Source organism: Aestuariibacter sp. GS-14, from assembly GCF_006494365.1.
GTDB classification, from domain to species: Bacteria; Pseudomonadota; Gammaproteobacteria; order Enterobacterales; family Alteromonadaceae; genus Alteromonas; species Alteromonas mangrovi.
The window spans coordinates 57,672-115,342 of the sequence record NZ_VHIP01000012.1; the positions used below are offsets into that span (position 1 = coordinate 57,672).

A 57,671-nucleotide genomic window follows, 5' to 3' on the forward strand; every position below is an offset into this window, starting at 1 on the left:
ACGAAGCAACCAAACTGGAAACATTATTGGAGCGGAAAATCCCTTGGTACAAATCGTCTTGATAGCATAGCACTGGCTTAATGATTTGCGCCCCAAACCTGCCATAATTCGTCATAGTTTGTTGCTACTAATCCATGTTCAGCGCCTCATGGTGACACTTTTGTTTGATTCAATGACATCATTGTTCATTCACTTGTTGTCATTATGTACCCAAAACGTATCCCCAAGCACCTGATCTTCGACCCGCACCCCAAACGCAAATCCAAAGCCTGGCTGTGGTGGCTGCTAGCCATTGCGCTTGCGGCGGTGGTTTCCTTGTTCAGTATTGACGTACTGGCAGCGCCAAATGACAGCGAACATGCGGGCCAACTAACCTTTTCCGATGAAAGCGGACAGCGGTTGCCTTCATTGCACCTCGAAACAGTGGTAACGGCATCTATTAGTGGTCTGGTGGTAACCACCGACTATATTCAGCGATTTAAAAATAATTCGGATCAGTGGGTAGAAGGCGTGTATGTGTTTCCACTACCTGAAATGGCTGCTGTGCAGCGACTTGAGATGAAGGTTGGTGAGCGGCGCATTATTGGCGAAGTAAAAGAGCGGGCAAGCGCAGAAACCTTGTATAAAAAGGCCCGTTCAGAAGGCAAACGTGCCGCGCTCACGTTGCAACAGCGCGATAACCTGTTTACGCAAAAGGTCGCCAATATTGGCCCGCGTCAAGAAATAGAAATCAAATTAACCTTTATCGATACCGTTAAGTACCAGGCCGGAGTATTTGAATGGCGGCTGCCTACTACCCTCACGCCACGCTACATACCTGGTATATCTCTGCCCGCAGAAGCAACACATAACAACACCAGTAGCACCATAAATACCAGCCCTTTTGGCTGGGCAACCGCTACGGATTTGGTGCCTGATGCTCCCGACATTACGCCAGCCATGATCGCCGCACCTGTCTACGGATTGCAGAACCCCCTGCAGCTCAACCTTTCCCTTCAAGCCGGTATGGAACTAGCCTCAATTGAAGGCCTTTATCACAACATAGAGGTAATAAAGCAGCCTGAACAATATCAAATTAAGTTTACTAACGACCTGGTAGAAATGGATCGGGATGTCGTGTTGCAGTGGACACCGGTAGCCTCATCGCAGCCTCGTGCAGCAGTATTCCAGCAACAAACCGATGGCGACACCTATGCCATGGTAATGATGATCCCGCCTAATGCGCCGGTAAAACAGGCACTGTCCAAAGACATCATTTTTGTTATCGATACGTCTGGCTCCATGCAGGGGAATTCCATGATCCAGGCCAAATCCAGCCTGGCGCTGGCGGTTGATCAACTCTCCCCCAACGACCGCTTTAACATTATTGCGTTTAGTGATCGGGTGCAGCGTTTTAATGATCGCACCGTGCTTGCCAGTGCCGATCTCAAACACATTGCCAAACAATGGATTGCCTCGCTTGAAGCGGATGGCGGTACCGAAATGTACCCAGCCTTGCAGGAAGCTTACGGCCAGCTTGCGCAATCGGAACGCTTGCAACAAATCGTATTTATTACCGATGGCGCAATCGGCAACGAAGAAATGCTGTTTAACTTAATAACCGAACCCGGCCACAACGCACGATTATTCACCGTTGGCATAGGCAGTGCGCCCAATGCGTTTTTTATGACAAAAGCGGCGCAATTAGGCCGTGGCAGTTATGAGTTAATTGGCTACCGTGACGATGTGCACAGCAAAATGTCACGCTTGTTTAATAAGCTCAATCATGTTGCGGCCACCAATATCAACATTAACTGGCCACAGGAAGTAGAGCCCTACCCTTCACAGTCTGCGGATTTATTTCATTCTGAAGCGCTGTTGGCCTTCGCAAAACTATCTCAACCTCTGCAACACATCAATATTAGCGGCAATACCGCGCAGCAGCCCTGGCAAACCACTATTCAGGCCAATAATGCCGTTTCTACAACCGGGATTGGCGCGCTGTGGGCCAGGCACAAAGTGGCTGATATTGAAGATCAGGGCAGACGTGGCCAGCTAACCAACGACTCAGTGCGCGATGCGATATTAGACGTGGCATTACCCCACAGCCTGCTTACCCGTTTTACCGCATTGATAGCCATTGAAGACACGCCTGTAAGGCCGCAGTTGTTGCCGCTATTTGGTGAGCCCGTTGCCAATGTTATGCCCGATGGCGCATTGCAGCAGCGCATGCAATTTGCCAATACCGCTACCTCTGCAACGTTAACCTTCTGGCTGGGTCTTTGGGGTGTGTTGGCCATGTTTATTCTGCATTTCAATCGGGTACGTTCAGCGTGATTAGTTTAACCCGTTTTCAGAAACCGGCAATCCAGGTCAAGCGTCATTCAGCGAAGCTGTTCAGTTTGTTGCTTTGTGCGTTTGTGCTGATGTGTTGGGGGAACACGCTTTGGATAAACGCAAAAGCCAGTGTGGCGCAGTATCTGATTGCCGATGCCTGGCAGCAAACCCTGCACACAGGGCAACATACCAGACCCTGGGCCTGGGCCGACACCTGGCCAGTAGCAAAGCTCGTATTTCCCGGGCAAGCAACATCACTCTATGTCTTATCCGGCAGCCATGGTACCAGCCTGGCTTTTGGCCCTGGCCATGCAGACGGTACAGCCCTGCCCGGAGAGCCGGGCACGGCTGTTATTCATGGTCACAGAGACACGCATTTTGCAGCGCTTGCCAATTTAACGATTGGAGATATTTTGAGGGTCCAGATACGGTCTGGCATCTGGATTCAATACACCATTGCAGATATTTTTGTCGTTGATACCCGCACAAACAACTGGTCAATTAATCCCACAGACGAAGCCCTGTATCTGATTACCTGCTATCCCTTCGATGATCTCAATGTGAATCCACCACTTCGGTATATAGTGCAAGCCAAACAGTTAAACAATTAATAGCCTTCAGCCCTTCGCCAGTCTGTTAGTCTTTCGTTGCTATAAGGGTGACTCTGCAATCATACCGTGCATAGTCAGCCAGCGGCTGAAGGCATTAAACCAACCCGTACTGGTTGTTTCTTTTTGATACATGCCGAAACCGTGACCACCTTGTTCATAAAAGTGGAATTCCACTGGTCTTTTGGCCTTGCTCCAACTTTCAATTAATCCAAAGTCATTGCCAGAAAAAATGGGATCATCCGCAGCAATAGCAACAAATAAAGGCGGCGCATTGGCAGGTGTATTTACCGCGCCCAAAGGACCATAGATATTCGCTATGAAAGCCGGCTGTGATTCATCAACAAGCAAGGTAGTAGACAGTGTCAGCATGGCACCGGCTGAAAATCCAATCATGCCTACCCTGTCCGGATCCACATGCCATTCATCCGCGCGTTTTCTTATGAGCGCAAAAGCGGCTTTTGCATCTTCCAGTTGCGGTGCAATAGCTTGTTTCATCTCGTCAGGATTAAACGTTGGCCGTTTGCGTGCTGCATTCGAAAACATGCTTGTCATCGCGTGCTGAAAATCGCTTAGTTCTTTAGGCGTTTCGTTTAGCCGGTATTTTAAAACAAATGCGGCTATTCCTTGCTCGGCCAACGCGGTGGCCACCTGCCAGCCTTCATTATCCATGGATAAGCTTCGAAAACCGCCCCCAGGCGCAACGATGACCGCAGCACCTGTCGCATTCGCAGGATCAGGAAGTACAGGTGTCAACGTTGCCACTGTCACGTTTCGAACAAACCGACTACCGTATTGGGTGTACCAGGATTCCTCTACTGAGTGGACACTGCTCACAGACGTTCCAAGTTCGATTGCATTTGGCTGAGCGGGCTCTGCAATGATGGTCATTTCATCATTTGTCTGAGCACCTACAGCGTATGACGTTAAGCCCACCAGAAAAAAGACGTTAGTAAGTAAAAACCGGCCTTTTGCTAAGGCTAAAAAATGGAATTTCAACATGATAATTTTTCATTCTCAATTAATGGCACATCCGGTTTCAGACTTGAAAGCCAGGACATGCATGTAAAACGATACTAAATTCAAGTGAGCTATCTGGAAGTACGCACTATAGGTTTAATGGTGCCATCGTCATTAAAGTACACTCTGTCTATGCAAACTGAACGCCGATAACTTCCTCCACCGGGTAATTCGGCATTGTGATAGGCAAGATAGGTACTTCCTTTAAAGTCGAACATAGCAGGATGAATAGTAGTAGTCCCCGCTAATGGTTCCATTATGATGCCTTGGTACTCCCATGGACCGGTAACCGACCGACTTGTTGCATAGGCAAGGCTTTCTGGAAATCCCGCGGCATAAACCAAATAATACAGTCCGTTGTGCTTGGACACATAAGGTGCTTCTTCAAAGTTAGGTAGGGTATCAACGGCGTGAATTTCGACATTTTTTGTGTTGCGGCTCAGCATTGTTCCCTGCTGATCACTTTCATACTGCTCCCCTTTGAGATGAACGAGATCTGCGTCTAATTCAACCCACCACAATTGTTTGTTTCCCCAATATAAGTAAGCACGACCATCATCATCCACAAAGACTGCAGGATCGATGTTTCGCCATGAATGCTCTTTATATTGCGCCGTATCTTCTAATCTGATGAGAGGCATTCCACGGGGATCGGTAAAAGGTCCTTCTGGGCTGTCAGATACCGCGACCCCTATTGCGAAGCCAAATTCCCCGTCTACTTGCCCACCTTCCACTGTAGCGTAAAAGTAATATTGTGATTTTCCATGATTATCCTTTCGGTGAATCACGTGATGAGCATAGGCATTACCTGTTTTCGTGTCACCTCTGGCCCAATCGAAGTCTGAGTACGTAAAAACGGCTCCTCTTTTATTCCAATGCTCAAGATCATCGCTTGACCAAAGGCGATAATCGTACATACGGTAATCTTGCCCTTCCGGTGTCTGTTCATCATGAGTTGAATAGAGGTAAACCGTGCCGTCTTTCACCATAACCGCCGGATCAGCGGTATAAATGAGGTCACCAGGTGTTCTTGTCGGGTCAGGGCTGTCGTATTTTATTATCGGATTATCAAATACAACTGGTGGTGCTGCAGTATTTGCTCGTTGCTGACTACAGGCGCTCAGAGAGACTAAAACGGCTAGTAAGCATAGTGGCGTGACTAATTTAAATTGATTGCAAAAAGGCAAGTACATGGACTCCTCCGTGTTAATAAGTGACACGCCATTAGTTTGTTAAAACTTTTAACAAACTAATACAGCAAAACCATTACGAATCCACACAGTAAACTTACCTTATTTAGCGACATATCAGCCGTTGATACACCGTTTGCCTTATTGCACAGATATTCTGCCATTTCTACAAATCATGAACATTACTCATCATTCAATGAAATAAAACCATTTTTTTTCATGATAGGTTGCGCGTATAACTTACACCGTGGTCTTGCAACCGGCCTGCACAATTGCACTGGGTTTAGCGGCAAGGCACACATCACAGGTTATATCTCACCAGAGAAACGGGCAGAACATCATGAAGACAGATTTTACGTTTACCATTAAAAGCGTGTGCTTTGATGAGCACTATCAACCAGCAGACAACACCCGTATCACCACCAATTTTGCGAACCTGGCGCGCGGCGACAAGCGACAGGACAATCTTCGCAACGCATTGCGCATGGTGAATAACCGCTTTAACGCGCTGGCAAACTGGGACAACCCAAATGGCGACCGTTATGCCGTTGAACTTGAAATTATTTCGGTAGAAATGGATGTTGCGGGCAGCGGCCACGCCTTTCCGTCTATTGAGATCCTGAAAACGAATATTCTGGATCACCAAACCCAGGAGCGGATAGAAGGTATCGTTGGCAACAACTTTTCTTCTTATGTACGCGACTACGATTTCAGCGTGTTATTGCAAAATCACAATAAGAATCAGCCGCAGTTTAGCGTGCCGGGTAACTTTGGCGATCTGCATGGCAAACTGTTTCAACACTTCGTGAGTTCGCAGGCATACAAAGCGCACTTTAAAAAGTTGCCGGTGATCTGTCTTAGCGTGTCAGACAATAAGGTGTATTACCGCACCGAAAACCAGCACCCGGTTTTGGGTGTTGAGTACCTGGCCAATGAGTCGTCGCTTACCGAGCAATACTTTAAAAAGATGGGGCTAAAAGTGCGTTACTTCATGCCACCCAACAGCGTGGCACCGCTGGCGTTTTATTTCTTTGGTGATTTGCTTAACCACTACACCAACCTGGAGTTGATCAGCACCATTAGCACCATGGAAACGTTTCAGAAGATTTACCGCCCTGAGATATACAACGCCAATGCCGTAGCGGGTAAATGCTATCAGCCAACACTGAACAACGCTGATCATTCCATTACGCATATCGTGTACGACCGGGAAGAGCGCAGCCGCTTAGCTATTGCCCAGGGCAAATTTGCCGAGGAGCATTTTATTAAGCCGTACCAGCACATTCTTGAACAGTGGTCTGCAAGCCACGCCTAACACAGAATAACGAGAAGTATCATGAAAACACTGTTACCTACTTCAACGGCCGGCAGCTTGCCTAAGCCATCCTGGTTAGCCGAACCTGAAACACTGTGGTCGCCCTGGAAGTTATCTGATCAGGCCCTAACAGAAGGTAAAAAAGACGCACTGGGATTATCCTTGCAGGCACAACAACAAGCCGGTATTGATATCGTGAGTGACGGCGAACAAACTCGCCAGCACTTTGTCACGACCTTTATTGAACACCTGAATGGCGTGGATTTTGAACATCGCAAAACCGTCACCATTCGCAACCGTTACGAAGCCAGCGTGCCTACCGTAGTTGGCCCGGTATCGCGCTCAAAATCGGTGTTTGCAGACGATGCCAGATTGCTGCGTCAGCAAACCAGCCAGCCCATAAAATGGGCGTTACCTGGCCCAATGACCATGATAGACACATTGTCCGACAACCATTATAAAAGCCGCGAAAAACTGGCCTGGGAATTTGCCAAAATTCTTAACGAAGAAGCCAAGGAGCTCGAAGCAGCAGGCGTGGATATTATTCAGTTTGACGAACCGGCGTTTAACGTATTTTTCGATGACGTGAACGATTGGGGTATCGCTGCGCTGGAGCGAGCGGTAGAAGGCTTAACGTGCCAAACAGCGGTACATATTTGCTACGGGTACGGCATTAAAGCCAATACCGACTGGAAGAAAACGCTGGGTACAGAATGGCGACAATACGAAGCAGTATTTCCTAAATTACAGCAATCCAGCATCGATATTATTTCTCTGGAGTGTCATAACTCTCATGTACCCATTGAGTTGCTGGAATTGATTCGCGGTAAAAAAGTTATGGTGGGTGCAATAGATGTAGCCAATCACGCAATTGAAACCCCGGATGAAGTGGCGGCTACCCTGCGCAAAGCGCTGCAGTTTGTAGATGCTGAGAATTTGTATCCGTGCACAAACTGCGGTATGGCGCCGTTGCCCAGACATATTGCCAATGCGAAGTTGAGCGCCTTGAGTGCGGGAGCAGCCATAGTGCGACAAGAGCTACAATCAAACTGCCTATGATTGCTGTTAATTGAAGAACGGTTGCGCGGTAATGAGGTATACAATGACCGCATTACCGCCAATTATAGGTAACGGCGTCAGAAAACCCGCCAATTAAATTACCGACGCGGGGATCTCGGTTACCAGCCAACCTATTACAGTTAACGCCCCCGCATACATCAGCATTCCGGCAACATTGCCAGTCAATGCCATAGGAATAAACGGCAACGCCAAACTCCACGCCAGCGCTTTACGTGCTGCCAGCGGCAAGCCTGCCCGCGTGGTTTTACCACTCACTTTCTGGTGCAGCTGGCGACGACGTGGATCCGAATAAGCCAACACGCCAATAATCACCAGGCTAAACAGAATATACGGCAACGTGGCAATAAGATGATTCATTTTGCTACTCCCGCGGTATCATTCAGTGATTCGTCATGAACTATCGCATCAGCATCGTTGGTATTACTTTGCTTCGCCTCGCTGCTCACATAAATGCGATGGAAACACCAGCCACTGCAAAGCAGTAAAACCGCATCGATAAACATCAGCGACACATTGCCCTGCTCTATCGCCTGTAACCAGCCAAATTCAGACGTAAGGTAACGAATTACCGGCAACAACAGGCACAACAGGCCGTTTGATGCTAATAGCAAATTCTGTAATCGCACAATGGATTTTACCGTTAAGGCCAAAATAGACACCATTGCCGCAGCCAGCACAAATGCCAGAGGTGTCCACACACTCTGATTGGCCACTAATGCACCACTGACAAAAAAGGCGAGCGCACTGCTCAGCGAACACAAAGGTAAGCCACAGAATCCCCACACGCACAGCCTGCTGAACCAACGCCAGCCTGACGCCTGTTTTTCATTTCGGAACGCATATAACTGCAGGCCGGTAACGGTAACATAGCAAGACGCCACCCCCAGGCTTATCCAAATGATTTTCGACATGAAGCCAGCAAACGTACCAAAATGCACAGGGTAAATAAGCGACATGATCACGCTGCCTGTCGACGGCACCGTGCCCACCTGAGGTTTGAATTCAACAAAGTCGCCATTAGTTGCGTTATATACCAGTTGGGCAAATCCCACTTCCCCGTCGGATGGCATAAAAAACGCCATCATACTGGCCGATTCCGTGCCCCAGTGCGAAATGGCAATAAACGTGGGCACTGCGGATTGGCGGCTAACTGCATCGCTCAGCATGGTATTAACACTGGCAGATGGCTGAGGTGCCTTGCTCTTGTGTTGTTGCTCCCCTACCAGCGTATGCATCATGGCTTCCTGATCACCACCAAAGGCCACTATTGCCATGGCTGGCAAACCAAAGGCCGTGGCAAAGCTGAAAAAGCTGCCGGTAAAGGCAAGCAAAATTGCAAAAGGAATACTCCAGGTACCGGCAACGGTATGCGAGTCTCGCTTGAGTGATTTTCCATCGCGCTGCTTTCTGATGGTAAATAAATCGGTGAATAAATGGCGGTGCATCATGAATCCTGACACTGCCGCGATGAGCATGGCTAAACCAAGCATACCGGTTAAGATCAGGCCCCAGGGAGCAGGTAAATGCAATTCGGTATGAATAGATACCAAAAACCGGCTTAATGCATAACTGTCGTCCTGGGCATAGATATCGCTGCCAAATCCTTCCTGCTGTTGTACGATGTTGCCGTTGGCATTCACCTTATACTGCACGCCGTATTCATCCATTACACCGTCGGGATTTTGTCTGTGCGTATGAAAGAAGAACACCAGATTTTGCCGGTGATCCTCGTAGGCTGAAATTTCTTCCAGGTAGTCGCTGTTCGTTTGCGCAGCAAGCTGAGACAGCACCTCATCTACATTTTGTGTAGCCAGCAATTGTTGATGCTGATTGCTGTTCGACCATTCGCCTACTTCGTCGGATACAACAGCCACCGTGCCGGTAAATATCACCGCGTACAACAGCATGCCCAGTGCAATGCCCGACCAGGAATGCAAATTCAGCAGTGCCTTTGCCTTCGAACGCGGTTGCGATTCAGTTACATTACTCATGGTTACCCCCAGAATTGCCAGGCCAGCACGGCGCTGTTCAGGATCAGTAAGCCACCCAGTATCCACCATGCCTGGTGCATATGGCGGGTGAGATACGTGTAGAAAAACAACACTGCCCAAATGAGTGGAAACATCACCAGCGGCATAATGATGTTGTTAACGTTTCCCGCGCCGGGCGGAAACCACGCGACCATGGCCAGCATCACCACCAGCGACACAATGAGTGTTGCCGGGCCTGATAACCAAAAGCGCGGATAGTTCAGGAATCGAAGTACACGATAGTGTTCTTTCATACCGTTTTCCTTTTGATTAGTATTTACCTACTGCATAAAATGCATCACTGTAAAACGCGAAAACGCCCGGTGTGTTCATCGGGCGTTTTTTTACCTGTTCAGGTGGGTTAACCCAAAACAGATTCGGCTAACTTAGTAGGTCCAGTTCAGCGTCAGGCTGTAGTTTACTGGCGAACCGTAAAACGCTTGCTCTGTACGCACCGCACTCAGGTACTTTTCATTCAGCATGTTGTCTAGGTTCAGGCTCACTGAAATCTGCTCGTTTACGCTGTACTGAACGTAGCCGCCCAACAACGCATAACTGTCTTGCGAAATACGGCCATAACCGGTGTCAAAGTAGGTTTCGCTTTGCCATCTTACCGACACACCGGCTTTCAGCTTTTCTTCCCAGCTGGGCGAGTAATCGGCCAGTAATTTCAGTGTGCGACGAGGAATAAAGGTACGGGCTTCGTTGCCGTCAGCGTCGTCCATGGTAAGAGCGGTAAATCCACCCTGCACAAACCATTCATCAGATACCTTGCCCGAAACTTCCAGCTCTATACCGTTGGAGTCTACCGTTACGCCGCGATACAGTGCGTAGTTAAAGTCGTCTGAGTAATCGTCATCGTCAACGCCATCACCATCGCCGTACTCAATGAACTCATACAGGTTTTCCTGCTCGGTTCTGAATACAGCAAGGCTAACCAACAGGTTGTTTTCAAGGCGTTTCTTCATGCCGATTTCGTAACTGCGGCCTTCGGCTGACCCCAGTGGCTCAAGATCTTCATTCAGGTAGTACTGCGGCTGATAAATGTCGCTGTAACTGCCATAGATGTTGAGGTCTTCTAACACTTCCCAGGTAAAGCCCAGGTAAGGGCTGCTGCCATCTTCAGTGGTAGACGTTGATGCACCCCAGGACTCACCCTCGTTCTCGTAATCGACGAAACTGGCTCCCAGCACTACATCAAAGTCTTCTGTAACCGCCAGTTGAAGCGCACCGTAGTAACGATTCAGGGTAATGTCGGTAAATCCCGCCTGATAGGGGTCTGCCCAGGTGGGACGGGCTACTTCTGTACCCGTCCAGTCTGGCAGTGCAGGCATTACATCGAAGCCGGTTAACGCACCAAAGTCCATATCGCTGGTCTCAGCATCGGCCAGGCTCACACCAAGGTTGAAGGTGTGCTCAAGCCCCCAGGCCTGGAAACTCCCTTGCAGGTTGTTGTCCCAAATCAGGGTTTTATCGTCGGCGGTAAATTTGCCGGGATAGCCCAGCATGCCCAGACCGGTTTCACTGTCTAACCCCGTATTTGAATAGGTGTAGAACAGTTCAGACTTGTCTTCGTAGTTGATGTAATTCACCTTGCTGGTGAAGTTAAGGTTGTCGTTAATAAACCAGTTTACTTCGGCAAACGCGGTTTGATTCAGCGTGTCCCAATAGGTCCAGTTCATCGCGCTGGTAGTAGAGACATCAAACTCTACCTGTGTGCCGTCAGAATAGATTTGCGGCACGGCTCCCCAGGTAACGCCATCACTGTTGTTATCCTGATGGCTATAGCCAAACGTTACCGTTAGCGCATCGCTGATCTGCCCATCCACAACACCGTAAAACACCGTGCGGTTATTTGAGTAATGATCCAGCCAGCTGTCTTTGTCCTGGTGCACTACAACGGCACGGGCAGCCCAGCTGCCTGAATCAGTCAACGGCGTGGATACGTCGGCCATAGCACGGAAATTCGACCAGCGTCCGGCAGTTAATGACACACTGGCCTGCTTGTCGTTACTTGGGCGTTTACGCACGTAATTTACCGTGCCAGACGGGTTACCAAGGCCGGTAATCAAGCCATTTGAACCGCGAATAAACTCCACTTTTTCATACATTGCCGTATCCAGATCGCCAACAAAAATGTCGCCAAACGGAATTCCTGAGCCATCGATGTGCATGCTGGTGATGTCGAAACCGCGGGCATTAAAATAGGTGCGGTCGGTTTCGCTTTGATCAACGTTAATTCCCACAACTTGCTTAAACAAGCTGTTGATATCAAACAGGTTGTATTTGGCAATGGTGTCGTCTTCAATAATCGACAGCGACTGTGGGGTGTCGAAACTGTTAAGACCTAATCCCGTTGCACCTGAACTAAAACGCTGGATCCGGCTTTCAACAATTCTGATCACTTCTACATCGTTATCGGCTTGTTCCGCTTCAGTTTGCTCTTGAGATGTTGCCTGTGCATGCAGGCCAAACGCCAGCATAATGGGCGACAGTGCAAAAATTTGCTTCTTGGTCATAGTGTTCTCTGCTCAGTGTGGCTTATTGAATTGCACGCATTATAATTCCTACACACAATTATGCAAATGATAACTATTATTATTTGCATGCTCGTTTAGATTTTGAGAGGTTCTGTGGTGAGATGAGATTCCGACGAAATGAGAAATGGGAAATGTAAAAAGAAAAACAAACAAAAAAGCGAACCGGTTTAGGGGTTCGCTTTCATCATAGAATGAACGATTGGGTGTTATTTACTTTGGCGGCGCTGTGTTTGTTCTTTGCGCATTTTGTGCTTTTTCACCGAGCGGCGCATGCGACTTAAGCGAGCGTGATCCAGTTTATTCTGGCGGTCATCTACCATGCTTTCGTTTTCTGCAGGTAACTGCACTAAGTCGCGCAACGCGTTCACATCGCTCAATGGCAGTTCAACCCACGCACCTTGTGGCAAACGTTTTTGCAGTTCAATCGGCCCGTAACGAACGCGAATCAGTCGGCTTACCTGACAATCCTGGGTTTCCCACAAACGGCGTACTTCGCGGTTACGCCCTTCTTCCAGTGTTACGTTAAACCATTGGTTAACACTTTCATCGTCGTTGGGACGTTGCTTAATGGTGGTAAATTTGGCAATTCCATCTTCCAGCTCAACCCCTTTGGTAAGGGCCTGAAGCGATTTAGCGGAGACTTCACCAAAAATTCGCGCAGCATATTCGCGCTCAACTTTACAACGCGGGTGCATCAGGCGGTTGGCCAGTTCACCATCGTTGGTGAACAACAGTAAACCACTGGTGTTAATATCCAGGCGACCTACCGCAATCCAGCGCCCTTGGCTTATATTGGGTAAGCGGTCGAATACGGTACTTCGCCCTTCCGGGTCAACACGTGTGCACAATTCACCTTCCGGCTTGTTGTACATCAGTACGCGGCACACCGGCGTTTCCTGGATACGCGCAACAACGTGTCCGTCTACCCGGATCTGCGCGGTTGCATCCACGCGGTCACCTAATTTGGCAATGCCGCCGTTAACCGATACCCGGCCCTGCTCAATCCAGCGTTCCATTTCCCGGCGAGAACCGAGGCCATGATTAGCAAGGACTTTCTGTAATTTCTCTGTCATTAGTGTAATGGCTCTGTTTGGTCGCTATCACTCAATACATTTAATGATGCATCTGCTACGTCTTCCAGTGACTGCATAAAGGCATCGGCATTGGGCAAGTCCGACAAGGACTTCAGCGAAAAGTAATCTAAAAATTGTTTGGTGGTGGCGTACAGGGCTGGTCTGCCCGGCACTTCTTTATGACCCACTACCTTTATCCACTCACGCTCTGTGAGGGTTTTGATGATATTACTGCTTACCGCTACGCCCCTTACCTGTTCAATCTCACCACGGGTAATGGGTTGTCGGTAGGCAATTAATGCCAGGGTTTCTAACATTGCACGAGAATACCGTGGACTGGTTTCCTGCCATAACCGGCTGAGCCAGGGGCTTAAGCTGTCGAGCGACTGAAACCGGAACCCGCTGGCAACTTCAACCAGTTGAATGCCACGCGGACGGTAATCGAGCATTAATTCATCAAGCGCTGATTTTATCGCTTTATCGGCCACGGTAAAATCCGCAAGCACAGTATTTTTCAATTTTTCTATCGAAACCGGCTCATCTGACACAAAAATCGTGGCTTCGATCAGCTGTTTTAGCTGCTGCGCATTAATCTTCTTCATGATGACTTCCCAACTTCACATGAATTCTGGCATAAGGGCCAGCTTGCACCAGGCGAATACTCTGTCCTTTTACCAGTTCCAGAATCGCCAAAAAAGTCACTACTACGCCTGCGCGCCCCTCTTCCCTGGTAAACAACGCTTCCATGGGTGTATAGGTATCGGTACTCAGGGTTTGCAGTATCATGCTCATGCGCTCCCGGGTACTCAGTGCCTCCGGCGCAATATGGTGATGTTCAAAGGCCGCAGCCCGTTGCATGGCCACCGAGAATGCCAGCACCAATTCCTGCAGGCTAACATCGGGCTGAATGATCACAGGCACAATGCTGTCGGCGGGGGTAACTGACACTTTAAAGATGTCGCGCTCCATGCGCGGTTGTAAATCCAAATCTTCTGCTGCTTGTTTTACCAACTCGTATTCTTGCAAGCGGCGAATCAATTCTGCGCGTGGATCGGCCTCGTCATCATCGTCACCTGAGCGCCGGGGCAATAGCAATCTTGATTTGATCTCCGCCAAAATCGCAGCCATTAGCAGGTATTCTGCCGCCAACTCCAGCTTTAACGACAACATTACGTCAACGTATTCCATGTACTGACGGGTGATCTCTGCCACCGGCATACTGGTAATGTCGAATTTCTGTTTGCGGATTAAATACAACAATAAATCCAGCGGGCCCTCAAAAGATTCTAATATGACTTCCAGCGCATCGGGCGGAATGTAGAGATCTTCGGGCTTTTGGATAACCGCTTCGCCATGCACAAAAGCCAGCGGCAGCGGCTGCTGTACTGGCTCCTTGGAAGGGACTGTCAGGTTATCGTTGGTGTCGGTCATTACAGAAACGGCTTAATATCGCCTGCGCCTTCACGCACAATTACCGCGTCGCCTTCACTCAAATCCACTACCGTTGTTGGCTGTTCGCCCAAATAACCACCGTGTAAAATTAACCCAACCTGCTTTTCCAGCTTGTCGCGAATTTCATCCGGATCAGACTCAGCCACCTGTGCGCCGGGCAGAATAAGCGAGGTCGACATCAGCGGTTCGTTCAATTCTTCCAGTAACGCCAGCGCTATAGCGTTATCGGGTACACGGAGCCCAATGGTTTTGCGCTTGGGATTTTGCAACCTGCGTGGCACTTCACGGGTGGCTTTTAACACAAAGGTATACGGCCCAGGCGTATTATTCTTAATTTGACGGAACGCGGTGTTATCTACTTTGGCGTACACCGATAATTCCGACATATCACGGCACATCAGTGAAAAATTGTGATCGGTGTCGATTTGACGGATCCGGCAAATTTGCTCTAAGGCGCGCTTGTCTTCCATCTGACAGCCAATGGCATAGCCTGAATCGGTGGGGTACACAATTACCTCGCCCTGGCGAATCAATTCAACCGCTTGCTTAATTAAACGGGTTTGCGGGTTATCGGGGTGTACATAAAAAAACTGGCTCATATCGTTTATCCCTTTGGAATACTGGCAGGAATAATCCCCCAGTCGTGCCACACTGGTGTCAGTGTATCGCTTTTTAAGCCACAACGCCCGAGTTCTGTCCATCGGCCGGGCAAATGAAAATCGGACCCCGCTGAGGCTAAAAAGCCGTATTCGGCTACCAGTTCACATAACAACTGCTGTTTTGACGGATTAGCAGTGGGAAATACCACTTCAACGGCATCGCCATTGGCTTGTTTAAAGTCGGTAAGTAAGCGTCGTAACCATTTTGTGGTCATATCGTAATGCAACGGGTGCGCCAGTACGGCCTGTCCACCGGCGGCATGAATCGCCTCTACTGCTTCACTGATGCTGGCCCATTCAGCCTTCACCGCCGCGCGTTTGCCCTTGCCCAGGTACTTCTTAAAGGCGGATTCCATGTTGGATACTGAATAGCAATCCACCAGCACCCGAGCAAAGTGCGCCCGGGTTATCTGGCCATCACGGGCATAGCGTTTTGCCCGCTCAAGGGTGCCTTCAAAACCGCATTTAGCCAGCTTGTCGGCAATTTTAGCCGCACGTTCATCACGCTTTTGTTGTTGGGTACTTAGAAATGCCTGCAATACGCTGTTGTGTCTGTCTATATTTAGCCCCACAACATGAATCTCAAAACTGTGCCAGTGCGTAGAGATTTCCACCCCATTTATCAGGCGCAATGCCGGATAATGCGCTGCCACGCCCTCATGAGCGGCGTCGAGACCGGCGGTAGTGTCGTGATCGGTAATCGCCAGCACGTCCACTTGCATGTTTTGCGCCCGCATTACCAGCTCCGCAGGCGTTAATTGTCCGTCGGAAAATGTCGTGTGACTGTGTAAGTCAATTTTCATGTATTTTCAAATTTAAGGTTGACACAGTGTGCGTTTTGTTTTCTTCTATAGGCCAAGTATACGGATTGATAGCGCGAATGCCTATCAAACTTCAACGATAAAGAATTAAGACAGAATACGACAATGCTTACACAACCCCAAAACAGCCACAATGTGGCAACTATCTGGTGGTGGCACTCCCTTCATTAAACGGGCGGTGTGAGCGTTAGTGCGCAGAATAAACAAAAAAAGGCCCGTTACATACGGGCCTTTTTTTTAATTTTTTTAACCGGAGTAAAGCAATGAGTTTGGCCGAATTAGGCGTCGTACCGGGAAAAGTGGAAACCATTGAACGAACGGCAACCTACGTAAACGATCCGCTGGCAGCCTTTGCCGGATTATGTGGCAATCAGCCCCATGCCCTGCTGCTGGAATCCGCTGAAATCGACAGCAAAGACAACCTGCAAAGTTTATTAATGGTAGATGCCGCCCTGCGCTTCGAATGCCGTGGCCAGCAGGTTAGCCTGGAAGCGCTCAGCGCAAACGGCAAAGGCATGCTGCCCCTGTTAGCCAACCTCACCATCGCGGGACTGGAATGTACGGTACACAGTGACACTCAGCTAACGCTAACCTGCCATACCAGCCACGATGAATTAGACGAAGACGCCCGACTCAAATCAGCCAGCGTGTTTGATGTACTTCGCAGTGTTGTTAACCAAATCAAACCTATCCGCGCGCACCACAACGCGGTGTTTCTGGGCGGTGTTTTTGCCTACGACCTGTTAGCCACTTTCGAGCAATTACCCAATGTGCCTGAAGGCGACAACGACTGTGCCGACTATGTGTTTTATCTGGCCGAAACCCTCATTACCTTCGACCACCAGACCCGTCAGGCAACGTTACTTGGCAGTGTATTCAGTGGCGCTGAAGTGGCCACCAGCTACTTTGCCATCGCGCAGCGACTGGAGCATCTGGCTGCTGAACTGCAACGGATACCGGCACTGGATTTAACGCCAGTTGAGGTAGAAAATGCCGACCTCAGCGTAGACAAATCCGACGACACATATTGCCAGGACGTGCTTACGTTAAAAGAACACATACTGGCAGGGGATATTTTCCAGGTTGTTCCATCCCGTACTTTTTCATTACCCTGCCCTGCTCCGCTTACTGCCTACGCTGCACTGAAACAACAAAACCCCAGCCCTTATATGTTTTACATGCAAGACAAGGATTTTACGATTTTTGGCGCCTCGCCAGAGTCGGCATTAAAGTATTCGGCACAGAGCAATGTAGTGGAAATCTATCCTATTGCTGGTACGCGCCCACGTGGCAAGCGCCCCAATGGTGAAATCAATCCGGATCTGGACAGCCGCATCGAGCTTAATTTGCGCGAAGATCAAAAAGAAAAAGCCGAACATTTAATGTTGGTAGACCTGGCCCGTAACGACGTTGCCAAAGTGTCTGAACCCGGCACACGTTACGTGAAAGATCTGCTAAAAGTAGACCGTTACTCGCACGTAATGCATTTGGTTTCACGCGTAGTTGGCCAGTTGCGCAAAGATTTGGATGCGCTGCATGCGTATCAGGCGTGTATGAACATGGGCACCCTGGTTGGCGCCCCCAAAGTGAGTGCAGCCAATCTAATCCGCAAAGTTGAACAAAAACGCCGGGGAAGCTATGGCGGCGCGGTGGGCTATTTAAATAATGCCGGTGATATGGATACCTGTATTGTTATCCGTTCCGCATTTGTGAAAAATGGCACTGCGTATATTCAGGCCGGCGCCGGTGTGGTGTACGATTCTGATCCCCAGGCCGAAGCCGACGAAACCCGCAACAAGGCGCAGGCGGTAATTAATGCAGTGAAAAGCGCCATGGTAGTAAAAGGAGTATCAGCATGAGTCAGCCCGTTACCGTATTCCTGCTCGACAACGTCGACTCCTTTACTTATAACCTGGTAGACGAACTGCGCACCATGGATTTAAACATCGTGGTTTACCGCAATAACGTGTCGGCGCAATTATTGTTCAATAAAATGCAGGCAGCGGCTGAAAGCGGACCGGTTTTACTGTTATTATCACCCGGCCCAGGCGCACCGCATGAGGCTGGATGCATGCCGGAACTGTTATCGCTGGTTCAGGGGCATTTCCCGGTACTGGGAATTTGTTTAGGGCATCAGGCTATAGTGGCACACTACGGTGGTAAAGTAGGTCGGGCTGAAGATGTTATGCACGGTAAATCATCGGCCATTGCCCATACCGGCGAAGCCATGTTTGCCGGATTGCCTCAACCGCTGCACGTTGCGCGTTACCACTCGCTGATGGCCACTGAATTACCCGACGATTTAACGGCACTAGCAACCGTGGGCACCACAGTTATGGCAGTATACCAGGCACAAGACAATATGCTGGGTTTTCAGTTTCACCCTGAGTCTATTTTAACGGCGCAGGGCAGCCAATTGTTGCTGCAAAGTATTCACTATTTGACCAAAGGGGCCTAATCCCATGGCTGACTACACGGATATCATTGAGAAGCTGTTCACTGGCCAGCATTTGGCGCAGGCAGAAGCATTCTCAATATTTAATCAGGTGATGCACGGTGAGTTATCTGATGTAAAACTGGCCACATTGTTAACCGCACTGAAAATGAACGGCGAATCGCCCAATGAAATCGCTGGCGCAGCCAGCGCGATGGTGTCGAATGCGCGCCCTTTTCCAACGCCAGACTACCCGTTTGGTGACATTGTGGGCACCGGTGGTGATGGCCATCACACCATCAATATTTCCAGTGCCGCTGCACTTGTGGCGGCTAGCTGCGGTGTTAAAGTAGCCAAGCATGGCAACCGCAGCGTATCGAGTAAATCAGGCTCTGCCGACTTTTTTCGCGAATGTGGCATTAAACTCGATATTTCGCCCGACGTAGCACGACAGTGTATCGACGATACCAACTTCTGTTTTTTGTTTGCACCGGTTTATCACGCAGGAATGCGCTTTGCAGCACCGGTACGCGCGGAAATGAAAACCCGTACACTGTTTAATATTCTGGGTCCACTGGCAAATCCAGCCGGCCCAACCTTCGGCGTATTTGGTGTATATACCCCATCGTTATTAGAAGTTTACGCGCAAACACTGAATTTATTGGGCCAACAACGCGCTTTAATCGTACACGGTGATGGCCTTGACGAACTAGCGTTGCACGGCCCTACCCAGGTAGTCGAGCTTGAGCATGGTATTACTACTCAATACACATTAACGGCCGATGAATTTGGGTTACAAAGTGCGCCGTTAAGCGCCATCGCAGGCGGCGAACCACATGAAAACAAAGCCATGATTGAAGCGGCCCTTTGTGGCAAGGGGCAGGAAGCGCATATTGCCGCCATTGCCATGAACGCGGGAGCACTCATCAAAGTGGCCGGTGCAGCAAATTCGTTTAAGCAAGGCGCCAGTATGGCGCTGGATGCCATGGCCAGTGGTGCACCATTAAAACTGATTAAAAATGTGGCTGAAGTCAGCCAACAGGAAGTCACTGAATGAGCAACGTACTTGCGAAAATTGTAGAACACAAACACGTTGAGTTAGCTGAGCGTATGACAGCGTTACCGCTGGAAACCGTAAAGGCCAATCTTACGCCGTCTACCAAAAGCCTATTCGACGCACTCTCTGCGCCCAATGCCGGTTTCATTCTTGAGTGCAAGAAAGCCTCTCCGTCGAAAGGGCTGATCCGCGAAAAGTTTGACCTGGATGAAATTCTGGCAGCGTATACACCCTATGCCGCGGGGATCTCAGTTCTCACCGACGAGAAGTACTTTCAGGGTAGCTATGATTACCTGGCTTATGTAACCGAGCGCGTTGAACAACCCGTATTGAACAAGGATTTCTTTGTAAACGAGTATCAGGTTTACCTGGCCCGTTACTACAACGCTGACGCTATTCTACTCATGCTGTCGGTGTTAGACGATGAGACCTATATCCGCTTGGCTGAGCTGGCTAACAGTTTGTCGCTGGATATCCTTACCGAAGTGAGTAACGAAGACGAAATGACGCGTGCAATTGCGTTAAAAGCCAATATCATTGGCATTAACAACCGCAATCTGCGCGACCTCTCAACTGACCTGGCTACTACAGAAAAGCTGGTACCCATGTTAAAAGCTGCCACTCACAACTATGTAGTGATCAGCGAATCCGGTATTTATACTCATCAGGATGTATTGCGCCTTGCACCGCTTTGCCAGGGCTTTTTGGTAGGTAGTGCGCTTATGGCTCAGGCCGATCTTAATCTTGCGGTTAAGCAACTGGTGTACGGCAAGGTTAAGGTATGTGGCATGACCCAGCCCGAGCAAACCGCGCACGCGTTTGCCAGTGGCGCCAGTTATTGCGGGTTGATTTTCGCTCCGCATTCCAAGCGCTGCGTTACCCCTGAACAGGCCAAAGCTATTGTTGAACAAACGCCGGGCCGTTATGTTGGGGTATTTGTAAACCAACCAATTGAAATGGTTTTACAGGTTGCGAATGAGCTGTCTTTAACAGCAGTGCAATTACACGGTGACGAAGACACGGTTTTTCGTCAGCATTTGCGCAATAGCCTACCCAAAGGCTGCGAGATTTGGCAGGCCATCGGTGTTGCCGGTGAACTCCCCTATCTCATTCACGCGCTGCTGGACGACGACACGCTCGATCGCGTGTTGCTGGACTGCCAGGTGGGCAGCCAAACCGGTGGCACTGGCCAGCAGTTTGACTGGTCGCTCATTCACAGCGAACTGGAACTGGACAAACTTATTATTGCCGGTGGCATTTCACCTGCCAATGTGGCAGATGCACAGGCAACCGGTGCCGACATGGTAGACGTGAATTCGGGCGTTGAAGTAGCGCCCGGCAATAAGTCTGACCAACAGGTAACAGAACTCTTTTCGGTGTGTCGCCGATATTAATGAATCAGGACCACAAATGAATCAATTAGACTCAAAATTTGGGGAATACGGTGGCATGTACGTGCCCGAACTGCTTATTCCTGCACTCGATCAACTTGAACAGGCTTTCCTGGAAGCCAAAGATGATCCGGCCTTTAACGCAGAGTTTTTGTCGTTATTAAAAGACTACGCTGGCCGCCCCACGGCCATGACGCTTACCCGGAACCTGGTGGCGAACCCCAAGGTAAAACTGTACCTAAAGCGTGAGGATCTGCTTCACGGTGGCGCGCACAAAACCAATCAGGTATTGGGTCAGGCCCTGCTAACCAAACGCATGGGTAAAACCGAAGTGATCGCCGAAACCGGTGCCGGACAACACGGTGTAGCCACGGCGCTGGCCTGTGCACTGTTAGGCTTAAAAGCCCGTATTTACATGGGTGCCAAAGACGTTGAACGTCAGGCGCCTAACGTATTCAGAATGCGATTAATGGGCGCAACGGTGATCCCGGTTGATTCTGGCTCAGGCACACTGAAAGACGCGGTTAACGAAGCGTTGCGCGACTGGTCAGCCAACTACGACAAAGCCCACTATTTACTCGGTACCGCGGCGGGCCCTCACCCATTCCCCACCATAGTGCGCGAATACCACCGCATGATTGGCGAAGAAACCCGCGCGCAAATGCTGGAAAAAGAAGGTCGTCTGCCGGATGCCGTCGTTGCCTGTGTTGGCGGTGGCTCAAATGCCATTGGTATGTTTGCCGACTTTATCGACGAACCGTCAGTGCGACTGGTAGGTGTAGAACCGGCTGGAAAAGGCGTGCATACCAAGGAACACGGTGCGGCTATTGGCAAAGGCACCAAAGGAATTTTACACGGTGCTTATACCTACATAATGCAGGATAAGCATGGTCAGATTGAAGAAAGCTACTCGGTATCTGCCGGCCTGGATTACCCGGCAGTAGGGCCACAGCATGCCTATCTCTCCGATATTGGCCGCGCAGAATACGTATCGGTAACCGACGACGAAGCGCTTAATGCATTCCAGTTGCTTGCGCGTAAAGAAGGGATCATTCCCGCACTGGAATCGTCTCATGCCCTGGCCTATGCCCTGAACATGGCCGACGAAGCAGAAGAAGAAACAATCATAGTGGTAAACCTGTCTGGTCGCGGTGACAAAGACCTGGGGCACGTAATTAAGATTTTGGGAGATCAGGTGAATGGATAGATATGCAGATATGTTTGCCCGCCTAAAGGCGCAACAGGAAGGGGCATTTGTACCTTTCGTAATGATAGGCGATCCAGACCTGGAAACCTCTGAAAAAATCATCACCCAGCTTATTGAAAGCGGTGCGGATGCCTTGGAGTTAGGGATCCCGTTTTCGGATCCGGTCGCCGATGGTCCCACCATTCAAAAAGCCGCTATTCGTGCGCTGGACAATAGTGTTACGCCCACGAAGTGCTTCGAACTGCTGGCCCGGATCCGCGCTAACCACCCCGATATTCCAGTTGGCTTGCTGTTGTATAGCAACCTGGTACTGGCCAAAGGTGTAGACGCTTTTTACGCTGAGGCAGCCAAAGCGGGTGTCGACTCTATTCTGATTGCCGATGTGCCGATTCGCGAAGCAAAACGCTTTATTGACGCCGCCAATGCCAAGGGCATTAAGCAAATTCTGATTGCACCACCCAATGCGACTGATGCCACCTTCAAGGCAATTGGCGATTTGTCTGCCGGGTATACCTACCTGTTGGGCCGCGCCGGTGTAACCGGAGCAGAAACCGCCGCCACCATGCCAGCTGCGTCACTGATTGAAAAACTGGTGAGCGTGAATGCGGCTCCGCCGTTACTCGGCTTTGGTATTTCCAACCCTGAGCAGGTAAAACACGCCATTGAAAGCGGTGCCGCCGGTGCCATTTCCGGTTCGGCAACCGTAAACCTGATTGAGAAACACCTAAATGACGTGCCAGCCATGCTGAACGCGCTGAACAGCTTTGTGTCTTCCATGAAAGCCGCAACGAGGAAGTAGCCATGTTTTATATGATTTGTGCCACAGACGTAGAAAACAGCCTGGAAAAACGCATGGCTGCGCGCCCTGCTCATCTGGCCCGTTTAAACGCGTTAAAAGACGAAGGGCGTTTGCTTATTGCAGGCCCCTTCCCGGCTATCGACAGCAACGATCCGGGTGAAGCGGGTTTCACAGGCTCACTGGTTGTGGCTGAATTCAACAGCCTGACAGACGCCCAAAACTGGGCCGATGCCGACCCGTATATTGAAGCCGGTGTGTACGCCTCTGTAGTAGTTAAGCCATACAAAAAAGTCCTGCCATAACGCGCAAACAATAAACGCAGGTGCAATTTCATTGCACCTGCGCCACGCAATGATAGTATATTCAGACAACATTCAGCCAGACACAGTTATGCTCACCCCATAGTTGTTAAGGTGATTACCGCCGTCGGAGTATTATGTTCAGAATAAGTGCCCTGTGCGTTGTATTGATTATGTTGCTGACCAGCCCTGCTGCATTTTCACAACAAGATCAAAACAAGCCGGTCAAAAACACCGCCCAAGCTGCCGAACAAGCCAAACGGCACGTTGACGGCCGCGTGTTAAAAGTGGACAAGACCCAAAGTGCTTACCGGGTAAAAATGCTCAAAAAATCCGGCCGGGTAGTTACCTTAGATGTAGATAAACGCTCAGGCGAAGTAAAGCCGAGCAATGGCAGCAAGGACGACCAGTAGTATGAGAATGTTAATTGCCGAAGATGACAGCCGGTTGCTGATGCAACTCGACACTCTGTTGCAACAGCAAGGCTATAGTGTGGATTTGGCCGACGATGGCAACAAAGCCCTGTTTCAGTTAAAGGAAGTAAACTACGATTTAGCCATTGTTGATATTGGCCTGCCCAATTTGGATGGCTTTGATGTGATCCGTCAGGCCCGTGCCGATGGGGTAACCACGCCAGTATTAATTTTAACCGCACGCGATCGCTGGCAGGAAAAAGTAGAAGGACTGGATGCCGGTGCCGACGACTACCTCACCAAACCTTTCCACAACGAAGAATTACTGGCGCGGGTAAAAGCACTCATCCGACGCGCGTCAGGCCAAGCCAGTTCACTGATAGAATTTGGCCCGGTAAGCCTGGATATGCAAGCCAAGGAAGTGCAGGTAAATGCCAGATCCATGGACTTAACCGCCTACGAATACAAAGTAATGGAATACCTGATGCTGCATCCCAAAAAAGTGATTTCAAAAACGGAACTCACTGAGCACATCTACGACCAGGACTTTGATTTAGACAGCAACGTAATTGAAGTGTTTGTTGGCAGGTTGCGCAAAAAGCTCGATCCCAATAATACCCTGAAGCCCATTGAAACCCTGCGAGGGCGCGGATACCGCCTGAGTCAGTCACTTACTGGCGAATAACCGCGGGTGCGCAGTTTATCACTTCGGGTACGAAGCCTGCTAATAGCCTGCGTGGCGTTGTTGGTGTTTATACCCGTAACCGTGCTAACGCTGTCGCAGGCTTACACTTCCAGCCTGGAAGAAGCCAAGTATAACGAACTCAAACTCATGACACTGTCGCTCATCTCGGTATTCGAGATGGATGACGGTGCCCCCGTGATGCCCGACATGTTGTTCGACGAACAGCTTAACCTGCCCAACTCCGGTTATTTGGGGGTAATACAGCTTACCCAGGCCACGGTTTGGATTTCTGCATCGGGATTGGAAACGCACATTGAATCACTGCCAGCTGCACCAGATGTAGGTGGCGAATTGTATGTGGCCGAACATGCGCTGGACGGACAGCACCCCACTTATTTTGCCTATAGCTACACGGCCGAATTTGAAGACGGCGACAACTATTTGCCGGTGACGTTTTTTGTATTCAATAACAATGCTGACTTCGAAAACGAACGCCGGATTTATTTGCGCTCAGTGTGGCAATACCTTATCGGGTTAGGGCTGGGGCTGATTGTACTGTTGGTACTGGGTATGAATACCCTACTCAAACCGGTTCGCGCACTGATTAGTGAAATTGAACATACCAGCAATGGCCAGCAACAACAGCTTACAGCAAATTACCCCAGCGAGTTTACGCCATTAAAACAAAGTATAAACGCCCTGCTTAGTGCGGAAGCCGAGCAGCGACAGCGTTATAAAAACAGTTTGGGTGACCTGGCTCACAGTTTAAAAACCCCGCTGGCTGTTGCATTAGGCACTCAGGGATTACCCGCATCGGCGCAAGAGCCGCTGCAACAAATTGACGCCCTTATTCAGCGCCAGCTAAAACGGGCCACAGCGGGCACCACAAGCTGGGATAAAGGCATAGCCATTGCGCCTGTTGCACAACAAATAAGTAATGCTCTGAATAAAGTATATCGAGACAAAGCGTTGCAAATTGCGGTTAACGGCCAACAAGGGCAGTTTTTTGGCGACAAAACGGACCTGATGGAAATACTGGGTAACCTGATGGACAACGCCTGCAAAGCAGCAGATCGCCGCATTCAGGTAACGATTAACGAAACCCCTTATCAAACCGAATTGTGCATTGAAGATGATGGCCCGGGCATTCCACCAGAACAGGTTGAACGTCTGCTCACCCGCGGACAACGCCTGGACGCCTACACCGAAGGTCAGGGCATTGGCATGGCTGTTGTTGCCGACCTGCTCGCCGCTTACGAAGCCAAGCTGGCCATTGGTCGCTCAGAATTAGGCGGCGCCATGTTCACCATTACCTTCCCCGCTCCCATTCGCATGTTGGGTTAGTTGGGTATTTTAGTTTTTTGATTGATTGAATTGCGAGGGATAAACCTGTTTAAGCTTTAAAATAAATTCGCTTCAAACCTCAGGTTTTGAATGAATGCCTAACTTTTAAAACAAGGACAGTCGCGCAGGCTTCAATGCGAAGCAGTCTACCTGTTTTTGTCCCAGTCCGCCGCGCACGACTTGAAACGATTAATAGGTCTTAATTGCATTGTGTAATACCACCCCAATTGTCGTTGAAATAAACTTGGTGGTATGTTGTTGCCCACGATGGGCGAGAGAGATTTAATTTTTCTGGATGAAAAATTATTTCACTACTACAACCCCCAAAAACGAAACCAGCTGAAAATATAGTGATTGATACATTCCCAGTGTAATACTCAACAGCAGTCGTCTTTGTAGTTTTAAACAATTGAATATATTCATCATAGCGCGAGCTTGTTAATAGATAGGTACCCGAAACGACACTAAAAGGTACATATTGACCGTAACTTTTGCTCCAGCCTTTTTCGGTTAGCTCATATTTACCTATTCTTCCGTCTCGGATTTCAAAGTAATCATGTTCACGAGAATCAATAGCGATCATTTCCTTCAATTTCTCTAATCCGCTTTGATTTTGATTGAAGTACTCTATTAATTCAGCTTCGCTAGGAGCTTCATCCGAGTTATGGGCGCATCCAATAAAATTTATACAAATGATTAAAAGAAAAAAGCGCATAAATTCAACCTTAGGCATAACGCCGCCTACAAAGGCCGAGTGTTAGCGAGGCCCAGCCAGCACGCCTTCTGAGCTGGCGATAGTACTTAGCATCGTTAGCTGATGATTTAATACACTTGACCATTCAGAGAAATGCCTGATTTGTTAAAAAGAAACAGTGAAGCGCATGAAGTAAGAGCAATGATAAATAATAAGTAATATATTCGGTGCATGATTTTCAGCTATTTCCTTGAGAATCGGAGCAGTTTCGCCGCGACCGGCGCCGTAGGCGCGTAGTTGATTGATCTGTTTGGGTTAAGTTACTGTGCATACTCTATGATCCTTACTAATTTAGGATCTATCTGTAATGTCACATTTGAACCACTTTGAACCCATATTTCACCAGTTTCACCATTACTTAGGGATAACGTTGATTCTCTACCAATGAGGTACTTTTTCTGCTCTCCAACATAATAATAGCCATCTACAGATATTTCATAACTACAGATTCCATCACAGTCAGACCAATTCCATTTTATATTCCACTCGGTTTCTGGCGGGACTTCTAAGCTAAGGTTATCCATGAAATCAGACGATAGACTAACTTCCCTGATTTTTTCACCGCGCTCATAAAATGTTGAGTAATTTTTTTGCTCACCAATCTTTAATAGCGTTGCGCAATCCAAGGCACTTTTATCGTTTGGAACTATTTTCTCCTTGCGACACAGCCAATACCTAGAATGCTCAGGATTGTATCGCCAACTATATTGATCAATGTAAAACCTTGAAAGAATATCCATCGATTTTACGTCACCGCTATTTGCTTTGTCATATAACTGTTTGTTGGCTGTCAGTATGTCACCAGCATACACATAGATGCTTAATACTAATCCAAAAAATAACACGAAATGCCAAACTTTCATGAGTTACCCTCCCCCCATAAGAGGCTAGTACCTGTGGTCTAAAATACGAAACGAAGTGACAGGAGCCTACGTGTTAGTATCCCGTAGCGTTGGCTTGTTAGGTGATTTCACTCACTACTACCTTGATAAAACTGTCTAGTTCATCCCTGTACGATTTATTAACTCTACCGAAATAGCAACCTATGTTTTCGTGGCCGACAACATGGCATCCGTACGCCTTTTCGATAGGCAGCGTTTTCAAATCATCTCTTCCCGAGAAAGCGATAGTAAACTTTGGAATCCCATTTGGCCGCGCGACTTCCCAATAAGCGGAGATGTCGTAATCGTTTCCTGGCAATTCGTTTACAACATGCCATTTACTGCGCTCTAAGGCGTTTCTTAAAAGCTCTAAATGTTCAATGCTCACAGTATCACCTAACACCTAAATTTGCGGCACAAACAGACAGGCTATAATAGCGAAGCCATCTTGCTGTTTGTGTTCCAGCCCGCCTGCGGGCGACATAATTTTATGTTATACACACTCTACCTCAATTTTAGTCGCGACTATTCTCTGACTTAAACATGTCTGAAATACTGTGTGGGCAACGACATTGACAAAAACTTGCCAGAATTATTTTTGTCATTACACCAAAAATTACCTTCACCTAAATAGTCTGTTGCGGAATTTGATTGAAATTTAAGAGTGCAACAAAGCTGGACAACATCTCCATCTACTTCTTTGTCTGTCAATTGTCTGGTTAGATCAAGCTCAAAAAACTGCCCCTCTCCCCAATCAAAAGTCCCCATTGAAAAAGTAGCATATCGCCATCTGCTTCAGTGTAATTTGGGAATTGAATTGACTGATATAGCTTCACTTGTTCCGCAAATAAATCGAATCCTGATTTGACCTTTAATAAAGGGACCAATGTGTCTAAAGCCATTGTTATTCCAAGTATGTAAACGCCTTACCAATGGGCGCATAAATGCTTGTCTAAAATTAGCGACAAAGGAGCTCAAGCCAAGCGTTTTATGTCCTTTTAAGTAACTTGTTATGAGCCGCTAGCAACTGACTCTTTAACAAATGCCAACCACCTATCATTTTCTGATTTGATGATTTCATTTGAATGTGCATGCCCCCATGACTCGCGAAAAACTAAGTAAATTTCACCGAGTTCGTAGGTGAATGCGATATTACAAATTCCGCCTTTTGAAATTGGTGAACGTCTAACTAATAGAAAGTCAGACCAAAAAGCCGGCTCAATATGACGATTAAAATCAGTACTGATATGCTTAACTGACTTAGGTATTCTTGAACGACGCCAGAAAAACTCTTTTTCACTCTCGCCTTTAATATTTTCGACGACTTCAAATACTACAACTTTGTCAGTTATTTTAATGGTTTTTGCCAACACTATCGTTGAAGTATTCTCGATTAATTCAGCGTGTGGTAAGCCATATCCAGGAGGTGGTGCAGGACAAGCACTAACTTCTAGGTTGAACAATACTGAAAATATCAATGTGTATAGCGAAACTTTCATAGGCTCATAATTTTTAAATAAAGGGCGCAGACATGTGGGCTAAAATGCGAAGCTGCCCACATGTATGCATCCCAGCGAACGAAGTGAGTGACTTAATTTATTTGTTAAGTGCGTGCTTGTTCATAACACTCTAGCATCTGATAAGCGATCTCTTGCTGTTCGCTGTTTAGGACTTCTGTTTCTGAAAGTGACCTGGCCAAACGGTATTCCAGTTCTTTTTTAATGCTACCTCGATTTGCGATTTTCATGAATTCTCTGAAAGTTTTGTTCTGTATTGAACTTAACGAAGGTAAACCAATAGATAGCAGGTTTGCATCTAAAACAGCTTGCTCAGTTTTGCGCATGTGAGAAGAAATTTCTATCGCGTCATTTGCAGCAAGTCGAACTGAGGTTAAAGAGCCTTTCATTAAACTCTCTTTAGAGAAGTAATCGAAAGCTGAAGACTCACTAGTTTTAAAAACTAGCGTGATGAATTCAGCGAGGATTTCCTTTTCTGTTTTCATGAGGCACCTAAAAGCTTATTACTCAGACTTCATAGTAACACCCGTTTCCTCTGGAAAACCATATTCTGTGTTTTCAGAGGACAGAACATAAAATCTCACCTCACGCACAAAACGGAAAACGGAATACAGGTAGTCATTCATCTTTGCAAGATTAACCTGAGTAATCCCTGTAGGTACCGAGTACGCGAAATTATCGACTCACCTCAGTGAAATATCACTTCAAGCCAGCTTATTATTCGCAAACGGGCTTATGGCGTTCTGCATTGCGATTTGCAGCAATCCAGCGCTAGTGTTAACTCTATGCCACCGGCGCCTTTTCAACCGGCTTTAAGTCGTCTTCACTGGACAGTAAAACAGCCAGCCAGCGGCTTTCTTCGCGGGATTCCAGGGCAATTTTTACAATCATGGTAAGCGGTACCGACAACAGCATGCCCACACTGCCCAACAGCCACCCCCAGAATATCAAAGACAGGAAAACCACCAGCGTGGATAAACCTAAACCACGGCCCATAAAACGCGGCTCAATCACATTCCCCATTACGGTGTTTATAACTACGTAACCCAGGGCCACCAAACCGGCTTCACCCGCACCAAATTGCACCAGTGCCATCAGCACCGCTGGCACGGCGGCAATGATAGAGCCAATATTGGGTATGTAGTTAAACAGGAAAGCCAGTACTGCCCACAATAAGAAGTGATCAACACCTAAAATGTACAACCAGATGCCCGCCAGTAAACCGGTGAACAAACTGATCACGGTTTTAATGGCAAGATAGCTGTTAACCGATTGAATAAAGCGGTCGATGTGATGCATTTTCATGTTGGGATCAGCCAGGGCCACGTGTAACCGGCGCGGCATGCTCTCCGCTTCAAACAGCATAAAGATAACGGTTAGCAAGATGAGAAACAGATTCGACAACACACCGCCCATTCCACTTAAAAAATTGGTGGCCATCGACATCGCCATCCCCGGATCCAAATAAGACACAATAAGATCTTTGTCTACGTGGATATTAAACGTTTGCAGCTGCGCCACTACCCAGGCAAATTCACCCGACAGTTTTTCCCGGTACTGGGGCATATTTTCTTTGAATTCACTCATTGACTGGCCCACTAATCCAGCCAGCATAAAACCAAAAATCACGATCAACAGTATAACTAAAGTAATAGATAACCAGCGGGGTACCCGGTAACGGGCCAGCCAGTTAATTAAAGGGCCGCACGCTATGGCAATAAAGCCAGAAAGAAAAAACGGCACCATAATGGTACTCGCTGCTTTGATGCCGGCAAAAATAACAATTAAGCTGGCGAAAATAAGCAAGGCTTTAGCGGTAGGCGATTGAATAGGCATAGTTTTATTCTGGTCCGTGAAACAAAGGACCACGCTACCAGATTTACTACTTTTTAGGTAGTCCTTGCTCGCAGCATTCAACAGGAGCATTCATGCACATTTTAATTACCGGTGGCACCGGTTTGATCGGGCGTCATTTAATTCAGGCACTGATCAAAAAATCACAGCCTGCTAACGCTATTACTGTGCTTACCCGCGATGTTGCAAAAGCAACCTCTGCGTTACCAGGCCATATTAACGCAGTAACGTCGCTGGATGTCTTTGAGAACTTTGATCAATTCGATGTAGTAATAAATCTGGCGGGCGAGCCAATAGCCGATAAACGCTGGACAGAGGAACAAAAAGCCCGCATTTGTAACAGCCGTTGGGATATAACCCAGCAAGTAGTCGATAAAATTCAGGCATCGCAACATCCCCCACACACGTTTATATCTGGCTCGGCGATTGGCTATTACGGCAGACAGGGCAATACGCCCATTACCGAAGCGCATGCTAACGTACATGACGAATTTACCCATCAGGTATGTGAAAAATGGGAACGTATTGCCCTTCAGGCTGTAACAAAAACCCGGGTTTGTCTGCTGAGAACGGGTGTAGTGCTGTCGGAAGACGGCGGTGCACTTAGCAAAATGCGCTTACCGTTTTCTTTAGGGTTGGGCGGTCCTATTGGCTCAGGTAAACAGGTAATGTCGTGGATCCACATTAAGGATATGGTGGCAGCGATTGTGTTTTTACTTGAACGCCCGCAGTGTGAAGGTGCATTCAACCTCACTGCCCCTTCGCCTGTCACCAATCGTGAATTTGTGAAAGCATACGCCGCTTCACTGGGCCGGCCGGCCATCTTTCCCATGCCTGCATTTGCGTTAAGGTTAATGATGGGTGAAGCGGCAGACCTATTGTTAACCGGACAACGCGTTATCCCACAAAAACTGAGGGATGCAGGATTTAAGTTTACGTTTTCCGACATACAGTCGGCCTTTGCTGATTTAACCTAAACGGATGTACCGTACCCCAACATAATCACTTTCAAAGTGCGTTAATTCAGGCTATGTTGTTGCAAAAGTTTCAAGGAAGAATTTATGCCTGCAATCTCTCACAGCCGCTGGTTTAAGCGGATTGCCGTACTATGTAGTTTTGTATTCATTCACTGCGCTGGTTACGCGTCTGCGTTGCCCGACTTTCCGTTTGTAACCGTACAAGGCACCGCCAGTAAGGAACTCCCGCCCGACCGTGTCGATGTGTCATTCACTATTGAAATCTTTGATGAAAAGGCGGAAGCCGCAGATCGCGCTCTGGCAGATACAACAGTAGCGGTGCTGGCAATACTATCAACACTGAACATCCCTGACAGTGCCATTACGGCTTATGAAATCAGTAAATACACTAAACGTGAACGAGGTGACAATTATCAGGACCTGGCGATACTGGGTTATGAGATGTCGCGAGATTTCACGGTAGAACTAAGCAATATTGATGATTATGCGCCGCTGTTTGAAGCACTGATGAAAATGCAAAATGTGGCCGATGTTGGCAGTAATTTTTCAGTTTCCAATGCCGATGAAATAACGCTGTCACTCATATCAGCCGCCGCCGCGAATGCAAAAGCCAAAGCCCAAACCATGGCGGCCGGACTCGATGTAAAATTAGGAAAGGTGTTTGCGTTTAATGATTCAGGCTCGTTTGACAACTTTTTTGCCAGCTTTGGGGTTGAGCAACGTTATAGTCTCGAAGCCTTCGAGGTGAGCGCCACTCGTACTCGACAACAAAGCACTACAGTTTTTATACCCCAAACTATCGAACTGTCGAAAACCGTAAATGTGATTTACCGCATTGAGCCCTGATTAACGGCCTGAATTCGCTACTTTGTTAAACCGGTTTTGAGTACCCGGGCTGTTTAAACAACAGTTCGGGTTTGCCTTCAATTTCCGGCTCGTACACCACACTGCCCCAGTCGTCTGGCTGAATATCTTCAATCGCTACCGACACCGACGCTTCCGACGATCCCAATACATCCTGCAGGCACTGCGACAACGCATCCGCCAATTGTTGCTTTTGCTGTTGGCTCTTCCCTGGCCACATTTGCACTTTAATGTGAGGCATAGACTAAGTCCTTTAAAAATCATGTTTTTATGATATTGTCATAAAACTCTATTTAAGTAATGAAGTTTCTTTCAATATCACTATGACTTCTACGCCAAGTGTCAGACAACCACGCCAAAACCGAAGCAAAGCTTCCCAGGAAAAAATATTCAAGGGCGCAATAAAACTGCTAACCGAGCGCGGCCCAGAAGAATTTACGCTTCAGGAATTAAGTAAACGCACTAAAGTGTCTGTTGGCTCTATATATTATCGCTTTGAAAATAAAGAAATTTTATTATCGGAACTGCAAAAGCGCGAATATCAGAAAATGTGGGATCAATTATCGCTGGCCATCGAATCCGTTGCACAGCGCTGTAAATGTTTAACCGACATTCTGGAAAATGCCAACCGGACGTACGCAGAGCATTTGCGTGACAACGCGCCGTTGATCCGCGCATTTATGAAAATAGCGTTAACCGACAAAAGTATCTCAACCACCGGCACCAAGATTTATCATCAAAGTCAGGCGCTCTACGAAAACCTGATTTTAACGCATGCCAACGAAATTCAGCGCGAGCAGCAGGAAAAAGCGGTTCACTCCTGCTTCCGCATTTTACACGTATCCATTGCCCGCTATCTGGGCTTTGGTAGCCTTGAGCCCATTACCGACGGACTCAGCTGGGAAGAAATACTCAGTGAAATCGCTGAGATTCAGCAATATTACCTGTTATCACCCACGCTTGCTCGTTAACGCTCATAAGTCATATCGTGAGCATTGCTGTAGTCATTTGAATTGGCATTATTGAATAGACAATAAGCTATCGATTACGTAAATACGAGTTATCAGCAAAAAGTGATATACCCGTTAGAGTGAGTCGGTTAGCCTTGGTATATTCAATCAAACGCCAATTCTAATTATGCAAAAACGACTCACCACTTTAGCAATGGCAGCACTGTTTCTAAATGGCTGCTCCCAGGCCCCGGCGCCAACAACCAGCCAGGTTTTAATAAGCAGCCGAACTATACCTGTGATTGAGCAAGGCGGATTAACCTTTCGCGATCTCAACAACGACGGCTTATTAACGCCTTATGAAGACTGGCGTTTATCGCCCGAGGCCCGTGCAGACGATTTAGTTGCTCGTATGACGCTGGAAGAGAAGGCTGGCCAAATGGTGCATGGCACCCTGCCCGGCTTACAGGGCTTTGCGGGATTTTCTTCGGTAGGTTATGACATCGATGTCTTATCAGTTCCGCTGCTCGAACGCAACATATCAACCTTTATTAGCCGCCTCTCTATGGCTCCTGCCGACATTGCCGTGCAGAACAATTTGGTGCAGCAACTGGCAGAACAAGGTCGGCTTGGCATCCCGGTGAGTATTAGTACCGATCCCAGAAACCATTTTCAGTATGTAGTAGGCGCAAGCTCCGCCAGCAATGGCTTTACTCAATGGCCGGAATACATTGGTTTTGGCGCATTGGATAACCCAGCCACTACCGAAGCGTTTGCCCGTCAAACCGCAAAAGAATACCGTGCAGTGGGCTTTCACATTGCCCTGTCGCCCCAGGCTGATTTAGCTACAGAGCCACGTTGGCCGCGCATTAATGCTACCTTTGGTTCCGATCCACAAAAAGTCAGCCAGCATGTGGCCGCTGCCGTTACCGGAATGCAGGGCAGTAATAAGGGTTTAACGTCAGACGGCGTATTAACCGTTGTGAAACACTGGGTAGGCTATGGTGCTGCAGTGGATGGTTTTGATGCGCACAGCTATTACGGGCGTTACGCCGACGTAGCCAACGAACAGGCCTTTGCCCAGCACATTGCCGCCTTTGACGGCGCGTTCAGTGCCCATACCGGCGCCATTATGCCCGCCTACCCTATTTTGCAGCACGCCAGTGTAAATGGGGAAGCCATTCCGCCAGTGGCCCCTTCGTTCAATCACATGTTACTAAACGATGTACTGCGTGGCACCTATCAGTTTAACGGTGTGTTAATTTCTGACTGGGGCGTCACCAACGATTGCAGTGACGAATGCAAAGCGCCTACCCGGCGTCAGGGTCCGGGCGAAATTGCTATGCCCTGGGGTGTTGAGGATATCTCTCAGTACGAACGCTTTGTGATGGGGATCCGGGCGGGTATTGATCAGTTTGGTGGCACTGAATCGGTAGAGCCAATCATTCAGGCGGTACAGCAAGGCGATTTAACCTTAGAGCGTATCGATGAATCGGTAAAACGGGTGCTGATCACCAAGTTTGCTCAGGGCTTGTTCGACAATCCCTACGTAGACGTTGATGCCGTGGCAAGTGTCGTCGGCCAACCTGCAATATTGCAACAGGCTCACGAAGCGCAGGCTGCGTCTCAAGTGGTGCTTAAAAATAACAGCGAGTTGCTGCCATTTAACTTTGCAGCCAAAAAGGTGTTTGCCCCCGGCATGTCGGCCGAAGCAATTTCAAACACAGGCGCGGTGCTGGTTGACATGCCAGAAGAAGCCGATTTAGCCATTATTCGTACCACCACGCCCAGCGAAAAACTGCACCCACTGTATTTCTTTGGGGCCATGCAGAATGAAGGACGGCTGAATTTTGTGCAGTCTGACGAAGCCATGAAAGCGTTGTTGAGCCTACCAGAGCAATTGCCAGTAGTACTGGCGGTGTTTCTGGAGCGTCCGGCAATTTTAACGGAGATAGCACCACTGTCTGATGCCATTGTGGCAAACTTTGGGGCCAGCGACAGCGCCCTGCTGGCCGCGTTAAGCGGCGACATCACACCGCAAGGTAGCCTGCCCTATGCACTACCTTCCAGCATGAGCGCAGTAGAAGCGCAATCGCCTGCCTTACCCAACGACAGCGCTAATCCGCTGTATCCGGCAGGCTTTTCGTTATCCTACGCAAAGTAATACTGAGTTGGCCCTTTGCGGCCCTTTGGAGATAACGCAAAGGGCCATGGCGGGAAGTTAAATCTTATTTTGTTTTAACTGGCTGGCAGCAAAGGTAGCTGCCCTGGCCGTTAACGCCATATAGGTAAGAGACGGGTTCTGACACGCCGACGATGCCATTGCTGCGCCATCGGTAATAAACAGGTTATCGATATCGTGAGCCTGGTTATAGGCATTAAGCACAGAAGACGTTTTGTCTTTACCCATTCTAGCGCCACCCATTTCATGAATCGCTGAGCCGCCCGGATTAGGCCGGTCTGAACCAAACAATACTCTTCCACCCGCTTTCGACACCATCGCCGCTGCCTCTTCCTTAGCAGCACGCAACAGTTTGTGCTCGTTTTCACCAAAGGTAAAATCAATGCGCAATTGCGGTAAGCCGTCGGCATCCTTGTTGTGCCAATCCAGGGTAATTGCGTTGTGTTCGGCCGGTAAACACTCGGCAAAGGTCGTCAAAACAAATTTCCAGTCGCCAGGGCCGCGTAAGTCCTGTTTAAAGGCTTCCCCTAAACCGGCTTGTTTAGTGCCTCTAGACCAACTGGGCCGGTATGCCCCGCCCTGATACGAAAAGCCGCGCAGGTAGGATTCTGATTGCTCCGCTAGATTCACAAACCTTGGGATCACAATACCCGTAGGCCGGTTACCATAGTAATAGTGCTTTTCAAAACCCGGCATAATCGACGCAACACCCAGTGTAGAGGCGTGATCCATAATGTACTTGCCAAGGGTGCCACTGTGATTAGCCAGGCCGTTGGGAAAGGATCCACTTACCGAGCGTTGCAGCAACGCCACTGTGTTAAATGCCCCGGCACATAAAAACACCATGCGCGCCCGGTATCGTTCACGTTGTTTGGTTTCCCGGTTTATTACATTAACGCCAGTGACTTTTTTATGCGTGGCGTCATACTCAACGGTATCCACCACGGCATCGGTTTTGAGGGTTAAGCGGCCCGTTGCCATAGCAGCCGGTAACGTTGAACTTTGCGTACTGAAATACGCTCCGAAAGAACAGCCTCTGCCACAGATATTGCGGCGCTGACAGGCTACCCTGCCTTCACTTAACTTCGCTTCGGTTAAGTTCGCGGTGCGGCCAATGGTCAGGCAACGCTTCGGATAATGAGCAGCAATTTGTTCACGCATATATTGCTCAACCGGCGTTAACGCCATGGGCGGCTGAAACTGCCCATCAGGCAATTGCGGCAGATTCTCACTGGCCCCTGACACGCCAATGAACGCTTCTACTTCATCGTACCAGGGCGCAACATCGGCGTAGCGAATCGGCCAGTCAGTGCCATGACCATCTTTACCATTAGCAGCAAAATCGGTATCGCTCCAGCGATAACACTGCCTGCCCCACATAATTGAGCGGCCGCCCAAATGATAACCCCGGTACCAGTTAAACGCGGTATCATCCGCGGTTTGATAGGGATGTTCAGAGTCATTTACCCAGTAGTCCTGAGTCCATTCATCCAGGTGTCCGTTGTGCTGCTGAACGGACTTATGGCTGTCCAGATAACGCTTATCGCCTTTGCCCCGAAAGGGTAATTCCCAGGGCGCTTTCATTTCATTTTTATAGTCATGGCGATGGTTAACATTGCGCCCCCGCTCCAGTAATAATACGCGTAAGCCTTGTTCGCATAAGGTTTTGGCTGCCCAGCCACCGGTTATTCCTGAGCCCACTACAATGGCATCATAGGTTTGATTACTCATCCGAATTTTACTCCTGTCCAGTCGCTGGAAAATGCACGTGTGGTGTTATCGCAAGGTACATCGGCATCAAACCGGCCGGGCACCAGCACATAGCGAAGCTCCTGGCTGCCGCCAACCTCTGAGGTGTAATACCCCGTCACAATGAGTGTTTTAATGGCTTTCCACAGCGTAGGCGCATCGCCCAGGTGGTTCACCGGCGCACGGCTGAACGCCGCGTCATCAATAGTGGTAAGCAGTGATAATTGCTGTTGTGGGTTAAGCGCTACAAAATCTTTCCCGGCCAACAACGCCAGCGCCTTATTGAAATCAACCAACGCCGTTGCCGGGCAGTTTGCCAGCCCGTGTTCAATGGCCGTTATCACAAATGCCGGTACGCCTGCTTTGCGAGCGCCGGGCGTGTCGGTATCGGGTAATGTGATATCGCAAAGCCTATTCAGTAACGGCGACTCGGGCACGGCTTTTATCGCTGCCCATACCTGTTGTGGCACTACGCTCATTCCCGCTGCGGCAAGCATGGTCCCCAGAACAGCCCGACGTTGATTATTTATTGAATCAGCCATGCTGTGCCTCCTTTGCAGGGATATTGTCGGGTAAGTCACTGGTCATTGAGGCAGAAAGCCGTTTGGCATTTAACAGCCACATTGGCAACGCTACAATAATCAGCCCAACCACCAGCATGGTTACGGCACTGCTTGAAGTAAACGTATCAATTGTGGTGAGCACCAACGGCGTGGCAAAGTTTGCCAGGGTATACACCAGCCACCAGAAACCGGAATAAGAGCCGCTGAATTGAACCGGTGCAACATGCAGCACATACGTGAGTGCCACCACCAGCATTAAGCCGCCACCGGCTTGCTGTATGATCACAGCAGCAGTTACCGTTGCAGTATCCGACGCGATACCAAGCAATATTAATCCGGCGCCCATCAAGGCCATGGCAAGCGCCAGTGCTTTACCAAACGCCCAGCGTTTTACCAGTCGCGCCAGTATTGCCCCCACCGGTGAGCCAAAAATCAATCCCATCGACATGATTTGACCCACCACGGCCGGTGAGCCTTGTCCTAACTCCTGCAATACAAAAGACAACTTCACCGGCACGGCATAAAACGCCAGAGAGCCGGGTATGGCCAGTGCAACCAGCAGTAACATGGTGTTAAGCGGAATAACGCTGCTCGCAGATGAAGAGGGTGAAGAGGCCGGAGTGACAGGTGCGGCTAGCGATCCTGAAGCGTTGCCAGTAATAGCCGGTTCGTACAAGACTGCGGCAGCAGCAATGAATACCAAAAAGCTCAAACCGTATAAAGCAAAGGTGTAATGCCAATCGATACGACTAACCTGTCCTACAGCAAACAATAACGCAGCACCAATTAATGGCAGCGCTATATTTTGATAGGCAATCCACTTTTGGCGTTCATCACCGTTAAAATACGCTGCGGTGAGCACCATACTCCCGGTAATGATACCGGCTTCAGCCACGCCCAGTAATAAGCGGCTCGCCAACATACCGTACAATGAATCCACCAGCATGGGAGCAGCGCCCATCAGACCGTAAAAGGCCAATGAACCTACCAGTACTTTTTTACCCCCTATGCGATTAGCTAGTTTACCGGCAATCGGCGAACACAACGCCAGGCACAGTGCAGGCGCAGTTAATAACAAAGGCACCAACACCCGCGCATAGGCCTGTCCGCTAAAATGTTGAAACAACGTGCCAACAATGGGCGAAATCAACACGGGTCCCAGCATGATAAATACCGGTACAAATAGCAGCACAATGCCCTGCGGTCGGTTGTGATTTCCTGTAACCATAAAACGATTCCTCATATAAACGCGTAAAGGCCGCCTGTTCAGGCAGCCTTACTATTGAGTTTGAGCAAGTTAGAAGCTGTAGCTGGCCCGTAAGCCAATGTTTCTGACCGAATTAAAGCCCCAGCTCTGCACAACTGAAGCCGTGCCATACACTGCGCTGTCACCCGCGTCAATCCCCGTTGCTGCCGGTACTTTTTCGTCGGTACAGTTTTTACAATACAGAGTGAGATCCCAGCCACTATCCAGACGTACACCGATGTTCAAACCGAACTGATCCACATTGCCAACACGTGTTTGAGGCGCGTTGGAAATCAGGTAGTTGATTGGATCGCGATGGTAATAGTTGAACGTAACAAAGCCATAACCTTCGATTGGCAGGTCAAACTCGTAGGTTGCCGATGTAGTAGAGGTAAACTTCGCTGCGGTTGGCGGGGTTAATCCGGCCGCATCAAAGGTGCCGTTTTCGCTACAATCTGGCTGCTGCGGATAACAAGCTGCGCCAGGGAAACTGTCGAACGACGAATCCATCACTGTTGCCGAGGCATTAATAGTTAACGACTCAACCGGCATTGCCGTAATACTCAATTCTACCCCATCAGAGCTCAGGCTGGCTGCGTTCTGGATCACTGACTGACTAATGGTGGCGTCAAACGACTGTACCTGATAGTCGTCGAACTGCTGGCTAAACGCCGTTGCGTTGACAATCAGGTGATTGTCGAGCCACATGGTTTTCGCGCCAATTTCGTAGTTATCCACCACCTCAGGCTGAATAAAGATGTCGGTTTGTTCTGCTGAAGGCGTATCGGTATAGCCAGGGCCTTTGTAACCACGTGAATACGAAACGTAGAACATTTTGTCTTCGTCGTACTGATATTGCACCGACAGCTTGCCCGACACGTTGTCAGCTGAGTTAGTCTCTTCACGCAACGCAGGTGTGCCAATGCGACTGAAGAAGTTATAGCGCTGGAAGTTCGCCAAATCGATGTAGATTTCATCGTAGGTATAGCGCAGGCCTGCGGTAACAGTTACATCATCGCTTACCAAAAAGTCGAACTGACCAAACACTGCCGTGCTGTTAGTGTCCATACTCATTACCCGATCAGCACCCAGGAAGTAGTCGTTGCTTATGCTGCACATCCCACCCTGGGTAAGGTCTGCTCCCACGCAGAACGGAAAATTGGGTTGCAGGAAGCCAGGCAACAAACCGTCACCCGCTAAGAACGTATCCTGAAACTGTTCTGAGTGAAAGTAGTATAAACCCACCTGCCCGCGTACCGATTCGAAGTCCATCGCTAAACGAATTTCGTTACTGAACTGGTCGTATTCACTGTCGGTGAAGTTAATATTCAGCTCGTTCGACGCCATGTTGTCGTCGGTGCTTTGCAGCAACTCGTAATAGCGCCAGGCCATAATATTCGACAGTTCATAGTTGTCGTTGATGGCATAGGTAAGTTTTGCCATTAACCCGCCCATTTCAACGTCGCGATAATTGTCGCCATCGGCACCGTATTCCAGGTTTTCCTTACCGGGAGTCACCCCATCCGCTGCAACATAGTTTGCTTTGCCACTGCCTTCGCCCAGTGAACGGAAAGTGCGGTCAAAGTTACCCGCCACGCCCGATTCCTTGTTGGTATCGGCAATGATATACAGGCTCAGATCATCGCTCAGTTCGTTCAGATATTTTATCTTTACGCCGTAGTCATCGGTGGTTTCGTCCAGCTTGGGATCACCAACGACTTTAATAGCACGGGCCACCGGATCTTCTGAAGCATAATGGGCGTTAATGCGAATAGCAGATGTGTCAGACAACGGCAGGTTATACATCCCCCGGGTGATGATGCTGGCGCCATCTTTGGGCGTGGTGTCGCGTAACTGGTATTCCACATCGACTTTCCCTTCGGCAAAACCCAGTTGAGGTTTCGCAGTGGTGATATTCACCAAACCCGCCGAGGCATTTTTACCAAACAACAACCCTTGCGGGCCGCTCAATACTTCGATTTGTGAAATATCATTGAACACTGCGCCCATCAAAAAGCGACGGCCCAGGTTAACTTCGTCAAAGGCAACCGCAACACTGGAATCCAGTGCAGTAGAGAATGCCAGGGTTCCCGCGCCGCGAATCGACATAGAGTTGTCTTCACCAATCTGAAAGCTCGGCGCATTAAGACTCATCTGGTAAACGTCAGACACGTTCTTACGCTCCAGATCCACGGGCGATATCACCGTCACGCTTACCGGTACTTCCTGCAAGTTTTCAACACGGCGCTGGGCGGTTACCTGAATCACTTCCAGACCAGATGATGCTTCTGCTGTATCCTGCTCAGAAAGTTGCTGCGCCAGAACGGCCGGAGAAGCCAATAATGACGCAACAACAATGGCACTCTTTTTAAAGGCAAATTTTTTCATAATAGTGTTATTCCTCAGTTATTTAGAGAACAATATAAAACTTGAACTAGCATTCGAGTTTTAACTTAACTCCAAAAAAAAGCTGGGGGTCAGTCAGCTGTTTAACGTTGGTTGCGCAAAGCATACACTTCGCAACAATGTTACACAAACTATAACTTTTATTAACATTACTGGTTAAGTGAATATTTTTCATACATACCATCTAAACGCTGAATACCTGTTAAACCAACTATCCGTTACTTTAATAAATTACGCAGTAGCGCGTGTTGACGACGCACCTGGTCACGACCGCGGTATGGCTCACGACGACCTTCGTATTCACTGGACAGCCAGCCTTTCCAACCCGCGTTTTGCAATGTTTCTACAATGGGTTGCCAAGGAATATGTAAGTCATTCAATTGATCGTCAATTTCAAAAAACTTGGTTTGAATAAAGTAAACATGCTGAAGGATTTCCTGTAAATCCACCATCGGCACGTTTAATGGTTCCAGGAATGGAGGACGCTTACCGCCTTTTACCTCGATGCCTTCATGGCCATCATCACAAGGCGCAGTCTGGAAAATACCTGTGTCGATCATCAACTTAAATTTTGACGACTTATGGGTATTAATAAACTCAATGTAGTCCTGAGTAACCTTGTGTTTGATTGGCGTTGGGCTATGGATTTCCGGGCAAATCACGATATCCAGTTCTTCGGCCAAATCCAGTGAGCGCAATACGGATTCCTGCCAGATTGGATGCGGATCCAGCTCCATGGTGGTAACACCAAATTTGGGCCTGATTGACGTGAAGCCCAGCGACTTAGCCAGTTGCAAATCATGACGGATTTGCGCAGTGCCTTGTTCTACAGTGAGATCGCTGGTTTGCCACATGGCAGTGTCTACCCAGGTACCCAGATTGGTTGGCGTAAGCTGATATTTTTCCAGTAAGCCAAACCACTCATCCCGCCAGGCATTCGAGGGCGTCGGATACCCCGGTATGTTACCTTCGGCCAGCATTTCAATGCCTGTGGCACCCATGTCAGCAATATCCGCCATCACATCTTCCAGGGTCATCAGTGTATACATATCACCGGTATAACTGTAAGTCGACACGCTGAGCTGCGGGCCGGTTAGTACACCACTGTTCACCACCACGATTTTGGCACTGGCTCTGAAAGGAGAGCGACAAAACGGTCCCGGAATATAGGGGCGGCGAATGTACACACACACCCGTAAATCGTAAATACCATTTGGCAAAGGCGCATCAACGGGAATAGTTACAGTAGCCAGCTCGTCAAGTTGCCAGCGCGCAGATGTGCTGCTAAGTACTTCCTGTAGTGAATAGGTTTGCCCTTGCAGCGTCCATTGAGCCGTCTCACAAGGATAGGATTTACCATTCAGGGTAACATCAATGCCATCGATAAGGCTGGCTTGAACGCCCCGGTAATTGGGGTTTCGCAGTTGAAACTGAAAGCCGGGTTGGCCGTTTTCCAGTACTACGTTCTTCGCGCCCCTGCTCTGAATAATCGATCGTTCAATCATAGATTTCCTCGCAATAAAAAAGCAGGCCTGCCGGAAATCCAACATGCCTGCAAAGGGTTAAACGGGTTTGTTAAATGGGCTTGGCTAACGCTATTGCTGAGTCACGCATAATGGCTGTGTGCTCTTCTTTATCGCCGCCTTCAATTTCAATTTCTGCCAGGCGACCCGAGTTCTCCACCACCATTTTGCAGCGTTCATAACGGCGCGCCTGGAAGCCTTGCAGCGCTTCTTCCAGCGTTGCTTTGTTAGCCACTTCATCAGCCAGCACCAGCGCATCTTCAATACCAATACAGGCACCACTGGCAAGGTGCGGCGTAGTGGCGTGTACGGTGTCACCAATCAACACGATACGGCCTTTGTACCAGGGTGCTGGCATCATTACGCGCTCAAGCGGGCGATAGTGAATAAGACAATCTTTATTCAGCATACCCGACAAGGTTTGCACCATAGGCGCAGGAAAGCCCTTAAGCAGACCTTGTAATTCCTCAATGAAGGTGTCAGGCTCACGAAAATCATTCTGCGCACGGTTCTCTGTAACAAACATGTACATTTGATCTTTCGACATGGGGTTCACACCCGCTTTGATGTGCTGACTCACCCACATCATGGTATTTTCCACTTCAGGTAAGCGCGGCAGTACAGCACGCCATACGCCCTGCCCAATGTATTTGGGAGCGGCAGCATCCGGGAATAGGTGATTGCGCACTTTTGAATAAACGCCGTCAGCACCCACTACCAGATCATATTGTTTGGTGGTGCCATCAGTGAACGTGACTTCTACGCTATCACCCAGATCATTGATGGATTCAAACGTAACGCCCAGACGCACATTGGTGCTGGTACTGCGGGTTTTATTGGCCAGGATTTTTGCCAGTGCCGGGCGCATAATTGCACCACCACCGGGTAGTCCTTCGCCTAATGGTGGCGCAGGAATATGTGCCAGATGCACGCCATGCGGCGCAAACACATCCAGCCCACCATGACCGCTACCGGCCTGCAGGTATTCGTCCATGATGCCCAGTTGCTTGAAAGCACGCATAGTCGCGCCGCCAATGCTGATCCCGGCACCATCGGTACGCCAGTTTGGATCGATTTCAACTAAATCCACCTCAACACCGGCTTTGCTTAACTCAATGGCCGCAGACATACCTGAAAAGCCACCACCAATTATCAGTACATTGTTAATACAGTTGCTCATATTCCTAGTCCTCCAGAGTGATCCATAAATAGCCATCGGCTTCGCAGATCACGGGTATCGGTCGCAAAGATTCACCTTTGCAAGGACCGGAAGTACATAGTCCAGACCGAATGTTAAACAGTGCGCCATGTGCAGCGCATACGATGTTGTCACCTGCTGCATCCAGGTATTCGTCTTTTTTCCATGGCAGGCTGGTGTCGCCATAATGCGGACATACATCGGCATAGGCGAAGTAATCACGGTCTTGCCTGACCACGAAAATGGTGTCAAAGCCATGCCGCTCGGGGTCAAACCCTTGGGCACAGAAATCGGGAATATCGTCTTCGCGACACAGCCTGACACGCTTGCTCATTACGCCCCCGCTTTAGGCGGTGGCGGACCCATTGGCGCCCATTTTTCGCGATATTGCAGCAGGAACACCTGGGAATTGTCAGCGCCAGGCATGGCTTCCCGGGCAGCCCATTGCTCGTCGTGCAAGTCCATGTCTGCATCGAATTCCATGTTGCAGCCAAACGGGCTCTTGAAGTACCAGAACCAGTTTGAACCAAAGATATGGCGGCCCGGGCCCCAGAAGCTCTGATAACCTTTATTCACCATGTTGGTACCCGCTGTCACAACGTCAGTAGGCCCGCCCATATGGAAGGTAAAATGCTCAATGCCTTTCATGTGCGGTGGGGTTTGAATAAAGAACACGGTATGGTGATCCTGAGTACCAGCCGGGCGCATAAATGGGCCCACATGGGTGAAGCGATCGGTAGTGACAAATCCAAGACGGTCGCGGTAGAACGCTTCCTGTTTAGGCGCATCCGGTACAAAGTACACCACGTGTGACAAGGTACGTGGCTTAGGCGAGTCTTCTTTCGTTACCGCTATCTGGTTTACGCCGCGTTGCGCGGGTGCCCCCGGTGCATTAATGGTTTCCGCTGGCATATCCAGCACCTGGCGCACCGTTACCTGAAAGCCCAGCACAAAGCCATGATCGTCTTTGGATTCAATGCTGCCATCGTCGAATCGGGTGACGTCACGGTCTTTTTCCAACTCTGCGGCAATCGCATCCACGGTGGCCTGATCCGCTACACCGTACACGGTTTTGCGCAGCATAGTGCCGGTTTCCATGGCCGCAGGTAATTCATCATCGTGCTTGCTGCGGATTTCAATGCCGGTGCCATCCAAGGCAACAAAACGGTGTTCACCGCGGGCAGTTAAACCGTAATCGCTGGCAAACTGGCGGCAGGCATCGACGTCATCCACGCCAAATACCAGTAAATCGGGTCCAATAATATTCATGGTGTTCTCCGGTGTGTTACGCGCCTGCTTATGCAGTGCGCGCATTGAAGTTTTCTGCTACCCAGTCCGCAATGTACTGGCCGGCATTGATACTGTTGTCAAAGCTTGAGTGCTGAACGCCGCCCTCGCGTTGAGTGAAAATCTTTAATTCACGTTTTGGGCTGTTAACTAACTGGTCGTAAGTGCGCTGTGCCCATTTCAGTGGAATTTGCGAGTCTTTTTCGCCATGGGTAACCAAAAACGGCACTTTGATTTTTTCGATCTGTCCGTCCAGGTGCACGTTCTCGGCAATCTGCATAAACTCGTCGATGTCTTTTGCTCCCCACACCCAGCAAACGTGCTGCCAGTAGTGCGGTACCGGGAAGTCGCCTTCTTTTTCCAGACGGCGTTTTTGTACGTCACGCCAGTCGTGGTTGGCACCCCATACCACACCCAGTGCGATACGCGGCTCGTTGGCTACTGCGCGCGGGCAGTAGTAGCCACCCAGTGACACGCCTTCCATACCAATGCGGCTGTTATCCACTTCCGAATGTTGCTCCAGCCAGTCGACCACTTTTGATGCCCAGTGTTCACTGTCGTAGCGAGCAGTAAAGTTCTGTAAACGCAAGGCTTCACCGGTACCAGGCTGATCAACGATGAGCGATGACACACCGCGCTTAGCCAGCCACTCAGGCAATCCCACGCGGTACTTCATTTCTTTAGTAGAATCCAGGCCGTTTACCTGAATGAGAATGGGTGCTGGGCCTTCTACCCCTTCGGCTTTCACATACAACGCCGACAGGTGTTTACCTTCATAGGGGATCTCAACGCGCTGGCAGTTTTCTTTGCCCAGCTCCACACTCTTTTGGAATAATTCCAGTGAGCGTTTATACAGATCCAAACGCCCTGGCGCATTGTGACCTTGCAAACGCTCACACGTGATCAGATAGCTTGATGCACGCTTGTACTTTTCGCCGGCAGACAGTAAACGTCCGCGTTCGATATCTTCTGCTGCCAGGCCACACAGCTTGTCAGCCATGTTTGCCCAGGTATTGCGAAATGCATGGGTACCCTCTTTGTCGGGTTGTTTAGCGGCCTCTTGTAAAGGCGCGCACATTTCTTCGATTTCGCCGATCCGTGCGCCCATTTCGATGGCTAAATCAACTGACAGGTTCCACACGTAATTGGTTGGAAAATACTTAAACATTGTTTGTCCTCATGGGTTCATCCCTCTCTTACACCGGAGGGATTCATGATTAGTTTGTTACTTTGGGTACAAAGGCGACTGCCCGCACGAAGCCAGCAGAAGCATGTTTGATTTTGTAAGGGAAACAAGAAACCCAGAAGCCCGTTGTGGGCAAGGCTTCCAGGTTGGAAAGCTTCTCCATCTGGCCGTAGCCAATATCCCGGCCGGCCTTGTGGCCTTCCCAGATAATTGAGGCATCGCCCGACTCGGCAAAGCGCTCACGGGTAAACTTGAAAGGCGCATCCCAGCTCCAGGCATCTGTGCCAACCACTTTTACACCGCGCTCCAGCAGGTACATGGTGGCATCGCGCCCCATTCCTACACCGGCTTCCAGATAACCAGGCTGACCAAATAACGCGCCAGCACGGGTATTCACTACTACAATATCCAGCGGCTGAAGCGCGTGACCAATTCGGGCCAGTTCAGCTTCTACTTCGTCAGCGGTAACCACATGACCATCAGGCAGATTGCGAAAATCCAGCTTAACACCAGCCTGAAAACACCATTCAAGCGGCAATTCATCAATACCGTAGGCAGGTTTGCCGCCATCGGTGGTGGAGGCGTAATGCCAGGGCGCATCCATGTGCGTGCCGCTGTGAGTGGTAATGTGTAACCGCTCCGCCGCCCAGGATTCATTGCCAGGTAACTGGTCGAGAGTAAGCCCAGGGAACATGGCTTCCATCTCTGGCCAGCCCTGCTGATGATCCATGTAGTCAATTTTGGGCAACAATGGCGGTGGATCGGTGTTGGGGTTGTTGTCGAGGGTGACCGACAAATCAATTAAGGTAAATTGAGCAGGATTAAACATGTTGATTCTCCACAACCACGTGCTGGCGAATTTCACCAAACAGACTATTACCGGCGTCATCCGTCGCTTTTAGCGTGACGACTTCGCCGTGTTGTAAAAACAGGGTGCTGGGTGCACCGTTGGCAATCATTTCTTTTGCGCGAAGCTCGGCAATACAAGCCTGCCCCACAGACGGATCTTCATTTGACACCGTGCCCGACCCTACAACTGTGCCGGGGTGTAACGAGCGGGTAAGCACAGCGTGTGCAATTAATTCGTCGAAACCAAAATGCATTTCTGCCCCATGAGGCGTACCGAATTTTTTGCCGTCGCGGTGAATAACCATGTTCAGGTGAACCCGGGCGTTCTGCCAGTGGCAGCCAAGCTCATCCGGTGTAACAGCAATGGGAGCAAAGGCAGTTGCCCCTTTGGCTTGCACAAAGCCGAATCCGGTTTTCATTTCACGTGGCGCCAGCGCCCGGTAACTGATGTCATTGAGCATCACAACCAGGCGAATTGCCTGCAAAGCCTGCTGCGGTGTACTCCCCATAGGCACGCGGTCGGTGATCACGGCAAACTCGCCTTCAAAATCAGCGCCATGTGCCGCATTGGCAACCACTATGTCATCTTTAGGGCCGCTGAAGTTGTCGCCAGCGCCCTGATACATCAGCGGGTACTTGTCGGCATCTTCAATGGGGTCAAGATGAAAGGCCTTTTGCATTAGATGCCCGTGATTCATAAAGCACGAGCCATCCAGCCATTGCCATGCTCGTGGCAGCGGTGCATCCAGGATCAACTCACCCAGCGACTGCGTATTTTTAAGCCTGCCGGCATTCAATGCGTCATACCGCACCTGCAGTTCAGGCGCACAGCTATCCCAATTATTCAGCGCTTCCTGCAGTGTGGCCGCGATGTCGCCTACCGACACCGTAGTGCATAGGTCCCGGGAAACCAGAATGAGTTCGCCATCGGGGTGTGATGTTCTTTTGGTTGCAAATTTCATGACACAGCCTGTTCAATATTCAATTTATAATAAAATTAGAATGCTAGTTATCATAATTGAAATTTAACAATTATGAAACAATTAGTAAAAGCGATGTTAATGCAGTAGAATGAATTGATAAAATTGAAAGTATTGATTACTTCTATCGAATTGGTAAATACATTAACATTCTAATAGCTTTACTCACACCGATAGAAAAAACACCGTAACGTTTCACTGAGGTATTGCTTGTGCGTGTTGAACAGCTTGATCTTAACTTATTGTTGGCACTAGAAATTTTACTTGAGGAACAGAATATTACCCGCTCTGCCGAGCGCCTGCACCTGTCTCAGTCTGCCACCAGTAGCATTTTAGCCAGATTGCGCAGTTATTTTGAAGATGACTTACTCGTGCAGGTTGGCAGGCAAATGCAACCTACTCCCTATGCGCTGGAGCTGGAGGCGCCGGTAAAACAAATATTAGGCATAGTACGAGCATCAATCACCAGTAAACGACAAAATAATCCAGAGCTAAGTCAGCGTCATTTTAGAATCATCGCTTCAGATTATATCACTCAGGTAGTGATCTGCCCTTTACTGGCAAAAATCAATCAACTGGCGCCTGCCGTTACCTTTGAATTTTTAACGCCATTCAGCCACGGTGCGGAGTTGCTGGCCAAGGGGGGCGCGGATTTCTTTATTTCTCCTGAAGCGAGAATGATAGACACCTATCCACATGAATTCCTGCTCGAAGACGAGCTGGTGTGTATTGGCGATCCGGCGTTTTATCCCGGTCAGGACGCAATAACAGAAGACGCTTTTTTTGCCACCGGCCATGTGTCTGTGGGTTTTGAACGTATAAGTCGCTTTAGTTTTGAAGACTGGTTTAAAGAAAACCTGGGCCACGAACGCAAAATTGATATCATCAGCAATGACTTTAACACGCTGTGTCTGTCGCTCATTGGGACGCCCCGATTAGCCATGATCCCGGCCAAGTTCGCCGAACAACAATTGAGCCGGTTACCCCTGAAGCAATTTGACATTCCGTTTACCCCGCCTAAGTTACTGGAATACGCAGCCTGGCACCCCACTCTGGATGGCGATCCTATGCACCGTTGGCTCCGAGAATTAATTTTTTCTTCGCTGAGATCTGCGCAATCCTGAATGTAATAAGTAAAGAATCCACCCACTGAAGAGGGAGTGTTAAGGTAGGCAATAAAAAAACCGGCGCACGAGGCGCCGGTTTGACTTCACACAATGACACAGAAATTAAAAGAAGTTGTAAGACACCTTCAGACCAAACGTTCTTGGCGCGCCGAATGACCACAGCTGCACGTCTGCTGGGCCCGCTGCGGTGTAGGTGTAATAGCTCACCGGACTTTCGTTTTCGATGTTGCGAACGTACAACAAGGCTTCCCAGGTTTCGTCAGACGTGGTGAACTTCAGCGTAGCATCGGTTTGCGTGTACGCATCCTGCTGGCTGTCACGGTCGTTAAACGGTGACAGGAAGTAATCACTCTTATAGCGGGTAAAAATGCTAGCTACCAATGACCCTGCTTCCAGCTCCCAGTAATGGTCGTAAGACAACGTAATGATCCATTCAGGCGCGTTTGAAGGCACATTGCCAGCCAAACTAACCAACTCACCGTCCACTTCACTCACTGCAGTTGTACTACAACCACCCAGACACTGTACTGGTATAGCGCCAGCAAACTCAGTGTATTCAGCATTCAGGTAGTTCAAAGATAAAGCAAGACTATCAGACTGAGTTAACCAGGTATCATAAGTACCTTCCAGCCCCCAAATACGGGCTTCACCGGCGTTGAATACCTGACCACCTTTGTTGGTATCCAGCAAAATAGCTACCTGCAAATCGGTGTAGTCGTAATAGAATGCAGAACCAGTAATATTGTAATCATCGCGGTCCAGTTTCAGGCCAGACTCAAATGAATACAGTATTTCAGGGTCATAAATTTGGCCAGTACTGTCGAAACCACCCGCTTTATAGCCTTTACTGATCTTACCGTAATAAAGGCTATCAGAATCGGGCTGATAGTTCGCACCCAGCGTCCAGGTAAATTCGCTTTCTTCCGATAACAAGTCACTCACTACTGCACCAGCGGTATCAATAGGACGAATCGTTGGATTTTCGTCAAAGGTTAAACCGCCAGGCAAGTTAGTCTGGGTAGCAGACTTGCGGTCCTTGGTATAACGACCACCCGCCACAACGGTAACGGTATCACTTACCGGTACATCAACCTGACCAAATACAGCGGTAGATTTAGATTCAACATCCGGACGATAGAACGTATTTGCCCAGAAGCCTTGCGGACCATTCGGGTAAGCACCGATGTAAACTAACAACGCTGAGTTTACGTCCTGCTCTTCCTGGAACTGGAATACCCCACCTTGCCAGAAGAATCGATCTTCGCCGCCACTAAAACGCAGTTCATGGCTGGTTGTTTTGATGTTGGTATTGCGATAGAAAATATAGTTTGGATGCAAGGCTTCATCGGCATCCACAGTGCTGTCACGATAGCCGCCGCGATAGCTGATCGTCATCGCATCCATACGGTAGTCGATTTGCGCACGCAGGGCGTCACCATCGACTTTGTGGAATGCAAATCCAGCCGTTGAAGGCGCAGCGAAGTTCTCGCGATCCACACTGGCTAAATTGTTGGTTTTTGAAGGAGTACACAGTACTTCACCATTTACCGTGGCGACTTCTTCCCAACCAGCCGCAACATTACACTGCCCATTTCCGTCGTCAGCCTGACCGGTGACGTTTGCATCAACTGCTGCAAAAAATGGCGCTTGCTGCTCTAATGAATTTGTTTCAAAAGCAAAATATGCGGAGAGGTTATCTGTTGGCTCCAGTTGCAAACCAATCCGGCCTGCCTGAACATCTTTGTCACCCGACTTTAAACCAGCGGCTTCATGGGTTCTGAATCCGTCGTGTTGTGATGAGAATCCAGCTACACGAACTGCTGCCATATCACCCAGTGGTATATTTAACGCACCGGTAAATTCACGTGAATTGTAGTTGCCTACATCGGCAGAGAAGTCGCCATTAAACTCACCAATTTCGGGCTTGTTGGTAATGATATTCACTGCACCGCCGGTGGCATTACGACCATACAAGGTACCTTGTGGGCCGCGTAACACTTCCACGCGCTGAATATCAAACATGGCCGCGTTCATTACACGAGGACGGTTTATATATTCGCCATCAATACTGATAGTAAGTGACTGGTCGGCTGCTTCATCGTTACTTTCGGTACTGATACCACGCAGCGACACCCGTGTAGAAATGGAGTCATTCGCGGTAACAAAGTCCGGTGCAACACGGCTTAATGACTGAATATCGCTTACCCCGGCATTTTCCAGTAATTCGGCACTCACCACGTTCATCGAAATTGGAACGTCAGAGGCAGACTGAACGCGGTTTTGCGCGGTCACTTCAATCACTTCTAATTCTTGCTTGGAACCTGACTGCTCGGCTTCTTGTGCATAGGCACCGGCCGACAGTGCCATTAGCACTGCTGTAGATAAAATGGCTTTCTTATGATGTGTATTCAACATGAAACACCCTCTTGTGTAGGCATTGGTGTATCAACCTCGATTATATGTGAAGTCCTGTCATTCAGGATCTTGTAACTTCACATCCCTTTCCCAGCCACCCACACATGAATGCGAATGACCATTCACATTTAACCACAAGATAAAATTAGATCAACAACAATTACACAAATAAATAACAATAATTTATGTACTCACACCAAGCACACACAAATAATCCTTATTTATCATTATTTTATAAAATTTGATTTTTTTGTAAATTTCATAACAAATACATATTGTTAATTAGAATTAACAATCTTATTTTTAAAACAAGAGGAGTCGTCAGTAAAGGTTATAGGTGGAATTGATTGCGCAAATACGAAAGGGAGGAAATCGGTAGCAAAAACTAAAAAAGCAGGTGCGAACTCATTAGTCGCAACCTGCTTTTGTAAATGATGATAATGGCGTAGTTATCAAATAATCTGCCAACAGGCTCCTTTTTCGGCACTGCTTACAGCGGCTTCAATAAATCGCATTCCTCGCAGTCCATCAGCAATCCCCGGATAACCACCCTGAGGCTGCTCATCCCGCGCGACGCGGCGAATGTCCTCAATAAACAGTTTGTATAACCCCGCTAAGGATTCGAGAATCCCCTCAGGATGCCCACCAGGTGTTCTGGTTAGGTGCAAAGCCTGCTCAGAAACCAAACTGACGGCAGTTCGCAAGGATTGCCGTGGTTTGCCCTGTTGCGTAAACCACAAGGTATTAGGCTCTTGCTGATGCCACTCTATGGCCGCTTTGGCACCATAGATACGAATTGCCAACGCATTTTCCTCACCACACGCTATTTGCGAACACACCAGCGTGCCCTTGCCGCCACCAGATAACCTGATCAGCATATTGGCATCATCGTCGAGTTGGCGTCCTGCACCGAATGAGGTTAAATCTGCGCAAATTTGGTCAATCGTTTCACCGGTCATGAACTCCACCATATTGGCAGCATGCGTACCAATATCGCCAACACAACAACTGATCCCGGATCGCGCTGGATCAGTGCGCCATGACGCCTGTTTATTGGCATCCGGCCCCGATTCCAATGCCGACATGAGCCAGTCCTGATTGTACTCAACCAACACTTTGCGAATCGCCCCCAGCTCGCCACTGGCGATTTTTTGCTTCGCCTCGTGCACAGCGGGATAGCCGGTATAGGTATGCGCCAATCCGAAAATTACCGGATGCTCTTTAAGCGCTGCTTCAATTGCCTTCGCTTCTGCCAGATTCATTGCCAGTGGCTTTTCGCACATCACATTAATACCCGCATTGATAAAGGCAACGGCTACCTCTGCGTGTAAATGATTTGGCGTAGCAACAATCACAAAATCAATGCCATCTTCCCGGGCAGCTTCCTGCTTAGCCATTTCGTGAAAGTTGCTGTAGCTGCGCTGTAAATACCAGGCTTTTGCACTGTCGTGCGCCACGGCTTCTCGCGACGACAACGCGCCGGCAACCAGCACCGCCTGACCGTCGAGTTGTGCAGCCATACGGTGCACGGCACCAATAAACGCGCCGCTACCACCGCCAACAATTCCCGCCCGTAAAGGGCGTTGTTGCAGACTGTTTTGATAAGTTAATTCCATACTCACTCCATAAAGCCCGTTGCGTTAAGACCGGTAAGCTTCGCGCCCAGTCCCTTGCACAGGAATGTTTAATCCAGGCAGCATCTCATGCTGTATGCTGTACATTGCGGCGGCAGCCTCATCGATGGCTCTGCAAAAATCCACCGAGCCTTTTAACAACGGTGCCAGCTTGGTGCGGTCCTGAATACGCGCTGCCGGATATTCATGCTCAACAACCAGGTAGGCATTGGCAATATCCAAATCGAGTAATTCCCGAGCTGCCAGCTGATGATCAAGCCAGTCGACCGAGCGATTCTGCAAATAAGCCAGCGGATCGTGGCGCGCAGTACCGGGCAACTCATGCTCACACAGTACGGTTTGCTTTTTCCAGGCATGAATTAAATCTGCTGGATTGTCTGATGGCTCGCCATTCACACAATCGCCACGTTGCATTGTTTGACCGCCGTAGCCCCAGGCAGAGACCCCTTTAGCGTCGATAACCTGCCCTTTTACGTGGAAGCCGGCAATTAAGAATCCATAGCCTTCATCTTTTAAATACTGGAACATCGACCGGGTATCCTGCCCCATCAGCACAGAATGAGACGGGTCGTAATGGATACGGAACTGATCGCCCACACCGTGCTTCTCACAGATACGGTGCAGCGCAATCCAGGTAGCGGGCGTGTAGGCAATATTATTGTGCCACCGATCCGTTGGATTCCAGCCTGGCATTGGGCATTGCTCAACCCGGTAAGTCAGCCCTCGGGCTTTAGCTTCTTTGAGTAGCGGAATAAACTGCTCTTCAAACATGATCAAATTCTGATCCATCGACAACTGGATATTACGACCCACAAAGCCGCACACAGCGTCGGTACCCAGCAAGGTTGCTGCGTCGAATACCTTTAGCATAAACTCGTGTTTGGCTTTGCGTTCGGCATTGCCGTGCACCAGCATATTGTCGAAGTACGCAAGGTCCGACAGGCCAACACCGGTGTGACGCATAGCGGCTAACACCCGGTTAGCCCGTTCGGCATTGAATGCGTCCCGCAAGTCCAGGGTATTGGCTACCGGATCAATCAAGGCTTCGGGTGGCACATCTGCAAGGCTGGGATGTATAGCAGCTGACAATTGAATATTCGGGCAAGCCATTTCGCTGGCAAACGCCAGCCAGTCTTCAATCGCTTTGTCAGGATCCGCATCGCGAATATCGCGCGGGGTTAATTCCTGCAACGCCGCAGTGAGAATACTCAGCTTCATATGTTTGGGCTGATAACTGATGGGTGTTGTCATTATTGTCTCCTGTATCTCATGCATTAAGATTGCGCCAACCGATTGGCTCGCAGTAACAGCATTATGGCACACGCTGCTAACAGTGCAGCAATTACAAACGGAATTCCCGGATACACCGGATAGGCATTACCTGGCGTGGTAAACAGATGAAACAGCCAGGGTAAAGTTAAAGGCGTAATGATTGCGCCAACACTTCGGGTTGCCGCAAAAGCGCCCTGCAGCGTGCCCTGACTGGATGGATCGGTATGTGAAGACATGTAGCTCATCAACCCCGCGTTGGTCATAAAGCCCATTGCACTGGGAATGATAAACGGCAGCAACCAGTACTGATTACTGATCACAGCAAATGCAACTGAACCTATGAGCAAGCCCACCATGCCAGTAAGACTGGCCGCCAGATCGCCGAATCGCTGCGAAATTCGGCCAACGGCAATGCCCTGGGCAATGATACTCACTATGCCGTACATCCCCATGGACAAGCCAATTTCTTTCGGCGTCCACTGGAACTGATAAGCAGTAAAGTACGGCCACACCGTCGGTACGGTATTCAATGCAATGTGTAAGCAAAGAACGACCACCAATAAGCGGGGAATTTGCTTGTTCACACTTAACTGCATAAACACGCCCCACGGACTGGCATTCACCAGCTTAAAAGGTCGGCGCAAGTGTTTTGCAAGGGATTCTCTGAATACGAAGAAACCTAATAAAGCGTTAGACAGTGTAAGCAGTGCTGCTACAAATATGGGTGTACGCAATCCATACTCCGCCAGCAATCCACTGAGTACCGGACCAAACATAAAGCCCAGTCCGAAAGCCGCGCCCAGAGAACCATAACGTTTTGCCCGATTTTCTTTCGGCGTGATATCGGCGATAAAGGCACCGGCCACAGCGGGCGTTGCGCCGAACAAACCCGCCAGAGCCTGAGCTAAAAACAGCCATTCAATAGAGGGGGCAAAGCCCATAAGAAGATAATTGATACCAAAAGCGGTAAACGACACCAATAATACGGGTCTTCGCCCAAACGCATCACTCAACGCCCCCAATAATGGCGTTGCAAAAAACTGAATAGTGGCAAACAAGGCAATTATTGCCCCGCCGTACAGCGCCGCTCCGGAAATATCCACATCAGCCAATTCCCGGATAAGATCAGGAATAATAGGTGCCAGCAAACCGTGTCCCATTGCATCCAGAAACACCGAGACCAGCACAAACCACATGGCAATTTTGGGGTTCGACTGGCCACTGTTCCTCACATCTGGTACTCCATTGTAAGCCCCTTAAACTGCTTTGGTCAGATTTGCCGAGCCGTTGTATTCACTTGCAATGAATTCAGCGGCTCTGGCCGTTAACGCCATAGTGGTAAGCGTTGGACCACCGGCTCCGTTAGACACAAAGCAACTGCTGTCGGTAACAAACAGGTTTGGGATGTCCCAGCTTTGGTTGTATTTATTTAATACTGACGTACTGGGGTCGTTACCCATTCTGGCACCGCCACACTCGTGAATGGCCGAGCCCAGCGCCAGACTTTTCTGATAGGACAGTTTAAACATAGTACGCTCGAACCAGCTCGCATTAGGCATCAGGTTGTCGCGGTTATGAATATCCAGAATGCTGGCGGCAATCTCAATGTTCCACCCCATGGTATTGACCATTTCCAGAATCGCCGCCATTTGCGCTTTGGCCATGCGACGCTCGTTGTCACCCATTCGAATATCAATATTGGCAACCGGTATACCCCAGGCATCTTTTTTACGGGTATTCAGCGTTATGCGGTTTTCCTTTGCGGCAAGCATTTCCCCCTGAACGGTTAAGCCGAATAACGTAGGAATGTGGTTCGGTACAGGAATACGCCCTACCATGCCCTGAATGTTAAAACCGCGAATAAAATCGTACTGGCTGGAGTCGGTCAGGTTTTGGAAGCGCGGAATGTAGAAACCGCCGTGATTATCACCAGGGTGTTTGCCGTCTACCAGTTCAAAACCGGTTGCACCAGGCACTGAACCAAATACCACGCCATTGGTTTGATCCATAAAGTACTGACCCAGTACCCCGGAACTATTGGCAAGTCCCTGAGGGAATGTTGACGTGCCGGAATTCAACAACAAACGCACAGTTTCAATGGTTGATGCGCACAACATCACCACATTGGCGCGAACCTCATGCTGTTGTTTGGTCTCGCGATCAATAAAGGTAACACCACTGGCATTGCCGGTAGCCGGATCAATATTGACTTTGCTCACTACGCTGTTTGGGCGCAGTGTAAGGTTGTCGGTTGCGGCTGCCGCAGCAATAGGTGATGTGGTGTGGGTTTTCCCTTCGGCGTCGGCGCGAGTTGCATCAGTCGCTACATAGCGCCAGGGCGTAAATTTCCGCTCTGGCCATTTGTCTTGTACCGTATTCTGAAACTTCTGTTCGAAACTACTTAAACCGGCTTCGTTACTGAATTGTCCATCCGGCAGGTTGGCGATGTTATCTTTTCTGCCGGTGATTTTCAGGAATGACTCCACGCTGTCGTAATAGGGCACCAAATCCTGATATTCGATTG

At 49.0% G+C, this 57,671-nt stretch carries 55 protein-coding genes (2 of these 55 cut by a window edge); 20 read left to right on the forward strand and 35 right to left on the reverse strand.

Annotated elements, in window-relative coordinates:
* From FJ444_RS16320 to FJ444_RS16330, 3 genes are all read left to right on the forward strand, one after another.
* On the forward strand, positions 1-62 hold the final stretch of the coding sequence (locus FJ444_RS16320) for a sulfotransferase (protein WP_181405195.1). 859 nt of this gene lie to the left of the window's left edge; 62 of the gene's 921 nt are visible here — the last part of the coding sequence; its start codon lies beyond the left edge, outside the window; it ends in the stop codon at positions 60-62.
* A 142-nt stretch (positions 63-204) separates the two neighbouring features.
* Positions 205-2,316: a marine proteobacterial sortase target protein gene (locus FJ444_RS16325; protein ID WP_140960052.1), complete on the forward strand. Its 2,112-nt coding sequence runs from the start codon at positions 205-207 to the stop codon at positions 2,314-2,316.
* A complete protein-coding gene (locus FJ444_RS16330) occupies positions 2,313-2,927 on the forward strand; it encodes a class GN sortase (RefSeq protein ID WP_140960054.1) in 615 nt (204 codons plus the stop codon). The genes FJ444_RS16325 and FJ444_RS16330 overlap by 4 nt, the downstream gene beginning before the upstream one ends.
* Before the next feature lie 39 nt (positions 2,928-2,966).
* On the opposite strand, the gene FJ444_RS16335 is transcribed toward FJ444_RS16330, so the two are convergent.
* Entirely contained in the window at positions 2,967-3,926 is a 960-nt protein-coding gene (locus tag FJ444_RS16335) for an alpha/beta hydrolase (protein WP_140960056.1), read from the reverse strand.
* An 89-nt stretch (positions 3,927-4,015) separates the two neighbouring features.
* Positions 4,016-5,137, reverse strand: coding sequence for a glycoside hydrolase family 43 protein (locus tag FJ444_RS16340; RefSeq protein WP_140960058.1), 1,122 nt, complete (start codon positions 5,135-5,137; stop codon positions 4,016-4,018).
* A 337-nt stretch (positions 5,138-5,474) separates the two neighbouring features.
* On the opposite strand from FJ444_RS16340, the gene FJ444_RS16345 reads away from it, so the two are divergent.
* Positions 5,475-6,449: a DUF1852 domain-containing protein gene (locus FJ444_RS16345; protein WP_140960060.1), complete on the forward strand. Its 975-nt coding sequence runs from the start codon at positions 5,475-5,477 to the stop codon at positions 6,447-6,449.
* A 21-nt stretch (positions 6,450-6,470) separates the two neighbouring features.
* Positions 6,471-7,508 carry a methionine synthase gene (locus tag FJ444_RS16350; protein WP_140960062.1) on the forward strand — a complete coding sequence of 346 codons (1,038 nt, stop codon included), beginning with the start codon at positions 6,471-6,473 and terminating at the stop codon, positions 7,506-7,508.
* A gap of 93 nt (positions 7,509-7,601) precedes the next feature.
* Here FJ444_RS16350 and FJ444_RS16355 read toward each other — a convergent pair whose 3' ends face one another.
* The 9 genes from FJ444_RS16355 to FJ444_RS16395 all read right to left on the reverse strand — a co-directional run bounded on the left by FJ444_RS16355 (position 7,602) and on the right by FJ444_RS16395 (position 16,086).
* Positions 7,602-7,886: a hypothetical protein gene (locus tag FJ444_RS16355; RefSeq protein WP_140960064.1), complete on the reverse strand. Its 285-nt coding sequence runs from the start codon at positions 7,884-7,886 to the stop codon at positions 7,602-7,604.
* Positions 7,883-9,520: a PepSY domain-containing protein gene (locus tag FJ444_RS16360; protein WP_140960066.1), complete on the reverse strand. Its 1,638-nt coding sequence runs from the start codon at positions 9,518-9,520 to the stop codon at positions 7,883-7,885. The genes FJ444_RS16355 and FJ444_RS16360 overlap by 4 nt, the downstream gene beginning before the upstream one ends.
* Positions 9,521-9,522: 2 nt before the next feature.
* Positions 9,523-9,813, reverse strand: a complete 291-nt coding sequence (locus tag FJ444_RS16365) for a hypothetical protein (protein ID WP_140960068.1) — start codon at positions 9,811-9,813, stop codon at positions 9,523-9,525.
* A gap of 132 nt (positions 9,814-9,945) precedes the next feature.
* Complete coding sequence (locus FJ444_RS16370) at positions 9,946-12,078, reverse strand: TonB-dependent siderophore receptor (protein ID WP_140960070.1); 2,133 nt, start codon at positions 12,076-12,078, stop codon at positions 9,946-9,948.
* Positions 12,079-12,305: 227 nt separating this feature from the next.
* Positions 12,306-13,172, reverse strand: coding sequence for a 23S rRNA pseudouridine(2605) synthase RluB (gene rluB / locus FJ444_RS16375; RefSeq protein ID WP_140960072.1), 867 nt, complete (start codon positions 13,170-13,172; stop codon positions 12,306-12,308).
* Complete coding sequence (gene scpB, locus FJ444_RS16380; protein WP_140960074.1) at positions 13,172-13,774, reverse strand: SMC-Scp complex subunit ScpB; 603 nt, start codon at positions 13,772-13,774, stop codon at positions 13,172-13,174. Before scpB ends, rluB begins: the two co-directional genes overlap by 1 nt.
* On the reverse strand, positions 13,761-14,603 hold the full coding sequence (locus FJ444_RS16385; RefSeq protein ID WP_140960076.1) for a ScpA family protein: 843 nt from the start codon (positions 14,601-14,603) through the stop codon (positions 13,761-13,763). Before FJ444_RS16385 ends, scpB begins: the two co-directional genes overlap by 14 nt.
* Positions 14,603-15,223, reverse strand: coding sequence for an L-threonylcarbamoyladenylate synthase (locus FJ444_RS16390; protein WP_140960078.1), 621 nt, complete (start codon positions 15,221-15,223; stop codon positions 14,603-14,605). The genes FJ444_RS16385 and FJ444_RS16390 overlap by 1 nt, the downstream gene beginning before the upstream one ends.
* A gap of 5 nt (positions 15,224-15,228) precedes the next feature.
* A complete protein-coding gene (locus FJ444_RS16395) occupies positions 15,229-16,086 on the reverse strand; it encodes a PHP domain-containing protein (RefSeq protein WP_140960080.1) in 858 nt (285 codons plus the stop codon).
* A 281-nt stretch (positions 16,087-16,367) separates the two neighbouring features.
* Here FJ444_RS16395 and FJ444_RS16400 point away from each other — a divergent pair, with 281 nt between their 5' ends.
* From FJ444_RS16400 to FJ444_RS16445, 10 genes are all read left to right on the forward strand, one after another.
* Entirely contained in the window at positions 16,368-17,963 is a 1,596-nt protein-coding gene (locus FJ444_RS16400; RefSeq protein WP_140960081.1) for an anthranilate synthase component 1, read from the forward strand.
* The gene (locus FJ444_RS16405) at positions 17,960-18,562 is read left to right on the forward strand and encodes an aminodeoxychorismate/anthranilate synthase component II (RefSeq protein WP_140960082.1); all 603 of its coding nucleotides are present in this window, start codon (positions 17,960-17,962) and stop codon (positions 18,560-18,562) included. The genes FJ444_RS16400 and FJ444_RS16405 overlap by 4 nt, the downstream gene beginning before the upstream one ends.
* Before the next feature lie 4 nt (positions 18,563-18,566).
* Positions 18,567-19,595, forward strand: a complete 1,029-nt coding sequence (gene trpD, locus FJ444_RS16410; RefSeq protein WP_140960083.1) for an anthranilate phosphoribosyltransferase — start codon at positions 18,567-18,569, stop codon at positions 19,593-19,595.
* Complete coding sequence (gene trpCF, locus FJ444_RS16415) at positions 19,592-20,989, forward strand: bifunctional indole-3-glycerol-phosphate synthase TrpC/phosphoribosylanthranilate isomerase TrpF (RefSeq protein WP_140960084.1); 1,398 nt, start codon at positions 19,592-19,594, stop codon at positions 20,987-20,989. The genes trpD and trpCF overlap by 4 nt, the downstream gene beginning before the upstream one ends.
* Positions 20,990-21,005: 16 nt before the next feature.
* A complete protein-coding gene (gene trpB / locus FJ444_RS16420; protein WP_140960085.1) occupies positions 21,006-22,193 on the forward strand; it encodes a tryptophan synthase subunit beta in 1,188 nt (395 codons plus the stop codon).
* A complete protein-coding gene (gene trpA, locus FJ444_RS16425; protein WP_140960086.1) occupies positions 22,186-22,992 on the forward strand; it encodes a tryptophan synthase subunit alpha in 807 nt (268 codons plus the stop codon). The genes trpB and trpA overlap by 8 nt, the downstream gene beginning before the upstream one ends.
* 2 nt (positions 22,993-22,994) lie before the next feature.
* A complete protein-coding gene (locus tag FJ444_RS16430) occupies positions 22,995-23,294 on the forward strand; it encodes a YciI family protein (RefSeq protein WP_140960087.1) in 300 nt (99 codons plus the stop codon).
* 134 nt (positions 23,295-23,428) lie between these two features.
* Positions 23,429-23,704, forward strand: coding sequence for a PepSY domain-containing protein (locus tag FJ444_RS16435; protein WP_140960088.1), 276 nt, complete (start codon positions 23,429-23,431; stop codon positions 23,702-23,704).
* A gap of 1 nt (position 23,705) precedes the next feature.
* Positions 23,706-24,389 (forward strand): response regulator transcription factor, encoded by a 684-nt coding sequence (locus tag FJ444_RS16440; protein WP_140960089.1) that lies wholly within the window; start codon positions 23,706-23,708, stop codon positions 24,387-24,389.
* 6 nt (positions 24,390-24,395) lie between these two features.
* Positions 24,396-25,733: an ATP-binding protein gene (locus FJ444_RS16445; RefSeq protein ID WP_140960090.1), complete on the forward strand. Its 1,338-nt coding sequence runs from the start codon at positions 24,396-24,398 to the stop codon at positions 25,731-25,733.
* A gap of 199 nt (positions 25,734-25,932) precedes the next feature.
* On the opposite strand, the gene FJ444_RS16450 is transcribed toward FJ444_RS16445, so the two are convergent.
* The 7 genes from FJ444_RS16450 to FJ444_RS16480 form a co-directional block, all read right to left on the reverse strand.
* Positions 25,933-26,466, reverse strand: a complete 534-nt coding sequence (locus tag FJ444_RS16450) for a hypothetical protein (RefSeq protein WP_140960091.1) — start codon at positions 26,464-26,466, stop codon at positions 25,933-25,935.
* 281 nt (positions 26,467-26,747) lie between these two features.
* Positions 26,748-27,350, reverse strand: a complete 603-nt coding sequence (locus FJ444_RS16455) for a hypothetical protein (protein WP_140960092.1) — start codon at positions 27,348-27,350, stop codon at positions 26,748-26,750.
* Between the two features lie 97 nt (positions 27,351-27,447).
* On the reverse strand, positions 27,448-27,756 hold the full coding sequence (locus tag FJ444_RS16460) for a hypothetical protein (RefSeq protein ID WP_140960093.1): 309 nt from the start codon (positions 27,754-27,756) through the stop codon (positions 27,448-27,450).
* Positions 27,757-28,087: 331 nt separating this feature from the next.
* Entirely contained in the window at positions 28,088-28,270 is a 183-nt protein-coding gene (locus FJ444_RS16465; RefSeq protein WP_140960094.1) for a hypothetical protein, read from the reverse strand.
* 108 nt (positions 28,271-28,378) lie between these two features.
* Positions 28,379-28,867, reverse strand: a complete 489-nt coding sequence (locus FJ444_RS16470) for a hypothetical protein (protein ID WP_140960095.1) — start codon at positions 28,865-28,867, stop codon at positions 28,379-28,381.
* A gap of 104 nt (positions 28,868-28,971) precedes the next feature.
* On the reverse strand, positions 28,972-29,370 hold the full coding sequence (locus tag FJ444_RS16475) for a hypothetical protein (protein WP_140960096.1): 399 nt from the start codon (positions 29,368-29,370) through the stop codon (positions 28,972-28,974).
* Between the two features lie 298 nt (positions 29,371-29,668).
* Positions 29,669-30,721 carry an AI-2E family transporter gene (locus tag FJ444_RS16480; protein WP_140960097.1) on the reverse strand — a complete coding sequence of 351 codons (1,053 nt, stop codon included), beginning with the start codon at positions 30,719-30,721 and terminating at the stop codon, positions 29,669-29,671.
* Between the two features lie 92 nt (positions 30,722-30,813).
* Between FJ444_RS16480 and FJ444_RS16485 the strand changes: the two genes are divergently transcribed.
* Positions 30,814-31,716, forward strand: a complete 903-nt coding sequence (locus tag FJ444_RS16485) for a TIGR01777 family oxidoreductase (RefSeq protein WP_140960100.1) — start codon at positions 30,814-30,816, stop codon at positions 31,714-31,716.
* A gap of 84 nt (positions 31,717-31,800) precedes the next feature.
* Positions 31,801-32,562: an SIMPL domain-containing protein gene (locus tag FJ444_RS16490; protein ID WP_140960102.1), complete on the forward strand. Its 762-nt coding sequence runs from the start codon at positions 31,801-31,803 to the stop codon at positions 32,560-32,562.
* A 25-nt stretch (positions 32,563-32,587) separates the two neighbouring features.
* Here FJ444_RS16490 and FJ444_RS16495 read toward each other — a convergent pair whose 3' ends face one another.
* Positions 32,588-32,821 (reverse strand): tautomerase family protein, encoded by a 234-nt coding sequence (locus tag FJ444_RS16495; RefSeq protein WP_140960104.1) that lies wholly within the window; start codon positions 32,819-32,821, stop codon positions 32,588-32,590.
* A gap of 82 nt (positions 32,822-32,903) precedes the next feature.
* Between FJ444_RS16495 and FJ444_RS16500 the strand changes: the two genes are divergently transcribed.
* On the forward strand, positions 32,904-33,551 hold the full coding sequence (locus tag FJ444_RS16500; protein WP_140960106.1) for a TetR/AcrR family transcriptional regulator: 648 nt from the start codon (positions 32,904-32,906) through the stop codon (positions 33,549-33,551).
* 166 nt (positions 33,552-33,717) lie between these two features.
* The gene (locus FJ444_RS16505) at positions 33,718-35,694 is read left to right on the forward strand and encodes a glycoside hydrolase family 3 protein (RefSeq protein WP_219993907.1); all 1,977 of its coding nucleotides are present in this window, start codon (positions 33,718-33,720) and stop codon (positions 35,692-35,694) included.
* A 57-nt stretch (positions 35,695-35,751) separates the two neighbouring features.
* On the opposite strand, the gene FJ444_RS16510 is transcribed toward FJ444_RS16505, so the two are convergent.
* The 11 genes from FJ444_RS16510 to FJ444_RS16560 all read right to left on the reverse strand — a co-directional run bounded on the left by FJ444_RS16510 (position 35,752) and on the right by FJ444_RS16560 (position 48,681).
* A complete protein-coding gene (locus tag FJ444_RS16510; RefSeq protein ID WP_140960110.1) occupies positions 35,752-37,443 on the reverse strand; it encodes a GMC oxidoreductase in 1,692 nt (563 codons plus the stop codon).
* Positions 37,440-38,003: a gluconate 2-dehydrogenase subunit 3 family protein gene (locus FJ444_RS16515; protein WP_140960112.1), complete on the reverse strand. Its 564-nt coding sequence runs from the start codon at positions 38,001-38,003 to the stop codon at positions 37,440-37,442. Before FJ444_RS16515 ends, FJ444_RS16510 begins: the two co-directional genes overlap by 4 nt.
* Complete coding sequence (locus FJ444_RS16520) at positions 37,996-39,252, reverse strand: MFS transporter (protein WP_181405196.1); 1,257 nt, start codon at positions 39,250-39,252, stop codon at positions 37,996-37,998. The genes FJ444_RS16515 and FJ444_RS16520 overlap by 8 nt, the downstream gene beginning before the upstream one ends.
* Positions 39,253-39,321: 69 nt before the next feature.
* Entirely contained in the window at positions 39,322-41,658 is a 2,337-nt protein-coding gene (locus tag FJ444_RS16525) for a TonB-dependent receptor (protein WP_140960115.1), read from the reverse strand.
* A gap of 236 nt (positions 41,659-41,894) precedes the next feature.
* On the reverse strand, positions 41,895-43,181 hold the full coding sequence (locus FJ444_RS21505; protein ID WP_219993908.1) for a DUF6379 domain-containing protein: 1,287 nt from the start codon (positions 43,179-43,181) through the stop codon (positions 41,895-41,897).
* Between the two features lie 70 nt (positions 43,182-43,251).
* Entirely contained in the window at positions 43,252-44,379 is a 1,128-nt protein-coding gene (locus tag FJ444_RS16535) for an FAD-dependent oxidoreductase (RefSeq protein ID WP_140960119.1), read from the reverse strand.
* Positions 44,380-44,383: 4 nt separating this feature from the next.
* Entirely contained in the window at positions 44,384-44,731 is a 348-nt protein-coding gene (locus tag FJ444_RS16540; RefSeq protein ID WP_140960121.1) for a Rieske 2Fe-2S domain-containing protein, read from the reverse strand.
* Positions 44,731-45,666 carry a VOC family protein gene (locus FJ444_RS16545; protein ID WP_140960122.1) on the reverse strand — a complete coding sequence of 312 codons (936 nt, stop codon included), beginning with the start codon at positions 45,664-45,666 and terminating at the stop codon, positions 44,731-44,733. Before FJ444_RS16545 ends, FJ444_RS16540 begins: the two co-directional genes overlap by 1 nt.
* Positions 45,667-45,694: 28 nt before the next feature.
* Positions 45,695-46,852 (reverse strand): S9 family peptidase, encoded by a 1,158-nt coding sequence (locus FJ444_RS16550; RefSeq protein WP_140960124.1) that lies wholly within the window; start codon positions 46,850-46,852, stop codon positions 45,695-45,697.
* Positions 46,853-46,901: 49 nt separating this feature from the next.
* Positions 46,902-47,699 (reverse strand): cyclase family protein, encoded by a 798-nt coding sequence (locus FJ444_RS16555; protein WP_140960126.1) that lies wholly within the window; start codon positions 47,697-47,699, stop codon positions 46,902-46,904.
* Positions 47,692-48,681, reverse strand: coding sequence for a fumarylacetoacetate hydrolase family protein (locus tag FJ444_RS16560; RefSeq protein ID WP_140960128.1), 990 nt, complete (start codon positions 48,679-48,681; stop codon positions 47,692-47,694). Before FJ444_RS16560 ends, FJ444_RS16555 begins: the two co-directional genes overlap by 8 nt.
* Before the next feature lie 230 nt (positions 48,682-48,911).
* On the opposite strand from FJ444_RS16560, the gene FJ444_RS16565 reads away from it, so the two are divergent.
* Positions 48,912-49,823, forward strand: coding sequence for a LysR family transcriptional regulator (locus FJ444_RS16565; RefSeq protein WP_140960130.1), 912 nt, complete (start codon positions 48,912-48,914; stop codon positions 49,821-49,823).
* 105 nt (positions 49,824-49,928) lie between these two features.
* Here FJ444_RS16565 and FJ444_RS16570 read toward each other — a convergent pair whose 3' ends face one another.
* From FJ444_RS16570 to FJ444_RS16590, 5 genes are all read right to left on the reverse strand, one after another.
* The gene (locus FJ444_RS16570) at positions 49,929-52,241 is read right to left on the reverse strand and encodes a TonB-dependent receptor (RefSeq protein ID WP_140960132.1); all 2,313 of its coding nucleotides are present in this window, start codon (positions 52,239-52,241) and stop codon (positions 49,929-49,931) included.
* Positions 52,242-52,693: 452 nt separating this feature from the next.
* On the reverse strand, positions 52,694-53,857 hold the full coding sequence (locus tag FJ444_RS16575) for a Gfo/Idh/MocA family protein (protein ID WP_140960134.1): 1,164 nt from the start codon (positions 53,855-53,857) through the stop codon (positions 52,694-52,696).
* 24 nt (positions 53,858-53,881) lie between these two features.
* Entirely contained in the window at positions 53,882-55,126 is a 1,245-nt protein-coding gene (locus tag FJ444_RS16580) for a sugar phosphate isomerase/epimerase (protein WP_181405197.1), read from the reverse strand.
* Between the two features lie 23 nt (positions 55,127-55,149).
* On the reverse strand, positions 55,150-56,379 hold the full coding sequence (locus FJ444_RS16585) for an MFS transporter (protein ID WP_140960138.1): 1,230 nt from the start codon (positions 56,377-56,379) through the stop codon (positions 55,150-55,152).
* Positions 56,380-56,403: 24 nt separating this feature from the next.
* Positions 56,404-57,671, reverse strand: partial view of a GMC family oxidoreductase gene (locus FJ444_RS16590; protein WP_140960140.1) — the 3' portion only. The gene runs 406 nt beyond the window's last position; the window shows 1,268 of its 1,674 coding nt (coding positions 407-1,674); its start codon lies off the right edge, out of view; it ends in the stop codon at positions 56,404-56,406.

What these genes read in the sequence shown, in the direction of transcription:
- FJ444_RS16390 (WP_140960078.1), bottom strand. Translation starts at nt 15,223, where the DNA reads ATGAGCCAGTTTTTTTATGTACACCCCGATAACCCGCAAACCCGTTTA.
- FJ444_RS16465 (WP_140960094.1), bottom strand. Translation starts at nt 28,270, where the DNA reads ATGGCTTTAGACACATTGGTCCCTTTATTAAAGGTCAAATCAGGATTC.
- FJ444_RS16520 (WP_181405196.1), bottom strand. Translation starts at nt 39,252, where the DNA reads ATGGTTACAGGAAATCACAACCGACCGCAGGGCATTGTGCTGCTATTT.
- FJ444_RS16525 (WP_140960115.1), bottom strand. Translation starts at nt 41,658, where the DNA reads ATGAAAAAATTTGCCTTTAAAAAGAGTGCCATTGTTGTTGCGTCATTA.
- FJ444_RS16500 (WP_140960106.1), top strand. Translation starts at nt 32,904, where the DNA reads ATGACTTCTACGCCAAGTGTCAGACAACCACGCCAAAACCGAAGCAAA.
- trpB (WP_140960085.1), top strand. Translation starts at nt 21,006, where the DNA reads ATGAATCAATTAGACTCAAAATTTGGGGAATACGGTGGCATGTACGTG.
- FJ444_RS16360 (WP_140960066.1), bottom strand. Translation starts at nt 9,520, where the DNA reads ATGAGTAATGTAACTGAATCGCAACCGCGTTCGAAGGCAAAGGCACTG.
- FJ444_RS16435 (WP_140960088.1), top strand. Translation starts at nt 23,429, where the DNA reads ATGTTCAGAATAAGTGCCCTGTGCGTTGTATTGATTATGTTGCTGACC.
- FJ444_RS16575 (WP_140960134.1), bottom strand. Translation starts at nt 53,857, where the DNA reads ATGGAATTAACTTATCAAAACAGTCTGCAACAACGCCCTTTACGGGCG.
- FJ444_RS16490 (WP_140960102.1), top strand. Translation starts at nt 31,801, where the DNA reads ATGCCTGCAATCTCTCACAGCCGCTGGTTTAAGCGGATTGCCGTACTA.
- FJ444_RS16485 (WP_140960100.1), top strand. Translation starts at nt 30,814, where the DNA reads ATGCACATTTTAATTACCGGTGGCACCGGTTTGATCGGGCGTCATTTA.
- FJ444_RS16480 (WP_140960097.1), bottom strand. Translation starts at nt 30,721, where the DNA reads ATGCCTATTCAATCGCCTACCGCTAAAGCCTTGCTTATTTTCGCCAGC.
- FJ444_RS16550 (WP_140960124.1), bottom strand. Translation starts at nt 46,852, where the DNA reads ATGTTTAAGTATTTTCCAACCAATTACGTGTGGAACCTGTCAGTTGAT.
- FJ444_RS16535 (WP_140960119.1), bottom strand. Translation starts at nt 44,379, where the DNA reads ATGAGCAACTGTATTAACAATGTACTGATAATTGGTGGTGGCTTTTCA.
- FJ444_RS16405 (WP_140960082.1), top strand. Translation starts at nt 17,960, where the DNA reads ATGAGTCAGCCCGTTACCGTATTCCTGCTCGACAACGTCGACTCCTTT.
- FJ444_RS16395 (WP_140960080.1), bottom strand. Translation starts at nt 16,086, where the DNA reads ATGAAAATTGACTTACACAGTCACACGACATTTTCCGACGGACAATTA.
- FJ444_RS16540 (WP_140960121.1), bottom strand. Translation starts at nt 44,731, where the DNA reads ATGAGCAAGCGTGTCAGGCTGTGTCGCGAAGACGATATTCCCGATTTC.
- FJ444_RS16350 (WP_140960062.1), top strand. Translation starts at nt 6,471, where the DNA reads ATGAAAACACTGTTACCTACTTCAACGGCCGGCAGCTTGCCTAAGCCA.
- trpD (WP_140960083.1), top strand. Translation starts at nt 18,567, where the DNA reads ATGGCTGACTACACGGATATCATTGAGAAGCTGTTCACTGGCCAGCAT.
- trpCF (WP_140960084.1), top strand. Translation starts at nt 19,592, where the DNA reads ATGAGCAACGTACTTGCGAAAATTGTAGAACACAAACACGTTGAGTTA.
- FJ444_RS16515 (WP_140960112.1), bottom strand. Translation starts at nt 38,003, where the DNA reads ATGGCTGATTCAATAAATAATCAACGTCGGGCTGTTCTGGGGACCATG.
- FJ444_RS16580 (WP_181405197.1), bottom strand. Translation starts at nt 55,126, where the DNA reads ATGACAACACCCATCAGTTATCAGCCCAAACATATGAAGCTGAGTATT.
- FJ444_RS16555 (WP_140960126.1), bottom strand. Translation starts at nt 47,699, where the DNA reads ATGTTTAATCCTGCTCAATTTACCTTAATTGATTTGTCGGTCACCCTC.
- FJ444_RS16370 (WP_140960070.1), bottom strand. Translation starts at nt 12,078, where the DNA reads ATGACCAAGAAGCAAATTTTTGCACTGTCGCCCATTATGCTGGCGTTT.
- FJ444_RS16325 (WP_140960052.1), top strand. Translation starts at nt 205, where the DNA reads ATGTACCCAAAACGTATCCCCAAGCACCTGATCTTCGACCCGCACCCC.
- FJ444_RS16355 (WP_140960064.1), bottom strand. Translation starts at nt 7,886, where the DNA reads ATGAATCATCTTATTGCCACGTTGCCGTATATTCTGTTTAGCCTGGTG.
- FJ444_RS16495 (WP_140960104.1), bottom strand. Translation starts at nt 32,821, where the DNA reads ATGCCTCACATTAAAGTGCAAATGTGGCCAGGGAAGAGCCAACAGCAA.
- FJ444_RS16340 (WP_140960058.1), bottom strand. Translation starts at nt 5,137, where the DNA reads ATGTACTTGCCTTTTTGCAATCAATTTAAATTAGTCACGCCACTATGC.
- FJ444_RS16345 (WP_140960060.1), top strand. Translation starts at nt 5,475, where the DNA reads ATGAAGACAGATTTTACGTTTACCATTAAAAGCGTGTGCTTTGATGAG.
- FJ444_RS16440 (WP_140960089.1), top strand. Translation starts at nt 23,706, where the DNA reads ATGAGAATGTTAATTGCCGAAGATGACAGCCGGTTGCTGATGCAACTC.
- scpB (WP_140960074.1), bottom strand. Translation starts at nt 13,774, where the DNA reads ATGAAGAAGATTAATGCGCAGCAGCTAAAACAGCTGATCGAAGCCACG.
- FJ444_RS16400 (WP_140960081.1), top strand. Translation starts at nt 16,368, where the DNA reads ATGAGTTTGGCCGAATTAGGCGTCGTACCGGGAAAAGTGGAAACCATT.
- FJ444_RS16505 (WP_219993907.1), top strand. Translation starts at nt 33,718, where the DNA reads ATGCAAAAACGACTCACCACTTTAGCAATGGCAGCACTGTTTCTAAAT.
- rluB (WP_140960072.1), bottom strand. Translation starts at nt 13,172, where the DNA reads ATGACAGAGAAATTACAGAAAGTCCTTGCTAATCATGGCCTCGGTTCT.
- FJ444_RS21505 (WP_219993908.1), bottom strand. Translation starts at nt 43,181, where the DNA reads ATGATTGAACGATCGATTATTCAGAGCAGGGGCGCGAAGAACGTAGTA.
- FJ444_RS16570 (WP_140960132.1), bottom strand. Translation starts at nt 52,241, where the DNA reads ATGTTGAATACACATCATAAGAAAGCCATTTTATCTACAGCAGTGCTA.
- FJ444_RS16365 (WP_140960068.1), bottom strand. Translation starts at nt 9,813, where the DNA reads ATGAAAGAACACTATCGTGTACTTCGATTCCTGAACTATCCGCGCTTT.
- FJ444_RS16475 (WP_140960096.1), bottom strand. Translation starts at nt 29,370, where the DNA reads ATGAAAACAGAAAAGGAAATCCTCGCTGAATTCATCACGCTAGTTTTT.
- FJ444_RS16455 (WP_140960092.1), bottom strand. Translation starts at nt 27,350, where the DNA reads ATGAAAGTTTGGCATTTCGTGTTATTTTTTGGATTAGTATTAAGCATC.
- FJ444_RS16335 (WP_140960056.1), bottom strand. Translation starts at nt 3,926, where the DNA reads ATGTTGAAATTCCATTTTTTAGCCTTAGCAAAAGGCCGGTTTTTACTT.
- FJ444_RS16385 (WP_140960076.1), bottom strand. Translation starts at nt 14,603, where the DNA reads ATGACCGACACCAACGATAACCTGACAGTCCCTTCCAAGGAGCCAGTA.
- FJ444_RS16560 (WP_140960128.1), bottom strand. Translation starts at nt 48,681, where the DNA reads ATGAAATTTGCAACCAAAAGAACATCACACCCCGATGGCGAACTCATT.
- trpA (WP_140960086.1), top strand. Translation starts at nt 22,186, where the DNA reads ATGGATAGATATGCAGATATGTTTGCCCGCCTAAAGGCGCAACAGGAA.
- FJ444_RS16450 (WP_140960091.1), bottom strand. Translation starts at nt 26,466, where the DNA reads ATGCCTAAGGTTGAATTTATGCGCTTTTTTCTTTTAATCATTTGTATA.
- FJ444_RS16470 (WP_140960095.1), bottom strand. Translation starts at nt 28,867, where the DNA reads ATGAAAGTTTCGCTATACACATTGATATTTTCAGTATTGTTCAACCTA.
- FJ444_RS16545 (WP_140960122.1), bottom strand. Translation starts at nt 45,666, where the DNA reads ATGAATATTATTGGACCCGATTTACTGGTATTTGGCGTGGATGACGTC.
- FJ444_RS16510 (WP_140960110.1), bottom strand. Translation starts at nt 37,443, where the DNA reads ATGAGTAATCAAACCTATGATGCCATTGTAGTGGGCTCAGGAATAACC.
- FJ444_RS16430 (WP_140960087.1), top strand. Translation starts at nt 22,995, where the DNA reads ATGTTTTATATGATTTGTGCCACAGACGTAGAAAACAGCCTGGAAAAA.